Source organism: Micrococcus sp. 116 (assembly GCF_902506395.1).
Classification (GTDB): domain Bacteria; phylum Actinomycetota; class Actinomycetes; order Actinomycetales; family Micrococcaceae; genus Micrococcus; species Micrococcus luteus.
Genome location: NZ_LR732370.1, coordinates 865218 through 922888, shown reverse-complemented (window position 1 = coordinate 922888; position 57671 = coordinate 865218). Strand labels below are relative to the sequence as shown.

44 protein-coding genes, 1 tRNA gene and 2 pseudogenes (1 of these 47 only partly in view) are annotated in these 57671 nt (G+C 72.3%); 12 read left to right on the top strand and 35 right to left on the bottom strand.

Annotated features, from left to right (window positions below):
• The 9 genes from pgk to uvrA all read right to left on the bottom strand — a co-directional run.
• On the bottom strand, window positions 1-271 hold the beginning of the coding sequence (gene pgk, locus CITRIK5_RS04345; RefSeq protein WP_159833133.1) for a phosphoglycerate kinase. Its footprint begins 977 nt before the window's first position; 271 of the gene's 1248 nt are visible here — the first part of the coding sequence; it begins with the start codon at window positions 269-271; the stop codon falls past the left edge of the window.
• 107 nt (window positions 272-378) lie between these two features.
• Window positions 379-1389 (bottom strand): type I glyceraldehyde-3-phosphate dehydrogenase, encoded by a 1011-nt coding sequence (gene gap, locus CITRIK5_RS04340; RefSeq protein ID WP_044658949.1) that lies wholly within the window; start codon window positions 1387-1389, stop codon window positions 379-381.
• A 185-nt stretch (window positions 1390-1574) separates the two neighbouring features.
• Window positions 1575-2201 carry a superoxide dismutase gene (locus tag CITRIK5_RS04335; protein ID WP_036315296.1) on the bottom strand — a complete coding sequence of 209 codons (627 nt, stop codon included), beginning with the start codon at window positions 2199-2201 and terminating at the stop codon, window positions 1575-1577.
• A gap of 149 nt (window positions 2202-2350) precedes the next feature.
• Entirely contained in the window at window positions 2351-3316 is a 966-nt protein-coding gene (gene whiA, locus CITRIK5_RS04330; protein ID WP_123243856.1) for a DNA-binding protein WhiA, read from the bottom strand.
• Window positions 3317-3347: 31 nt separating this feature from the next.
• Window positions 3348-4394 carry a uridine diphosphate-N-acetylglucosamine-binding protein YvcK gene (gene yvcK, locus CITRIK5_RS04325; protein ID WP_123243857.1) on the bottom strand — a complete coding sequence of 349 codons (1047 nt, stop codon included), beginning with the start codon at window positions 4392-4394 and terminating at the stop codon, window positions 3348-3350.
• Window positions 4391-5287 carry an RNase adapter RapZ gene (gene rapZ / locus CITRIK5_RS04320; protein ID WP_070709578.1) on the bottom strand — a complete coding sequence of 299 codons (897 nt, stop codon included), beginning with the start codon at window positions 5285-5287 and terminating at the stop codon, window positions 4391-4393. The genes yvcK and rapZ overlap by 4 nt, the downstream gene beginning before the upstream one ends.
• Complete coding sequence (uvrC, locus tag CITRIK5_RS04315) at window positions 5284-7209, bottom strand: excinuclease ABC subunit UvrC (RefSeq protein ID WP_036315391.1); 1926 nt, start codon at window positions 7207-7209, stop codon at window positions 5284-5286. The genes rapZ and uvrC overlap by 4 nt, the downstream gene beginning before the upstream one ends.
• A complete protein-coding gene (locus CITRIK5_RS04310; RefSeq protein WP_036315306.1) occupies window positions 7202-7873 on the bottom strand; it encodes a 1-acyl-sn-glycerol-3-phosphate acyltransferase in 672 nt (223 codons plus the stop codon). The genes uvrC and CITRIK5_RS04310 overlap by 8 nt, the downstream gene beginning before the upstream one ends.
• A 40-nt stretch (window positions 7874-7913) precedes the next feature.
• Entirely contained in the window at window positions 7914-10898 is a 2985-nt protein-coding gene (uvrA, locus tag CITRIK5_RS04305) for an excinuclease ABC subunit UvrA (protein ID WP_159833131.1), read from the bottom strand.
• A gap of 114 nt (window positions 10899-11012) precedes the next feature.
• On the opposite strand from uvrA, the gene CITRIK5_RS04300 reads away from it, so the two are divergent.
• A complete protein-coding gene (locus tag CITRIK5_RS04300; RefSeq protein WP_036315309.1) occupies window positions 11013-11693 on the top strand; it encodes an MBL fold metallo-hydrolase in 681 nt (226 codons plus the stop codon).
• A gap of 30 nt (window positions 11694-11723) precedes the next feature.
• Here the strand turns inward: CITRIK5_RS04300 and CITRIK5_RS04295 are convergent, their stop codons facing one another.
• Window positions 11724-12647: a methyltransferase domain-containing protein gene (locus CITRIK5_RS04295; RefSeq protein WP_159833129.1), complete on the bottom strand. Its 924-nt coding sequence runs from the start codon at window positions 12645-12647 to the stop codon at window positions 11724-11726.
• Window positions 12648-12689: 42 nt separating this feature from the next.
• Here CITRIK5_RS04295 and CITRIK5_RS04290 point away from each other — a divergent pair, with 42 nt between their 5' ends.
• The gene (locus CITRIK5_RS04290; protein WP_123243858.1) at window positions 12690-15323 is read left to right on the top strand and encodes an RNA helicase; all 2634 of its coding nucleotides are present in this window, start codon (window positions 12690-12692) and stop codon (window positions 15321-15323) included.
• Between the two features lie 32 nt (window positions 15324-15355).
• Window positions 15356-16822 (top strand): alpha/beta fold hydrolase, encoded by a 1467-nt coding sequence (locus tag CITRIK5_RS04285; protein ID WP_036315316.1) that lies wholly within the window; start codon window positions 15356-15358, stop codon window positions 16820-16822.
• A 53-nt stretch (window positions 16823-16875) separates the two neighbouring features.
• Here the strand turns inward: CITRIK5_RS04285 and CITRIK5_RS04280 are convergent, their stop codons facing one another.
• From CITRIK5_RS04280 to coaE (CITRIK5_RS04250), 7 genes and pseudogenes are all read right to left on the bottom strand, one after another.
• On the bottom strand, window positions 16876-18135 hold the full coding sequence (locus CITRIK5_RS04280; RefSeq protein ID WP_036315319.1) for a TerC family protein: 1260 nt from the start codon (window positions 18133-18135) through the stop codon (window positions 16876-16878).
• Between the two features lie 16 nt (window positions 18136-18151).
• Window positions 18152-18991: pseudogene (locus CITRIK5_RS04275) on the bottom strand (TerC/Alx family metal homeostasis membrane protein); the annotation flags it as partial.
• 49 nt (window positions 18992-19040) lie between these two features.
• The gene (locus tag CITRIK5_RS04270) at window positions 19041-19805 is read right to left on the bottom strand and encodes a hypothetical protein (protein WP_036315322.1); all 765 of its coding nucleotides are present in this window, start codon (window positions 19803-19805) and stop codon (window positions 19041-19043) included.
• Window positions 19802-20440, bottom strand: a complete 639-nt coding sequence (locus CITRIK5_RS04265; RefSeq protein WP_036315325.1) for a SatD family protein — start codon at window positions 20438-20440, stop codon at window positions 19802-19804. Before CITRIK5_RS04265 ends, CITRIK5_RS04270 begins: the two co-directional genes overlap by 4 nt.
• Window positions 20441-20517: 77 nt before the next feature.
• The gene (gene uvrB, locus CITRIK5_RS04260) at window positions 20518-22647 is read right to left on the bottom strand and encodes an excinuclease ABC subunit UvrB (protein ID WP_036315328.1); all 2130 of its coding nucleotides are present in this window, start codon (window positions 22645-22647) and stop codon (window positions 20518-20520) included.
• 37 nt (window positions 22648-22684) lie between these two features.
• Complete coding sequence (coaE, locus tag CITRIK5_RS04255; protein WP_036315330.1) at window positions 22685-23332, bottom strand: dephospho-CoA kinase; 648 nt, start codon at window positions 23330-23332, stop codon at window positions 22685-22687.
• Window positions 23329-25698: a dephospho-CoA kinase gene (gene coaE / locus CITRIK5_RS04250; protein WP_159833127.1), complete on the bottom strand. Its 2370-nt coding sequence runs from the start codon at window positions 25696-25698 to the stop codon at window positions 23329-23331. The genes coaE (CITRIK5_RS04255) and coaE (CITRIK5_RS04250) overlap by 4 nt, the downstream gene beginning before the upstream one ends.
• 154 nt (window positions 25699-25852) lie before the next feature.
• Between coaE (CITRIK5_RS04250) and CITRIK5_RS04245 the strand changes: the two genes are divergently transcribed.
• Window positions 25853-26554, top strand: a complete 702-nt coding sequence (locus CITRIK5_RS04245; protein ID WP_036315334.1) for a YigZ family protein — start codon at window positions 25853-25855, stop codon at window positions 26552-26554.
• Window positions 26547-27764, top strand: coding sequence for a class I SAM-dependent methyltransferase (locus CITRIK5_RS04240; protein WP_233569897.1), 1218 nt, complete (start codon window positions 26547-26549; stop codon window positions 27762-27764). The genes CITRIK5_RS04245 and CITRIK5_RS04240 overlap by 8 nt, the downstream gene beginning before the upstream one ends.
• Window positions 27765-27899: 135 nt before the next feature.
• Here CITRIK5_RS04240 and rpsA read toward each other — a convergent pair whose 3' ends face one another.
• The 3 genes from rpsA to polA form a co-directional block, all read right to left on the bottom strand.
• On the bottom strand, window positions 27900-29357 hold the full coding sequence (rpsA, locus tag CITRIK5_RS04235; protein WP_036315338.1) for a 30S ribosomal protein S1: 1458 nt from the start codon (window positions 29355-29357) through the stop codon (window positions 27900-27902).
• 142 nt (window positions 29358-29499) lie between these two features.
• A complete protein-coding gene (locus CITRIK5_RS04230) occupies window positions 29500-30873 on the bottom strand; it encodes a GNAT family N-acetyltransferase (RefSeq protein WP_123243861.1) in 1374 nt (457 codons plus the stop codon).
• On the bottom strand, window positions 30857-33670 hold the full coding sequence (gene polA, locus CITRIK5_RS04225) for a DNA polymerase I (RefSeq protein WP_123243862.1): 2814 nt from the start codon (window positions 33668-33670) through the stop codon (window positions 30857-30859). The genes CITRIK5_RS04230 and polA overlap by 17 nt, the downstream gene beginning before the upstream one ends.
• A gap of 67 nt (window positions 33671-33737) precedes the next feature.
• Between polA and CITRIK5_RS04220 the strand changes: the two genes are divergently transcribed.
• A complete protein-coding gene (locus tag CITRIK5_RS04220; protein WP_036382804.1) occupies window positions 33738-34259 on the top strand; it encodes a PaaI family thioesterase in 522 nt (173 codons plus the stop codon).
• Window positions 34260-34319: 60 nt separating this feature from the next.
• On the opposite strand, the gene CITRIK5_RS04215 is transcribed toward CITRIK5_RS04220, so the two are convergent.
• The 7 genes from CITRIK5_RS04215 to CITRIK5_RS04185 form a co-directional block, all read right to left on the bottom strand.
• Window positions 34320-34697, bottom strand: coding sequence for a monovalent cation/H(+) antiporter subunit G (locus CITRIK5_RS04215; protein WP_123243863.1), 378 nt, complete (start codon window positions 34695-34697; stop codon window positions 34320-34322).
• Between the two features lie 13 nt (window positions 34698-34710).
• Window positions 34711-34995, bottom strand: coding sequence for a monovalent cation/H+ antiporter complex subunit F (locus CITRIK5_RS04210; RefSeq protein WP_010078747.1), 285 nt, complete (start codon window positions 34993-34995; stop codon window positions 34711-34713).
• Entirely contained in the window at window positions 34992-35426 is a 435-nt protein-coding gene (locus CITRIK5_RS04205) for a Na+/H+ antiporter subunit E (RefSeq protein ID WP_010078748.1), read from the bottom strand. Before CITRIK5_RS04205 ends, CITRIK5_RS04210 begins: the two co-directional genes overlap by 4 nt.
• A 38-nt stretch (window positions 35427-35464) precedes the next feature.
• A complete protein-coding gene (locus CITRIK5_RS04200) occupies window positions 35465-37135 on the bottom strand; it encodes a monovalent cation/H+ antiporter subunit D family protein (RefSeq protein ID WP_010078749.1) in 1671 nt (556 codons plus the stop codon).
• Entirely contained in the window at window positions 37132-37563 is a 432-nt protein-coding gene (locus CITRIK5_RS04195; RefSeq protein WP_010078750.1) for a cation:proton antiporter subunit C, read from the bottom strand. Before CITRIK5_RS04195 ends, CITRIK5_RS04200 begins: the two co-directional genes overlap by 4 nt.
• On the bottom strand, window positions 37560-40433 hold the full coding sequence (locus CITRIK5_RS04190; RefSeq protein ID WP_044658966.1) for a DUF4040 family protein: 2874 nt from the start codon (window positions 40431-40433) through the stop codon (window positions 37560-37562). The genes CITRIK5_RS04195 and CITRIK5_RS04190 overlap by 4 nt, the downstream gene beginning before the upstream one ends.
• Before the next feature lie 70 nt (window positions 40434-40503).
• A tRNA-Leu gene (locus CITRIK5_RS04185) sits at window positions 40504-40585 on the bottom strand.
• Window positions 40586-40761: 176 nt separating this feature from the next.
• Between CITRIK5_RS04185 and CITRIK5_RS04180 the strand changes: the two genes are divergently transcribed.
• Window positions 40762-41358 (top strand): ANTAR domain-containing response regulator, encoded by a 597-nt coding sequence (locus CITRIK5_RS04180; protein WP_010078752.1) that lies wholly within the window; start codon window positions 40762-40764, stop codon window positions 41356-41358.
• Between the two features lie 18 nt (window positions 41359-41376).
• On the opposite strand, the gene pyk is transcribed toward CITRIK5_RS04180, so the two are convergent.
• The 4 genes from pyk to lgt all read right to left on the bottom strand — a co-directional run bounded on the left by pyk (window position 41377) and on the right by lgt (window position 50287).
• A complete protein-coding gene (gene pyk / locus CITRIK5_RS04175; protein ID WP_036338629.1) occupies window positions 41377-42864 on the bottom strand; it encodes a pyruvate kinase in 1488 nt (495 codons plus the stop codon).
• Between the two features lie 76 nt (window positions 42865-42940).
• Complete coding sequence (locus CITRIK5_RS04170; protein WP_010078754.1) at window positions 42941-44401, bottom strand: glutamate synthase subunit beta; 1461 nt, start codon at window positions 44399-44401, stop codon at window positions 42941-42943.
• On the bottom strand, window positions 44394-49046 hold the full coding sequence (gene gltB / locus CITRIK5_RS04165) for a glutamate synthase large subunit (protein ID WP_049147614.1): 4653 nt from the start codon (window positions 49044-49046) through the stop codon (window positions 44394-44396). The genes CITRIK5_RS04170 and gltB overlap by 8 nt, the downstream gene beginning before the upstream one ends.
• Window positions 49047-49249: 203 nt before the next feature.
• Window positions 49250-50287, bottom strand: coding sequence for a prolipoprotein diacylglyceryl transferase (gene lgt, locus CITRIK5_RS04160; RefSeq protein ID WP_370462571.1), 1038 nt, complete (start codon window positions 50285-50287; stop codon window positions 49250-49252).
• Window positions 50288-50640: 353 nt separating this feature from the next.
• On the opposite strand from lgt, the gene CITRIK5_RS04155 reads away from it, so the two are divergent.
• Entirely contained in the window at window positions 50641-52062 is a 1422-nt protein-coding gene (locus CITRIK5_RS04155) for a hemolysin family protein (protein ID WP_036337238.1), read from the top strand.
• A complete protein-coding gene (locus tag CITRIK5_RS04150) occupies window positions 52062-53078 on the top strand; it encodes a CNNM domain-containing protein (protein WP_036337237.1) in 1017 nt (338 codons plus the stop codon). Before CITRIK5_RS04155 ends, CITRIK5_RS04150 begins: the two co-directional genes overlap by 1 nt.
• Before the next feature lie 452 nt (window positions 53079-53530).
• Here CITRIK5_RS04150 and CITRIK5_RS04145 read toward each other — a convergent pair whose 3' ends face one another.
• Window positions 53531-53920: a heavy metal-responsive transcriptional regulator gene (locus CITRIK5_RS04145; RefSeq protein WP_101966230.1), complete on the bottom strand. Its 390-nt coding sequence runs from the start codon at window positions 53918-53920 to the stop codon at window positions 53531-53533.
• A 71-nt stretch (window positions 53921-53991) separates the two neighbouring features.
• Between CITRIK5_RS04145 and merA the strand changes: the two genes are divergently transcribed.
• Window positions 53992-55440 (top strand): mercury(II) reductase, encoded by a 1449-nt coding sequence (gene merA, locus CITRIK5_RS04140; RefSeq protein ID WP_041103924.1) that lies wholly within the window; start codon window positions 53992-53994, stop codon window positions 55438-55440.
• 271 nt (window positions 55441-55711) lie between these two features.
• Here merA and CITRIK5_RS04135 read toward each other — a convergent pair whose 3' ends face one another.
• From CITRIK5_RS04135 to CITRIK5_RS04125, 3 genes are all read right to left on the bottom strand, one after another.
• Window positions 55712-55852, bottom strand: coding sequence for a hypothetical protein (locus CITRIK5_RS04135; protein WP_002854087.1), 141 nt, complete (start codon window positions 55850-55852; stop codon window positions 55712-55714).
• 64 nt (window positions 55853-55916) lie between these two features.
• Window positions 55917-56828, bottom strand: a complete 912-nt coding sequence (locus CITRIK5_RS04130; protein ID WP_159833123.1) for a cation diffusion facilitator family transporter — start codon at window positions 56826-56828, stop codon at window positions 55917-55919.
• Complete coding sequence (locus CITRIK5_RS04125) at window positions 56828-57202, bottom strand: helix-turn-helix transcriptional regulator (RefSeq protein WP_041103922.1); 375 nt, start codon at window positions 57200-57202, stop codon at window positions 56828-56830. Before CITRIK5_RS04125 ends, CITRIK5_RS04130 begins: the two co-directional genes overlap by 1 nt.
• A gap of 78 nt (window positions 57203-57280) precedes the next feature.
• Between CITRIK5_RS04125 and CITRIK5_RS04120 the strand changes: the two are divergent.
• Both CITRIK5_RS04120 and CITRIK5_RS04115 read left to right on the top strand, forming a co-directional pair.
• Window positions 57281-57415 (top strand): annotated as a pseudogene (locus tag CITRIK5_RS04120) (ArsR family transcriptional regulator); the annotation flags it as partial.
• A 44-nt stretch (window positions 57416-57459) separates the two neighbouring features.
• The coding region (locus CITRIK5_RS04115; RefSeq protein ID WP_159833709.1) for a transposase at window positions 57460-57671 on the top strand (212 nt) is incomplete at its 3' end.

The following is a 57671-nucleotide window of genomic DNA, read 5'->3' as shown; positions in this document are numbered from 1 at the left end:
CGTCGGCGCCCAGCAGCTCGGCCATGCGCGCGGCGACCGGACGGAGGGAGTACGCGGGGTCGGGCTCACCCTTGGGGCGGCCCAGATGGGCCATGACGATCACGCGGGCCCCGGCCTCCGCCAGGTCCCGGATCGCGGGCAGCGAGGCACGGATGCGGCCGTCGTCGGTGACGGTGTCCCCGTCCAGCGGGACGTTCAGGTCGGACCGGATGAGCACGGTGCGGCCGGCGACGCCGGCCTCGAGCAGATCGGTGAGGGTCGGTGCGGGCATGATGCCTCCTGGGGTGCCGGAGCGGGGTCGGTTCACGGTGCAGTCTAGGCGGACGGCCCGGGCCGACGGAGGAACCGTCGGCCCGGGCCGTCGGGCGCCGTGCGGGCTCAGAGCTTCGAGCCGATGAGGTCTGCGAAGTCCATGAGCTGGGAGGTGTAGCCGTACTCGTTGTCGTACCAGCCGATGATCTTCACGGTCTGGCCGATGGACTTGGTCAGCGGGGCGTCGAAGGTGCACGCCGCCGGGGAGGTGATGATGTCCGAGGACACGATCGGGTCCTCCGAGTAGACCAGGCGGCCCTGCAGCGGACCGGACTCCGCGGCCTTCTTGAACGCCGCGTTGATCTCCTCGACCTCCACGTGGCGCGTCAGCTCCACGGTCAGGTCGGTGGCCGAGCCGGTGATGGTGGGCACCCGCATGGCGAAGCCGTCGAGCTTGCCCTTCAGCTCCGGGATGACCTCGCCGATGGCCTTGGCCGCGCCCGTGGAGGTGGGCACCATGTTCTGGGCGGCGGCGCGCGCCCGACGGCGATCCTTCTTGTGCACGTTGTCGTGCAGGTTCTGGTCGCCGGTGTACGCGTGGATCGTGGTCATGATGCCGTCCACGATGCCGAACTCGTCGTTGAGGACCTTCGCCATCGGGGCCAGGCAGTTCGTGGTGCACGAGGCGTTCGAGACGATGTGCATCGACTCCGCGTCGTAGGTGTGCTCGTTCACACCCATCACGAAGGTGCCGTCGACCTCCTTGGCGGGAGCGGAGATGAGGACCTTCTTGGCCCCGGCGTCGAGGTGGGCCTGCGCCTTGGGGCCGGTCGTGAAGATGCCGGTGCACTCGATGACCAGGTCCACGCCGAGCTCACCCCACGGCAGCTTCGTCGGGTCGGCCTCCTGGAAGAACGCGACGTCGCGGCCGTCGATGCGGAACCCCTTCTCGGTCCGCTCCAGCTCGCCCGGGTAGCGGCCCAGGATGGTGTCGTACTTGGTGAGCCAGAACAGGTCCTCGGGGTCGGCGAGGTCGTTCACGGCGACCAGCTCGAGGCCCTCGTGGCCGCGGTCCCTGAGCACGCGCACGATGTTGCGTCCGATGCGGCCGTAGCCGTTGATGGCGATCTTGGTCATGGTGGTCTCTCTCGTTAGTTCGCGTTGCGTGGTCCCCGTGGCGGTGGGTCCGGGGCGGTACGGTCGAGCGGTCGCGCCCGGTCCGGGCGCGCGGTGGGGACAGGGCCGGAGCGCCGAGCCCCTCCCCGCATCGGGGCGCTGACGTCGTGGGGCCACGACATCAGCGCCCCGGTGCGCGGTGTGGATCAGGCCGGGAGGATCAGGCCGGAGGCGCCGGCGCGGGCGGCCTCGAAGCGGGCCTGCACGTCGGCCCAGTTCACGATGTTCCAGATCGCCTTGACGTAGTCCGCCTTGACGTTCTGGTAGTCGAGGTAGAAGGCGTGCTCCCACATGTCCAGCTGGAACAGCGGGATGGTGGCGACCGGCACGCCGTTCTGCTGGTCGTAGAACTGCTCGATCACCAGGTTGCCGCCGATGGGCTCGTAGGCCAGCACGGCCCAGCCGGAGCCCTGGATGCCGAGGGCGGCGGCGGTGAAGTGGGCCTGGAACTGGTCGAACGAGCCGAAGTACTCGTCGATGGCGGCGGCCAGCTCGCCGGTCGGCTTGTCGCCGCCCTCCGGCGAGAGGTTCTTCCAGAAGATCGAGTGGTTCGTGTGCCCGCCCAGGTTGAAGGCGAGGTCCTTCGACAGCTGGTTCACGGAGCCGAAGTCGCCGGCCTCACGCGCGGCGGCCAGCTTCTCCAGGGCGGTGTTCGCGCCCTTGACGTACGTGGCGTGGTGCTTGGAGTGGTGCAGCTCCATGATGCGGGCCGAGATGTGCGGCTCCAGCGCGGCGTAGTCGTAGTCCAGCTCCGGAAGGGTGTATTCGGTCATGCTTCCTCCTTGGTCAGGCGAGGCTGCGGGCAGGACGCCCTCGGCCTCCACCTCGGGCAACCTCGCGTCTCGGCGGCGTATTCCGTCCGTCTCCATTGTGATCGGGGGCGGAGCGCCGGGGCCAGATCCCGTCGACGGTGATCCCGCGCTCAGCCCTCGGAGGCCGCGTCCGTCCCGGGGATGCCCCGCTCGGCGGCCCGCTTGTCCGCCATGGCCAGCAGCCGGCGGATGCGCCCGGCGACGGCGTCCTTGGTCATCGGCGGGTCCGCGAGGCGGCCGAGCTCGTCGAGGGAGGCCTGCTTGTGCTCGAGGCGCAGCCGTCCCGCGTAGCGAAGGTGGTCGGGCACCTCGTCCCCGAGGATCTCGAGGGCCCGCTCCACCTTCGCCCCGGCCGTGACAGCGGCCTGGGCGGAACGGCGCAGGTTGGCGTCGTCGAAGTTCGCGAGGCGGTTGGCGGTGGCCCGGACCTCTTTGCGCTCGCGCCGCTCGCGCCAGAGGGTCGCGGTCTGCTCCGCGCCGACGGCGGCGAGCAGCGTGGCGATCGCCTCGCCGTCGCGGACCACGACGCGGTCCGACTGACGCACCTCGCGTGCCTTCGCCGCCACGCGGAGCCGACGCGCGGCCCCCACCAGCGCGAGCGCGGCCTCCGGGCCCGGCGTGGTCACCTCGAGGGCCGCCGAGCGGCCGGGCTCGGTGAGGGAGCCGTGGGCCAGCAGGGCCCCGCGCCACACGGCGGCGGTGGCCGCCGTCGTCCCGCTGACGAGGACCGGCGCGAGGCCACGCACGGGCCGTCCCCGCTGGTCGATGAGCCCGGTCTGCCGGGCGAGGTCCTCTCCCCCGCGCACGACCCGGAGCACGTACCGCTGACCACGGCGCAGGTTGCCGCCGGAGACCACCACGATCTCCGGGGCCAGGCCGTACAGGTCGGTGATGGCGGCGCGCAGGCGGCGCACGCTGGCGCCGTGGTCCAGCTCCGCCTCCACGACGACGCGGCCGGCCACGAGGTGCAACCCCCCGGCGAACCGCAGCATCGCCGCGGTCTCCGCCCGCCGCTCCGGGGTCGCGGCGACCGGCACACGGGCCAGCTCCTCCTTGAGGGTCATGGTCAGCGCCATGCTCGTGCTCCTTCTCGGCGAGGTGCGCGCGTCAGTGGGTCATCGCCTCGTCGATCGCGACGGCCAGGCGCAGCGGGTCGTGGACCTGGGGATCCTGGGCACTGCTCACTCTACTGAACGCCACGCGCGCGCCCATCCGGGCCGCCTCGGCCTCCACCGCCGCCCGGTCGGTGACCGCGTCCACGTCGGCGATCACCACGTCCAGCCGGAGGTCCGGCGCATAGGAGCGCAGCACCTTGAGGTGGTCGGCGTGGGTGAGGCCGGTGGTCTCCTGGTCTCCCGTGCGCAGGTTCAGCACCATGAGGCGCCGGGCGGCGGTGGCGGCGAGGGCCGCGCGCACGTCCGGCATCAGCAGGTGCGGCAGCACCGACGTGTACAGCGAGCCGGGTCCGAGCACCACCCAGTCGGCCAGCTCGATCGCCGAGAGCGCCTCCGGGGTGGCGGGGGCGTCGGACGGGCTCAGGCGGACGTCGGTGACGCGCCCCTCGAACGCGGCGACCGCGAGGGCCACCTGGCCCTCCACGCATCGGGTGCGCAGGCGGCCGTCCGGGCCGGCGCTGAGCACGTCCCCGCCGATGGTCAGCGGCACCCGCGAGACCGGCAGGACCTCGCCGTGCGCCCGCAGCAGGGCGCCGGCCCAGCGCAGCCCGTCCACCGGGTCGCCCAGCAGCTCCCAGAGGGCGACGATCAGGAGGTTCCCGAGCGCGTGGTTGTCCAGGGTGGCCTGGTCCGCGGGCACCTCGGTGGAGCGGAAGCGGTGCTGCATGACGTGGGCCCAGGTCCGACCCCAGTCGGTGTCGTCGCACAGGGCGGCCAGCGCCATGCGGAGGTCGCCGGGCGGCAGCACCGCCATCTCCCGGCGGATGGTGCCGGAGGAGCCGCCGTCGTCCGCCACCGTGACGACGGCCGTGAGGTGCCCGGCCACGTGCCGCAGGGCCGCGAGGGACGCGGAGAGGCCGTGGCCGCCGCCGAGGGCGGTGACCCGGGCCGTGGGGCGGGACATGCCGGCGCCCACCCCGCGCCCTTCCGAACCCATCCCGGGCGGCAGGGGCAGCTGGCCGGTGAGCGGGGACGTCATTCGCGCCCCATGTCCCGGTGCTGGACGTGCACCGTGACGTGGGGCACCTGGGCCAGGCGCCGGGCGAGCTCCTCGGCGACGGCCACGGAGCGGTGCTTGCCGCCCGTGCAGCCGATGGCGAGCGTGGCGTAGTGCTTGTTCTCCCGCCGGTAGCCCTCGAACACCGGCCCCAGCATGGCGACGTACGCGCGCAGGAAGTCCTCGACACCGGGGCGGGAGAGCACGTAGTCCGCGACCGCGGCCTCCGTGCCCGTGTGCGGACGCAGCGCCGGCACCCAGTGGGGGTTGGGGATGAAGCGCATGTCCGCCACGAAGTTCGCGTCCGCCGGGACGCCGTACTTGAACCCGAAGCTCATGATGGTCAGGCGCAGCGTGACGGGGCCGGACTCCGAGAACAGCTCGGTGATCTCCGTGGCCAGGCCGTGCACGTTCAGCTCGGTGGTGTCCACCACGACGTCGGCACGCGCCTTGAGAGGCTCGACGACGTCCCGCTCCGCGCGGATGCCGTCCAGCAGCCGGGCGTTGCCCTGCATCGGGTGGGGGCGGCGGCCGGCCTCGAAGCGTTGCAGGAGGACGTGGTCCTCCGCATCGAGGAACACGGTGCGATACTCCACTCCGCTGTTGGCCAGGTGCTGCAGGGCGGCGTACAGCTCCTCGAAGTAGGAGCGCGAGCGCACGTCCACCACGATCGCTAGGCGCGGGAACGCCTCCGGCGAGCGGGCGATGAGCTCGGCCAGCGTGCCGAACAGGGCCGGCGGCATGTTCTCCACCACGTCCCAGCCGTGGTCCTCGAGCGCGTGCGCGGCGGTGGTCCGTCCGGCGCCGGACATCCCGGCGATCACGAGCACCTCGGATGTCGGCGGCTTCTCCGGCTGGAGGGTCTCCTCGATCATGACTCCACTGTATCCGCGGGCGTGTCGGCCGTGAGCGCCGTGTGGACGGCCTCGGCCAGCCGCGGCCCGATGCCGGCGACCTCGGTCAGCCGGTCCACGCCGGCGGCCCGGATCTCGGCGACGGAGCCGAAGTGGTTCAGCAGCGCGGTGCGCTTGGCCGGGCCCAGGCCCGGGATCCCATCCAGGGCGGAGACGGTCATCGCCTTGGACCGCCGGCTGCGGTGGCCCGCGATCGCGAACCGGTGCGACTCGTCACGGATGCGCTGGAGCAGGTACAGGCCCTCCGAGGTGCGCGGCAGGACCACCGGGAACTCGTCGCCCGGCAGCCACACCTCCTCGAGCCGCTTGGCCAGCCCGACCACGGGCAGGTCGTCCAGGCCCAGCTCCTCGAGGACCGCCGCGGCCGCGGCCACCTGGGGCGGGCCGCCGTCGACCACCACGAGCGAGGGCGGGTACGCGAAGCGGCGCCCCGCCTCCTGATCGTCCCCCTCGACCTGGCCGGAGAGCGGGGCGCCCTCCGCGCGCTCCTTGGCCAGGCGGGCGAAACGACGCCGCAGGACGTCGCGCAGGGACGCCGTGTCGTCCCGGGCGGCCTCCCCCGTGACGTTGAAGCGGCGGTAGTCCTTCTTCTTCGGCAGCCCGTCCTCCATGACGACCATCGAGCCGACCACGTTGGTGCCCTGGGAGTGGGAGATGTCGTAGCACTCGATGCGCAGCAGGGGCTCGGTGATCTCCAGGGCCTCCTGCAGCTCCCGCAGGGCGGCGGAGCGGGTGGTGAGGTCCCCGGACCGCCGCGACTTGTGCAGCTTGAGGGCCATCTCCGCGTTCTCCCGGACGGTCTCCATGAGGTCCGCCTTCGAGCCCCGCCGGGGCACGCGCACGGCGACCCGGGACCCGCGCAGGCCCGAGAGCCACTCGGTGAGCTGTGCGGCGTCGTCGGGCTCGACCGGGACGAGGATCTCGTGCGGGATGCGCTCCGGCCCCTCGAGGTCGCCGTAGACCTGCTGGAGCAGGTGCGCGACCATCTCCGGCTCGGCGACGTCCTCCACGCGCTCCATGACCCAGCCGCGCTGGCCGCGGATGCGACCCTGCCGGACGTGGAACACCTGCACCGCGACCTCCAGCTCGTCCGCGTGCAGGGCGAAGATGTCCGCCTCCGTGTTCTCCGGCAGCACCACGGCGTTGCGCTCGAACACGCGGCGCAGCGCGGCGATGTCGTCCCGCAGCCGGGCCGCGTCCTCGTAGCGCAGCTCCTCGACGGCGCGGGCCATGGCCTTCTCCAGCTCGCGGATGAACCGGTTCGCATCCCCGGCCATGAAGTCGCAGAAGTCCTGGGCCAGCGCGCGATGGTCCGCCGGGCTGATCCGGCCCACGCAGGGCGCCGAGCACTTGCCGATGTAGCCGAGCAGGCACGGCCGGTCCTGGGCGCGGGCCCGCTTGAACACGCCGGCCGAGCACGTGCGGACCGGGAAGACGCGCAGCATCAGGTCCACGGTCTCCCGGATCGCCTTGGCCGGGTGGAACGGGCCGAAGTACTTCACGCCGGGCTTCCGGTCGCCGCGCATCACCTGGACGCGCGGGAACTGCTCGTTCATAGTCACGGCCAGGTAGGGGTACGACTTGTCGTCCCGGTACATGATGTTGAACCGGGGGCGATACTCCTTGATCCACGTGTACTCGAGCTGGAGCGCCTCCAGCTCGGAGCCGACGACGGTCCACTCGACCGCGGCCGCCGTGAACACCATGGTCCGGGTCTTGGTGGCCAGCCGAGCCGGGTCCTGGAAATAGGAGCTCAGGCGGGCGCGCAGGTTCTTCGCCTTGCCGACGTAGACGACGCGTCCGTCCGCGTCGCGGAAGCGGTAGACGCCGGGCGACGTGGAGATCTCGCCCGGAGCCGGGCGGTAGGAGGCCGGATCAGCCACGGGCGCCCGGGGCGGCGTTGTAGGCGTCCACGCGCTCCTGCCCCGAGAGCGCGCCGATGGCGTCCATGATCGCCGCCGTCGCGTCGCGGCGCTGCGGCAGGGTGTGTCGACGCCCGGGGTGGCCGAAGTCCAGGGGCGCGCCCACGCGCACGGAGAACCGGTGGGGACGGAAGCCGTTCGTGTCCGGCGGCTGGAGGTGCTGCGTGCCGACGAGGCCCACGGGCACCACGGGTGCGCCGGTGGCCAGGGCCAGCCAGGCCGCACCGGTGCGGCCGCGGTAGAGGCGGCCGTCGCGGCTGCGGGTGCCCTCCGGGTAGATGCCGACGCCCTGGCCGGACTCGAGCAGGCCCACGAGGGACTCGAGCGCGGCCACGGAGGCGGCCTGCTCGCCCCGGCGGACGGGGACGGAGCCCACGGACTCGAAGAACCGCCGCCGGACGCGGCCCCGCAGGCCCGTGCCCGTGAAGTACTCCTCCTTGGCGAAGAAGTGGACCGGGCGGGGGGCGAGGGCCTGGAGGATCACCGAGTCGACGAAGGACAGGTGGTTGGAGGCCATGACGAAGGGGCCCCGCGCAGGGACGTGCTCCATGCCGACGACCTCGGGGCGGCAGGTGAGCCGCAGGAGCGCGGCGGCGCTCCTGCGCACGGGCTCCGACGTCGCCATGGCTCTCCTTCGTCCGCGTCCTGCGTGGGCGGGGTCCATGCTACGCGAGCAGTTCCGCGAGGAACCGGCCCGTGTGGCTCTCCGCGACGTGTGCGACCTCCTCCGGCGTGCCCGCGGCCACGATCGTGCCGCCCCCGGAGCCGCCCTCGGGGCCGAGGTCGATCACGTGGTCGGCACTCTTGATCACGTCGAGGTTGTGCTCGATGGTGAGCACCGTGTTGCCCTTGTCCACGAGGGACTGGAGCACGTGCAGGAGCTTGCGGATGTCGTCGAAGTGCAGCCCCGTGGTCGGCTCGTCCAGCACGTAGATGGTGCGGCCGTTGGAGCGCTTCTGGAGCTCGGCCGCCAGCTTCACGCGCTGGGCCTCGCCGCCCGAGAGCGTGGTGGCGGGCTGGCCCAGGCGGACGTAGCCCAGACCGACGTCGACGAGCGTGTCCAGGTACCGCGAGATGCGGGTGTACGCGCTGAAGAAGTCCGCGGCCTCCTCGATCGGCATGTCGAGGACCTCGGCGATGTTCTTGCCCTTGTAGGTGACCTCGAGCGTCTCCCGGTTGTACCGGGCCCCGTGGCACACCTCGCACGGCACGTAGACGTCCGGCAGGAAGTTCATCTCGATCTTCAGCGTGCCGTCGCCCGCGCACGCCTCGCAGCGCCCGCCCTTGATGTTGAAGGAGAACCGGCCCTGCTGGTAGCCCCGGACCTTCGCCTCGGGGGTCTCCGCGAAGAGCTTGCGGATCGCGTCGAACACGCCCGTGTAGGTGGCGGGGTTGGAGCGCGGCGTGCGCCCGATGGGGCTCTGGTCCACGTGGACCACCTTGTCCAGGTGCTCGAGCCCCTCCACGGACCGGTGCCGGCCGGGCACGAGCTTGGCGCCGTTGAGCCGGTTGGCCAGGACCTTGTAGAGGATCTCGTTGATCAGCGTGGACTTGCCGGAGCCGGACACGCCCGTCACGGCGGTGAGGACCCCGAGCGGGACCTCCACCGAGACGTCCTTCAGGTTGTTCTCCTGGGCCCCGCGGACCGTCAGCATGCGCCCCTTCTCCGGGACGCGACGCCGCTCCGGCACCGCGATGGAGCGGCGGCCGGAGAGGTAGTCGCCGGTGACGGACCGCGTGTTCGCCTTGAGATCCGCCAGGGAGCCCGAGTGCACGACCTCGCCGCCGTGCTCGCCCGCGCGAGGACCGATGTCCACGATCCAGTCCGCCTCGGCGATCGTGTCCTCGTCGTGCTCGACGACGATGAGGGTGTTGCCGAGGTCCCGCAGGCGCAGGAGGGTCTCGATGAGGCGGCGGTTGTCCCGCTGGTGCAGGCCGATGGACGGCTCGTCGAGCACGTAGAGGACGCCGACCAGCCCGGAGCCGATCTGCGTGGCCAGGCGGATGCGCTGGGCCTCGCCTCCGGAGAGGGTGCCGGCCGGCCGCTCCAGGTTGAGGTACTCGAGGCCGACGTCCAGCAGGAACGCCAGCCGGGCCAGGATCTCCTTGAGCACCTGGTCCGCGATCTGCCGCTCGCGGTCCGTCAGTCGCAGCCCCGAGAAGAACTCCATGGCCTCCCGCATGGGCAGGCGGGTGGCGTCCGCGATGGACAGGCCGCCCACGAGCACGTTCAGGACCGTGGGGTTGAGGCGGGCCCCGTGGCACGCCGGGCACGGGATCTCCCGCATGAACGACTCGTAGCGCTCGCGGGCGCCGTCCGACTCGGTCTCCCCGTGCTTGCGCATCACGTAGGGGATGACGCCCTCGAAGCCCGTGGTGTAGCGGCGCTCGCGGCCGAACCGGTTGCGGAACGTCACCTCCACCTTGAAGTCCTTGCCGTGCAGGACGGCGTCGCGCTCCGCCTCCGTCAGGTCCTTCCACGGGGTGTCCAGGGAGAAGCCCATCTCCTTGCCCAGCCCGCCGAGCACGCGCAGCCAGTAGTCCGAGGTGGACTTGCCGAGCGACCACGGCACGACGGCGCCCTCGCGCAGGGACAGCTCGTCGTTGGCGACGACGAGGTCCGGGTCCACCTGCAGACGGGAGCCGATGCCGGTGCACTCGGGGCACGCGCCGAACGGGTTGTTGAAGGAGAACGAGCGCGGCTCGATCTCGTCCACGGTCTGCTCGTGCCCGTTGGGGCAGGAGAGCTTCTCGGAGAACGAGCGGTACCGGGGGTTGCCCTCGGCGTCCCGCCCGCCGAACTCCGCGGTGTTCTTCCTGCCCTTCTCGGCGACCGGCTCCACGTCCACGAACTCGGCCACGACGAGGCCGTCCGCCAGCTTCAGGGCGGTCTCCACCGAGTCGGTGAGGCGCTGGCGGATGCCCTCCTTCATGGCGAGGCGGTCCACGACGACGGCGATGGTGTGCTTGACCTGCTTCTTCAGCACGGGCGGGTCCGAGAGCTGGACGGTCTCCCCGTCCACGACGGCGCGGGCGAAGCCCTGCGTGGACAGGTCCTTGAACAGGTCCACGAACTCGCCCTTGCGGCCGCGGACCACGGGCGCGAGCACCTGGAAGCGGGTGCGCTCGGGCAGCTCCTCGAGCTGGTCCACGATCTGCTGCGGGGTCTGCCGGCTCACCGGCTCGCCGCACTGCGGGCAGTGCGGCACCCCGACACGCGCCCAGAGCAGGCGCATGTAGTCGTAGATCTCGGTGATGGTCCCCACCGTGGAGCGCGGGTTGCGGTTGGTCGACTTCTGGTCGATGGACACGGCCGGGGACAGGCCCTCGATGAAGTCCACGTCCGGCTTGTCCACCCGGCCCAGGAACATGCGGGCGTAGGAGGAGAGCGACTCGACGTAGCGTCGCTGGCCCTCGGCGAAGATCGTGTCGAAGGCCAGGGAGGACTTGCCCGAGCCGGACAGACCCGTGAACACGACCATGGCGTCCCGCGGGAAGCTGACGTCCACGTCCTTCAGGTTGTGCTCGCGGGCGCCCTGGACGACGATGCGGTCCCGCTCGCCCGAGCGCGCGCCGCCGGGGCCGGAGGCGAGGCCGCCGGGGTGGGCCTCGACGGCGGAGGAGACGGTGGTGGAGGAGTTCTTGGGCACGCGGCCAGCATAGGGGCGGGTACGGACACGACACCGGGGTCTCGCCTGTGGGCGAACCCACCGCGGGCCGGGCCCGCCCTGGCGCCTCACCGCCCCGTCCGTACACTGTTGCGCATGCCCGAGACCGCCCGGAACCGCCTCCTGCACGATCTGCCCGCCGTCACGGTGCGCACCTGCTCCGTGTCGGAGATGGACAACAACGTGTACCTGCTCACCTCCAAGACCACGGGGGCGCAGGTGCTGATCGACGCCGCCGCCGAGGCCGAGGCCATCCGCGACCTCATCGCCTCGGCCGCGGACGACACCCCGTGCGAGCCGCGCCTCGAGATGATCGTCACCACGCATCGACACTGGGACCACGTGCGCGCGTTGCCGGCGCTGGCCTCCCTGACCGGGGCCCGCACGGCGGCCGGCGAGGACGACGCCGACGCGATCGCCGAGGCCACGGGGGTCGCCCCCGACGTGCGCCTGCGCCACGGGGACACCGTGGGGGCGGACGGGCTCCGGCTCGAGGTGGTGGCCCTGCGCGGCCACACGCCCGGGTCCATCGCGCTGGTGTGCCGCCCCGAGGCGGACGAGCCGGCCGTGCTCTTCACCGGCGACTCCCTCTTCCCGGGCGGGGTGGGCAACACCGAGGGCGACGACGGCCGGTTCCGTCAGCTGTTCACGGACGTGAGCGATCGGATCTTCGACGCGTTCGACGACGACGTGGTGGTCCACCCCGGCCACGGCGCCTCCACGACCCTGGGCGCCGAGCGCCCCCACCTGCCGGAGTGGGCCGAGCGCGGCTGGTGACGGTGCGCCCGGGCGGTCCCGGGCCCAGCGTCAGGCCGGCTTCTGCCCCGCCATGAACAGGCGCCGGGCCGGGAAGATCGTGACCGGGCCGCCGTCGTCGGCCGTGACGCCGGGCACCGGCGGGTACGCCTCGCGCATGGCGGCGCGGTACCGGTCCACGAACGCCTCGAGCAGCCCGGCGCCCTCGGCGGCGCCCTCCTCGGCGTCCCAGCGGGCCAGAGCCTGCAGGCTCGGTCGCAGGGCCGCGCCGGAGGTCCATCGGAACACCGGGTCCTCGCCCGTCAGCACCTGCTGGTACTCCGTCTCCCAGACGACCGGGGACCACCCCGCCTCGAGGAACAGCCGCGTGTACTCCTCGGGCGGCGCCACGGTGCGGGTCGTCGCCACCCCGTGCAGCGGCTCGGAGAAGGCCGGGTCCTCCGCCAGCGCCACGATCGCCGCATGGGAGGGCTGCTCGTAGGGCCGCGGGATCTGCGCCGCGAACCACGCCCCCGGCGTGAGGTCCCCGAGCCAGCGCCGGATCAGGCGACGGTGCGTCGGGATCCACTGGAGCATCGCGTTGGACACCACGACGTCCGTCGCCCCCGACGGGCGCCACTGCGAGGCGTCGACCGCCTCGAAGCGCAGGTTGGCGGGGGCACCCGTGCGGGCCGCCTGCTCTCGGGCCCGCTCGAGCATCGCGGGCGAGTCGTCCAGACCGATCACCTCGGCGTCCGGCCAGCGCTCGGCCAGCGTCCGGGTCAGGGTCCCCGGGCCGCAGCCCAGGTCCACCACGACGCGCGGCGCCTCGGCGCGCACGCGCCCCACCAGGTCGTGGAAGGGGCGGGCGCGGTGCTCGGCGAAGCCCTCGTACTGCGCGGGATCCCAGGTGAACCCCCCGCCCTCTCGGCCGGTCACGTCCCCCACGACGGCGTCGGTGTCCGGGTGCGGGCTCTCGGGCGCGATCTGACTCATGGCGGCACCGTATCGCGCGGAGCGGCCGATACCCTGGGGGCGATGACTTCTGCCGCCACGAACCCGCCCTCGCTGACCGACCGCATCGACGCCCTCCCGCCGACCCCGGACGCCGACGACGTCTTCGGGGCCTTCGCGGCCTGGACCGAGGACCGCGGCATCGCGCTCTACCCCGCCCAGGAGGAGGCCGCCCTCGAGCTGGTCCAGGGCCGGCACGTGATCCTGGCGACGCCCACCGGCTCCGGCAAGTCCCTGGTGGCGCTGGCCGCGCACGCCGACGCGCTCGCCCACGACGCCGTCTCCTACTACACGGCGCCGATCAAGGCGCTCGTCTCGGAGAAGTTCTTCGCGCTGGTGGACGTGTTCGGCGCGGAGAACGTCGGCATGGTCACGGGTGACTCCACCGTCAACGGTGACGCCCCCATCATCTGCTGCACCGCCGAGATCCTCGCCAACCGCGCGCTGCGCGAGGGCTCGGGCATGGAGATCGGCACCGTGGTGATGGACGAGTTCCACTACTACGCGGACCCCTCCCGCGGCTGGGCCTGGCAGGTGCCCCTCCTCGAGCTGCCGCAGGCCCGGTTCCTGCTGATGTCGGCCACCCTCGGCGACACGACCCGCCTCGAGGCGGACCTGACCGAGCGCACCGGGCGCGAGGTCGCCGTCGTCGCCCACGCGGAGCGCCCCATCCCGCTGACGTTCGAGTGGTCCGAGGTGCCGCTGCAGGAGAAGGTCGAGGAGCTCGTGAGCACCCGCCAGGCACCGGTGTACATCGTGCACTTCTCGCAGCTGGACGCCGTGGAGACGGCCCAGGGGCTGTCCTCGATCTCGGTGACGTCCAGGGAGGAGAAGGAGGCGATCGCCGCGCGGATCGCCGGCTTCCGCTTCTCCGCGGGCTTCGGGCACACGCTCAACCGCCTCGTCCGGGCGGGCATCGGCGTGCACCACGCGGGCATGCTGCCCAAGTACCGCCGCCTCGTGGAGAAGCTGGCCCAGGACGGGCTGCTCAAGGTCATCTGCGGCACGGACACGCTCGGCGTCGGGATCAACGTGCCGATCCGCACCGTGCTGCTCACCGCGCTCTCCAAGTTCGACGGCGAGAAGACCCGCCTGCTCCAGGCCCGCGAGTTCCACCAGATCGCCGGCCGGGCGGGCCGGGCCGGCTTCGACACCTCCGGCACCGTGGTGGTCCAGGCCCCCGAGCACGTGATCGAGAACAAGGCGGCCGAGCGCAAGGCCGCGGCGAAGTTCGCGAACGTCAAGGACGAGGCCGAGCGGGCCAAGCGCATGAAGCAGTCCGTGAAGTCCGGCAAGCGCAAGACCCCGCCGGCCGGCTTCGTCTCGTGGGGGCCGGCGACGTTCGAGCGCCTCGTCTCCGCCGAGCCGGAGCCGCTGGTCTCCCGCATGCGGATCACGCACTCCATGCTGCTGAACATCCTCGACCGGCCCGGCGACCCGGTCATCGCGGTCCGGCGCCTGCTGCGCGGCACCCACGAGACCCCGGCCCGCCAGGCGGTGCTCATGCGCCGCGCGCTCGGGATCTTCCGGGAGCTGCTGGCCACGGGCGTCGTCGAGCGTCTGCCCGAGCCGGACGCCGAGGGCCGCACCGTGGACCTCACGGTGGACCTGCAGCCGGACTTCGCGCTCAACCAGCCGCTCTCCCCCTTCGCCCTCGCCGCGCTCGACCTGCTGGACCCGGCCGATCCCGACCACGCGCTCGACGTCGTCTCCGTGATCGAGGCGACCCTCGACCCGCCGCGCCAGGTGCTCTCCGCCCAGGTCAAGCACGCCAAGGGCGAGGCCGTGGCCGCCATGAAGGCCGAGGGCATGGACTACAACGACCGCATGCGGGCCCTCGACGAGATCACCCACCCGCGGCCGCTGGCCGAGCTCCTCGAGCAGCAGTTCGAGCTCTACCGGCAGGACGCCCCGTGGCTCGCGGAGTTCGAGCTGACCCCCAAGTCCGTGGTGCGCGACATGTTCGAGCGGGCCATGGGCTTCGGCGACTACGTGCGGTTCTACGGGATCGCCCGGTCCGAGGGCGTGCTGCTGCGCTACCTCACGGACGCGGTCAAGGCACTGCGCCACACCGTCCCCGAGGCGGCCCGCACCGAGGAGCTCCAGGTGCTGCTGGACTGGCTCGACGAGATGGTGAAGCAGACCGACTCGTCCCTCCTGGAGGAGTGGGAGGACCTGGTGGCCGGGGACATCGACGAGCTGCGCCGGGACATGGAGGCGCTCGAGCCGCCGGCCCCGCCTCGCCTGACGGACAACGAGCCCGTGTTCCGGGTGATGGTCCGCAACGCGATGTTCCAGCGGGTGCGCCTGTTCGGCGACGAGCGGGACGAGGCGCTCGCGCGCCTGTCCGGCGAGCTGTCCGCCGACGACTGGGCCGACGCCCTCGACGCCTACTTCGACGACCACGAGGACATCGACGACGGCCCCGCCGCGCGCGGCCCCGAGCTGTTCCGCGTGGCCGCGGCCCCCGACGTCGCCGCCCCGCTGGAGCTGGCCGGCCCGCGCTGGTGGGCGGTGCGGCAGGTCCTGAAGGACCCGGACGGGGACCTGGACCACGGGATCAACGCCGTGGTCGACCTGGACGCCTCCGACGAGGCGGGCCATCCCGTGATCCGGGTGGTCTCCGTGGGCGCGCCCGAGTCCGGGTGGGGCCTGTGAGCGCCGGGGACGCTCGGGCGGCAGGACGGCCCGTGGCGGGCGACCCGCGCGGCTTCGCTCCCCTCGAGCCGGCCCGCCACCGCGTGGGCGAGCGCACCGAGCTCTACGACGGCACCGTCACGGTGGACCACTGGTTCTCGGTGCCGATCGACCACGCGCTGGGCCTCGCCGAGGCCGAGGCGCAGGACGCGGCGGGCACCGGCGTCGGGCCGCACGGGCGCGGCACGCTGACCGTCTTCGCCCGCGAGATCCGGGCGAAGGACGACCCCGAGGGCGAGCGCCCCTGGGCCCTGTACCTCCAGGGTGGCCCCGGCAGTGCCGGGCCCCGCCCGGCGCGCCTGAGCGGCTGGCTCGGCGCGCTGGCCGAGAGCCACCGCGTGCTGCTGCTGGACCAGCGCGGCACGGGGCGTTCGACCCCGGCCACTGTGGCGACCCTGACCGCCCCGGGCGCCTTCGCCACGGACGAGGCGCGCGCCGAGCACCTGGTGCACCTGCGGGCGCCCTCGATCGTGCGGGACGCCGAGATGCTGCGCCTCGCCCTCGGCGCCGGGCCGTGGACCACACTGGGCCAGAGCTTCGGCGGGTTCTGCACGCTGAGCTATCTCTCCTTCCACCCGGAGGGCCTGCAGCGCAGCCTGGTGACCGGCGGCCTCGCCCCGCTCACCGGCCACGCCGACCGGGTCTACCGGGCCACCTACGCCCGGATGCGCGCCCGCACCGAGGAGTTCTTCGACCGGCACCCGGCCGACCGCGACGCGTGGTCGGAGGCCGTGGGGCTGATCCGCGCCGCCGAGGCCGCGGGCGCCCCGATCCCCCTGCCCGGCGGCGGGCCGCTCACCGTGGGACGGGCCCAGGGTCTGGGCATGCTGCTGGGCGGCAACACCCGCGTGGACCGCCTGCACTGGGTCCTCGCCGAGGCCGTGGACCGCACCGGACCCGCGCCGCGCCTGTCCGAGACGTTCCTGGCCGCCGTCGCCGACCAGGACGACCGCCTCGTCAACCCGCTCTACACCGTGCTGCACGAGGCGATCTACGCGCAGCCGGCGGACCTGGCCGGCGGCCGGGCGGACACCGGCTGGTCGGCGTCCCGGATGCTCGCCGAGCACCCGGACTTCGACCCGGAGGCGACCACGGTCCCGCTGCCCACGGGCGAACACGTCATGCCCTGGTCCGTCGAGGTCGACCCCCGGCTGCGGCCCCTGGCCGGCACGGCGCGGCTGCTCGCCGAGCGCACGCAGTGGGGCCCGCTCTACGACGTGGCTGCCCTGGCGCAGAACACCGTCCCCGTGGCCGCCGCGGTCTACGCCGACGACGTGTACGTGGACCGGGACCTCTCGCTCGAGACGGCGCGGCGCGTCCGCGGCCTGCAGGTGTGGGAGACCGACGCCTTCCACCACGACGGCATCGCCGACGACGGGCCGGCGATCCTCGACCGGCTCCTGGCGATGACCGCGGCGGACGGCGCCGGGACGACGACGGCCCCCGACCCGGTCGACTGACCGGCCCGGGGGCCCGGGCGCCGGCGGAGCACTCCCCCGGTGCCGTGATCGGCTCAGACGGTGGGCCCGTCCTGTCGCACGATCTGCTCGGAGACCCCGCGCGCGTCGTCGTCACGGGGATCGGCGAGCCGGGTCTCGTGGGCCGTGCGGATGATGGCCGACCACGCGTCCTTGTGCTCGAGCAGCTGGTCGCGCCAGCGCTGGTCCAGGGCCTCGGCCCGGGCCGTCCAGCGGTCCATCAGGGCGGCGGCGCGCTCGCGCTCGGCCGGGTCGGCGTCCTCGGCCAGCTTCGAGTACCGATACGAGTACTTCTCGGCGTTCTGCAGCGCCCGCAGGGCCTGGCCCTTCGGCGAGGCCAGGGAGATCGCCACGGTGATCGCCAGGATCACGACGACGACCACGAGGGACAGCGTCGTGGGGATCTCGACGACGGGCACGTTCTCGCCGCCGTTGATGAACGGCAGGTTGTTCTCGTGCAGGGCGTGCAGGATCAGCTTCACGCCGATGAACGCCAGCAGCGCGGAGAGCCCGTAGGCCAGGTAGACGAGGCGGTCGAGCAGGCCGTCGATCAGGAAGTACAGCTGGCGCAGGCCCATGAGCGAGAACGCCGTGGCGGTGAAGACGATGTACGCCTCCTGGGTCACGCCGAAGATCGCGGGGATGGAGTCGAAGGCGAAGAGGATGTCCGTGGCGCCGATCGCGATCATCACGAGGAGCATCGGCGTCATGAGGCGCTTGCCGTCCACCGTCGTGAAGAGGCGGTCGCCGTCGAACTGCTCGGAGGCGGGCAGGAACCGCTTGACGAGGCGGACCATCACGTTGTCCGCCTCGTCCTGGGCGCCCTCGGCGTCGCCGGACATCTCGCCCTTGAGCTGGCCGCCGGCGATGATCAGCAGGAACAGGCCGAAGAGGTAGAACACGTCCGACCACGCGGCGATGACGGCGGCGCCCAGCAGGATGAACAGGGTGCGCGAGATCAGCGCGAACGTGATGCCGAACAGCAGCACCTTCTGCTGGTACTCGCGCGGCACCCGAAAGCTGGCCATGATGACCAGGAAGACGAACAGGTTGTCGACGCTGAGCGCCTTCTCCAGCAGGTAGCCGGTGTAGTACTCGACCGCGTGCTGGGTGTCGCCGAAGGCGAAGAACACGAGGCCGAAGACGAGCGCGAGGCCGACGTAGACGCCGGACCAGATCGCGGCCTCCCGGATCGACGGCGTGTGCGCCTTGCGGACATGGGCGAAGTAGTCGAACGCGAGGAGCCCGACGATCAGCGCGATCGTCAGGCCCCAGGTCAGGCCGTTGATTTCCACGGGTCACCTCTCGGCGTCAGGGGTCAGGACGGTGCCGCAAGTCTCTCCGCCCGCCGCGGCCGCGGCCCGGGCCCCTGTGTCCGGCCGGCGGCGCGCTCTCGGCGGCCGCGGCGTGCTGACGTCCACAGTGTTCGGGATACTCCCCTACGTCGCCGGTCAGTCTACCCGGTCGCACGACGACGCCCCGACCCGCGGCGGGCGGAGCGGGGCGTCGTCGGGCCCGCTGGTGCGGGCCCATGAGGGCGAAGATATTGGCGGTCAGGACGATGAACCAGTTCTGGGTGAGGCCGAAGATCGCCGGGATGGAGTCCACCGCGAACATCACGTCCGTCAGGCCGATCGTGATGAACACGACCACCATGGGGGTGAACATGCGCCGGCCGTCCACGGTGGTGCGCAGTCGGTTGCCGTCGTAGTCCGGCGCCACGTTGAGGCGGCGGGTCAGGCGGGCCACGACGCCCGGCTCGGACTCCTCGTCCCCGCCGTCGTCCTTGAGCTGCTGCCAGGCGGTCCAGAGCAGGAAGGCGCCGAAGATGTAGAACTCCCACGTCAGGTGCTCGATGGCGACGGCGCCGACCGCGATGAACACCGCGCGGGCGATCAGCGCGATGATGATGCCCACCATCAGCACCTCCTGCTGGTAGCGGCGGGGCACCTGGAACTTGGCCATGATGATGAGGAACACGAACAGGTTGTCCACGCTGAGGCTGTACTCGGTGACCCAGCCGGCGAGGAACTCGGTGCCGTGCTGCGCATCGCCCAGGGCGAAGAGCAGCCCCGCGAAGACCAGCGCCAGCGCCACGTAGAACCCGATCCACAGGCCGGCCTCCTTCATGGAGGGCTCGTGGGGGCCGCGCCAGTCTAGACGGGTGCGGTCCCGCGCGCGGATGCGGGTGGGCCCGGTCTCAGGCTGCGCCGGGGGCGGTCAAGCCGAGGGCGAGCCAGACGACGACGGCGCCGGCGGCGGCCAGGCCCCAGCTGGCGAGGGAGCCGATGAGGAACTCCTCCGCGCGCGAGCCGGCTCCGCGGTCCGCCGAGATCTCCGGGAAGCGCACGATGCCCTTGGCCGCCATCAGGGCCGCGATCACCGGATAGGCCTGCGCGAGCCCCAGGACGACCATGAGCAGTCGCTCCATGGGCCCGATGTAGCGACCGCCGCGCAGGCCGTCGGCCGCGGGGTCCGTGGGCGCGGCGGACGGCACGGTCGTGGGCTCCGCCGCGGGGTCCTCCGCCTCCTCGTCGCCCCCGTCGGCGGACCGGCCCGCCAGGGCGAGGACCGCGCGGGTGACCCGGTTGCCGGTCTCGGTCAGCGCCACCGTCACCGCCAGCAGCGTGAGTGCCGGGGGCGCGGAGCGCAGACCCGCGGGCGCCAGGGTCGACTCGAGCACGGCCACCAGGCCGACCGCGGCCGCCACCGCGACCACCCCGAGCGGCCGGTCCGGGTGCAGCCACGTCCAGCCCATCAGCAGGCCGAGGGCCACCAGGCCGCCGCCCACCGCGACGGAGATGCCGGTCGGCGCCAGGACGGCCACCAGCACCGCGGCGAGGACGGCGGCCACCGCCGCGCCGGCCCGGGCCAGCCACCGCCGCCGGGGGGTGGGCCAGGCGCCGGGCAGGACGGCGTCGAGCAGGTCGTGCAGCCCCAGCGCGAGCAGGGCGAGGGCGGTCACGGCGCGACCTCCGTCGCCGCGGCGGCGAGCTCGGCGTCCAGCTCGAGCAGCCGGTCGATCCCGGACCGCGCGACGGCCTGTGACACCGCGGACTGCGTGATCCGCTCCGCCCGTGCCGCCTCCGCCTGGGTCGCCCCGCCCAGCAGGGCGGCGGCGATTCGGCGTTCGCGGGCCTTGAGTCGGCCGAGGACATGGTCGCGCAGCAGGACGAGCCCGTCCACGGCGGCGGTGAGGGACGGGTCCGCGGCGCGGAAGGCGGTCGCGGCTCCGACAGCCCGCTCATGCGCGCGCTCGACGGCCTCGCGGGCCCGATACCAGGCCGGTCCGTCCTCGATGCCGTCTCCGCCGGCGTCCAGGGCCCGCCGCTGCCCCAGGCCGATCCCGAAGCGCAGGTCCAGGCCCGGGGGCAGGGCGAGCGTGACGCGGACGGTCAGCCGGAGCGCGTCCGGCCAGGTGCGGTGCAGCGCCTGGAACTCGTCGCCGACGCTGGCCCAGGCGGGACGCAGCGGCGGGACGTCCTGTTCCGCGGCCGCGAAGGCGGCCAGGATCTGCTCCTGCGCGCGGTCCCGGTCCGGGAGGGCGCGGGAGCCGACGATGTCCGCGATCACGGCCGCGACCGGGGGTGCTGCGCTCATGGCGTCACACTATCACTGATATGAAGATATTCATCAGTGTTTTCATAACACCCCGGGGCGCGGAACGCGCCGGGCGGTCACTGCTCCCGCTTCATCTGCCGCAGCTCCTTCTTGAGCTCGCCGACCTCATCGCGCAGGCGGGCCGCGAGCTCGAACTGCAGGTCCGCCGCCGCCTGGTGCATCTGCTGCGACATCTGCTCGATCAGATCGGCCAGGTCCTTGGCGGGCAGCGACGCCGGGTCCACCGCCGGGGCCTCGGCACCCTCCCCCGTGGCCGGGGCCCGGTCCAGTGAGCTGAGGCCGCGGTGGCCCATGCCGAAGTCGAACCCGGACTTCACGCCCCCCATGCCCTTGAGGAAGTCGGCGGTGTCCGCGTCCTCCCGGGCCAGCTGGTCCGTGATGTCCGCGATGCGCTTGCGCAGCGGCTGGGGGTCGATCCCGTGCTCCTCGTTGTACGCGATCTGCACGGCCCGGCGCCGCTCGGTCTCGTCGATCGCCCGCCGCATGGAGTCCGTGACGTTGTCGGCGTACATGTGGACCTCGCCGGAGACGTTGCGGGCGGCGCGGCCGATGGTCTGGATGAGGGAGGTGGTGGAGCGCAGGAAGCCCTCCTTGTCCGCGTCCAGGATCGCCACGAGCGAGACCTCGGGCAGGTCCAGGCCCTCGCGCAGCAGGTTGATGCCCACCAGCACGTCGAAGGTGCCCTTGCGCAGCTCCCGCAGCAGCTCCACGCGGCGCAGCGTGTCCACATCCGAGTGGAGGTACTCGACCTTCACCCCCGCCTCGAGCAGGTAGTCCGTGAGGTCCTCGGCCATGCGCTTGGTCAGCGTGGTCACCAGGACGCGCTCGTCCTTGGCCGTGCGCACCCGGATCTGCTCGAGCAGGTCGTCGATCTGGCCCTCGGTCGGCTTGACCACCACCTGCGGGTCCACCAGCCCGGTGGGCCGGATGATCTGCTCGACGTAGCCGTCCGCCTGGCCGAGCTCGTAGGCGCCCGGCGTCGCGGAGAGGTACACGGTCTGCCCGATCCGTTCGAGGAACTCATCCCACTTCAGCGGGCGGTTGTCCATGGCCGAGGGCAGGCGGAAGCCGTGCTCCACGAGGGTGCGCTTGCGGGACATGTCCCCCTCGTACATCGCGCCGATCTGCGGGATGGTCACGTGGGACTCGTCCACCACGAGCAGGAAGTCGTCCGGGAAGTAGTCCAGCAGGCAGTGCGGGGCGGAGCCGGCGGGACGGCCGTCGATGTGGCGCGAGTAGTTCTCGATGCCGTTGCAGTAGCCCATCTGCTGCATCATCTCGAGGTCGTACGTGGTGCGCATGCGCAGCCGCTGCGCCTCGAGGAGCCTGTCCTGGGACTCCAGCTCCTGCAGCCGCTCCCGCAGCTCGTCCTCGATGGTGGTGATCGCCCGGCCCATGCGCTCGTCGCCGGCCACGTAGTGCGAGGCCGGGAAGATGTACATCTCCTCCTCCTCGCGCACCACCTGGCCGGTGAGCGGGTGCAGGGTCTGGATGGACTCGATCTCGTCCCCGAAGAACTCGATGCGCACCGCGAGCTCCTCGTACATGGGGATGATCTCCACGGTGTCCCCCCGCACCCGGAAGGTGCCGCGGTGGAAGTCGACGTCGTTGCGCACGTACTGCATCTGCACGAACCGCCGCAGGAGCACGTCCCGGTCCATCTCCGCACCGCGGCGCAGGGTGACCATCTGCTCGATGTACTCCTCGGGCGTGCCGAGGCCGTAGATGCAGGAGACGGTGGCCACCACGATCACGTCCCGCCGGGTCAGCAGCGCGTTCGTGGCCGAGTGGCGCAGCCGCTCGACCTCCTCGTTGATGGAGGAGTCCTTCTCGATGAAGGTGTCCGTCTGCGGGACGTACGCCTCGGGCTGGTAGTAGTCGTAGTAGGAGACGAAGTACTCGACCGCGTTGTTGGGCAGCAGCTCCCGGAACTCGTTGGCCAGCTGCGCCGCGAGCGTCTTGTTCTGCACCATCACCAGCGTGGGCCGCTGGAGGCGCTCGACGAGCCACGCCGTCGTCGCCGACTTGCCCGTGCCGGTGGCGCCCATCAGGACGACGTCCTTCTCCCCCGCCTCCACGCGCTCGGCGAGCTCGGCGATGGCCTTCGGCTGGTCACCGGAGGGCTGGTAGGGGGAGATGACCTCGAACGGGGCGACGACGCGGTTGATCTTCTGGGCCAGGCTCATGGCAGAACCCTACGTCGCGCCCCGGACACCCCGGCGGTCAGTCCGCCGAGGGCTCAGCCGCGCCGGGGGCGAGGAACCGGTCCCACACCTGGTTCGCCACGGACGCGAGCCGCTCGAGGTCGGCGTCGTTGACGATGACCACGTCCGCGACGGCGCGCCGCTGCTCGTCCGTGGCCTGGGCCGCGATCCGCGCCTCGGCGTCCGCGCGGCTCATGCCGCGGTCCTCCACCATCCGGCGCAGGCGCTCCTCGAGCGGGGCCTCCACCACGATCACGAGGTCGAACGCGTCCGCCTGCCCGGTCTCCACCAGCAGCGGCACGTCCTGGACCACGACGGCGTCCGGCCCGGCCTCGGCGACGATGCGCCGGGCCGCAGCCCGGATCCGGGGGTGCACGATGCGGTTCAGGCGCTGTCGGGCGCCCTCGTCCCCGAAGACGATGCGGGCCATCTCGACGCGGTCGAGCTCACCGTCCGCGGTGATGACGCGGTCCCCGAACTCGTCCTGGACGGCGGCCAGCCCGTCGGTGCCCTTCTCGAGGACCAGCCGGGCGAGGGCGTCCGAGTCCACCAGGAGCGCGCCACGCTCCTGCAGGACACGGGCCACCGCGGACTTGCCGGCGGCGATCCCGCCGGTCAGGCCCACATGGACGCGCGGCCGTTCGGCCACCGGGTCGGTCTCGGTCATACGCGCTCTCCTCGGGCGGCCTCGAGCTGAGGCTGGATCTTGGCCGCCCAGTATGCCCGGACGGCCTCCTGCAGGTCCTCGAGCGAGCCGTCGTTCTCGATCACGGTGTCCGCGATCTCGGCCCGCTCCTCGTCCGCCGCCTCCTCGTCGATGAAGGCCCAGGCCCGCTCGCGGGTCATGTCGTGGGACTCCATGAGCCGGGCGACGCGCACCTCGGCGGGAGCGGAGACGGCCAGCACCTGGTCGAAGTCCTGTCCGGAGCCGGTCTCGGCCAGCAGGGCCAGGTCGACCACCAGCACGGAGTCCTCGCCGATCTCGCGGGCCCGGCGGTTCGCCTCGTCGCGCACCGCCGGGGAGACGATCTCGTACATGCGCGTCCGGGCGGTCGAGCTCTCGGTGGTGAGCCGGTTGAGGGTGCGCGCGTCCAGGGTGCCGTCCGCGCGGACGATGTCCTCGCCGAAGACCGAGCGGAGCTCCTCGAGCACGGGGTTGCCGGGCACGAGGATCTCCCCCATCAGGTCGTCGAACTCCACGACGACGGCGCCCAGCCGCTCGAGCTCCGCGCCGACCTCGGTGCGGCCCGCGGCGATGCCGCCGGTCAGGCCGACGGTGACGAGGGCCTTGGCCGCGTCGATGCGCTGCTGGTGCCACGTCTTCGGGGTGTGCGTGTCGTTCTCCGGCTCGGTGCCGACCTCGAACTCGGGGCGGATCACGAAGTCCGAGACGTCCACGCCGTCCTCGGTGGCGCGGCGGCGGTACTCCTCGACCGGCAGCACCTGCTTCCACTGGCGGGTCCGCATGGGCCGCGCGGCACCCGCGTCCTCGCGCAGGGCCTGCAGCAGCAGTGCGGCCTGCGTGACGGTGATGAGCAGGATGGGCAGGCCGATCACGATGATGACCTCCTGCAGCGCCGCCAGGCCGTTCTCGCCCGCGGTGAGGATGATGGCCGCGCAGACCGCGCCGATGGACACGGCCCAGAACACGGACTGGCGGCGGGGCGCGGCATCCTCGTGGCCATTGGCCATCGCGTCCATCACGAGCGCGCCCGAGTCGATCGAGGTGATGAAGAACAGCGTGATGACCACGAGCGCCACGACCGCGGCCACCGTGTAGAGCGGCGTGCCCTGCAGGTGCTGGAACAGGGCGGCCTGGACGTTGCCGTCGGTGACGATCGTCTGCGTGAGGTCACCGCCCTGGCCCGGCGCCGGCGCGGTGGCGCGGTCCGACTGGAACGCGGAGTAGCCGTAGATGCCCATCCAGATGATGACGAACGCCGTGGGCAGGCCGAGGCCGGCCATGATGAAGGAGCGGATGGTGCGGCCGCGTGAGATGCGGGCGAAGAACATCCCCACGAAGGGCGCCCACGTCACGGTCCAGGCCCAGTAGAAAACGGTCCAGTCACCGGACCACTGGCCCGAGTTGTACGTGTCGTTGTAGGTGGAGAGCACGGGCAGCATGGAGGCGTACTCGCCGATCGCCTGCACGGTGCCGCGGATGACGTCCATGCTGGAGACGGCCCACATCAGGACGTACACGAGCAGGGCGATCGCCAGCAGGATGTTGGCGTAGGACAGCCGCTTGACGCCCTTGTCCATGCCGACCAGCACGGAGGCCGTGCCCACGGCGGTGACGACGGCCAGGATGAGCGCCTGGACCCAGCCGGCCACGGGGGTGCCCAGCACGTAGTTCATGCCCGCGTTGATCTGCAGGGCGCCCAGGCCCACGGACACGCCGAGGCCGAACACGGTGGAGACCACGGCGATGATGTCGATCGTCTTGCCGATGGGGCCGTGGATGCGATCGCCGAGGAGGGGCTGGAAGGCGGAGGACACGCGCGGGGGCAGCTTGCGCTTGTACGTGAAGTAGCCGAAGCACAGGCCCGGGACGAGCAGGATCGCCCACATGTGGATGCCGAAGTGGAAGTTCGCGATCGCCATGGCCTCCGAGGCCGCGCGGTCGGAGAACGGCTCCGTCCCCGCCATGGGCGGGTTGGCGTAGTGGTTCATCGGCTCCGCGATGCCCCAGAACATCAGCACCGCGCCGACGCCGGCGGCGAACATCATGCCGAACCAGGTCAGGCCGGAGTACTCCGGCACCGCGTCGTCGTCGCCGAGCTTGACCCGGCCGTACCGGGTCACGGCGAGGATGAACAGGAACGCCACCAGCAGGGTCAGGCTGAGGGTGTAGATCCAGCCGACGTCGTAGCGCAGCCAGCTCGAGACCACGCCGAAGGCCGCCTGGACCGGGCCAGGGAACAGGCCCATCGCGGCGGTGAAGAGCACGACCGCGGCGGCCGAGCCGAAGAAGATCGCCGGACTCGTGCGGAGCCCCAACGTGTCGTGCAGGCGAGTGAGCGGGGAAGTCATGAGTCTCCCGGGACAGGGTCATGGGAGGCCCGCGGCGGCACGCGTGCTCGCTCACCGGTGGGCCGGTGCCGGGTGGCACGGTCTTCCACTGTACCGAAGCTCACGTCGGGGCTCGACGGCGTGCCCGTCCTCGGCCAGCCCCTAGGGTGGGGTCATGCCCGATCCCGCCCCCGCCCCGACCGCGCGCTGCACGGTCCTGCCGGCGTCCGCCCGCGACCCCGACGGCTGGCTGGAACGGGAGGTGGAGATCCGCCGCAGCCGCTTCCTCACCTACCTCGGGCGCGTCGAGGACGAGGCGCAGGCGCGCGAGATGGTCGCCGTCCTGCGGCGCCGGCACCACGACGCGCGGCACGTGTGCAGCGCGTTCGTCCTCGGCCCCGCCCGGGACCGGATGCGCTCCAGCGACGACGGCGAGCCCGCCGGCACGGCCGGCGTCCCCATGCTCGAGGCCGTCCTCCAGCGCGAGACCGCGCCGGGCCGGACCGACCTGACGGACGTGTGCGCCGTCGTCGTGCGCTGGTTCGGGGGGATCAAGCTGGGCGCCGGGGGCCTGGTGCGCGCCTACTCGGACTCGGTGTCCGGGGCACTCGACGCCGCCCCGCTGCGCACCCGCTCCCGGCTGGCCCTGCTCGCGGTGGAGGCGCCCCACACCGACGCCGGCCGGTGGGAGAACGAGCTGCGCGCGGCGGGCGTGTCCGTGCTGGAGGCGAGCTACGGCGCCGCGGGGGTCCGCCTGACGGTCGGCGTGCCGGACACCGAGGAGGCCCGCGCGGCGTTCGCGGCGCGGCTCGCGGACGTCACGGCCGGCGCGGGGCATGCGGAGCGGATCGGAGAGGACTGGGTGGACCATGAGTGAGCCGTTGCCCCGGGGGGTCACCCCCGATGTCGCCCGTGGCGGGCTGCCGGACGACCTCACCGCGGGCGTGGACTTCGCGGCGCTGGATCGGTGGCCGCTGCCGACCGAGCCCGACCGCCAGGCCCACGACGCGGCGGACCTGCTCCTGCTCGACACCCTGGCCGGGTGGATCGCGAGCGGGCACGTCCCCGGCCCGGTGGCCGTCCTGGAGGACCGGCACGGCGCGCTGACCCTGCCCCTGCTCACGGCCGGCCACGACGTCCGGATCCACCAGGACGACGCCTCCGCCGAGCGCTCGCTGGACGCGAACCTCGCCGCGTGGCGCGCCGCCGGTCGCCTCGGCGGGGAGACGGGCGAGCTCGAGCGAACGGCCACGCCTGAGGAGGCGGCCCGGGGCGCCCGGACGGTCCTGCTGCCGCTGCCCCGCTCGCTCGACGAGCTCGACCGGCTGTCCCGGATCGTCGCAGCCGTGGCCGACCCCGGCGTGGTCCTGCTGGCCGGCGGCCGCGACAAGCACATGAGTCCGCGCATGAACGCGGTGCTCGGCGCGGCGTTCGAGGACGTCGTCGCCGGACGGGGACGCCGCAAGGCGCGCGTGCTCACGGCCCGGGGCCCACGTCCCGGCGTGACCCCCCGGCCGCCGGAGGAGGCCGACCGCGACGTCCCCGGCGTGGGGCGCCTGCACCTGGTGGCCCACGCCGGCACCTTCGGCGGAGCCGCCGCCGACCCGGGCACCCGTCTGCTGCTCACCTCGCTCGCCGACGACCCGCGCCCGCCGGGGCGCGCCGTGGACCTGGGGTGCGGCAACGGGCTGCTCTCGGTCGGGGCGGCGCGGCTGTGGCCGCACGTCACCGTGCTGGCCACCGACCAGTCCGCCGTGGCGGTCGCCTCGACGCTCGCCACGGCCCGCGCGAACCGCGTGGCGGACCGCGTCCGGGCCGTGCGCGACGACGCCCTGACCACGTGGCCGGACGGGACGGAGGAGTGCGTGCTCCTGAATCCCCCGTTCCACGACGGCAACGCCGTGGACCCCTCCGTGGCCCACCGGCTGGTGGCGGCCGCGGCGCGGGTGCTGGAGCCGGGCGGCCGGCTGTGGTGCGTCTGGAACTCGCACCTGCGGTACCGGCCGGTGCTGGAGGACCTCGTCGGGCCGACCCGGCAGACGGCGCGCGACCGCACGTTCACCGTGACGGTCTCCGAGCGCCGCTGAGCGCGGCCGTCGGGTCCCGTCCGCTCCCCCACGGCCAGCCCCCCGGGACGCGACGACGCCCCGCCCCTCCGGAGGGAGGGACGGGGCGTCGGGTGCTCGGCGCGGGCCGTCAGGGACGGTCACGCACCGCGGCGATCAGTTGCCGGTGAGCTTCTCGCGCAGGGCGGCGAGGGCCTCGTCGGAGGCCAGGGTGCCTCCGTCCGAGGACGGGGCCTCGGAGGAGTAGGACGAGCCGCCCAGGCCCGCACCGGCGTCGGCGCCGGCGGTGGCCTCCTCCTGGAGGGAGCGGCGCACCTGCTCCTTGTGGGCCTCCCAGCGGGCCTGAGCGTCGGCGTACTGCTGCTCCCAGGCGGCGCGCTCGGTCTCGAAGCCCTCCATCCACTCGTTGGTCTCGACGTCGAAGCCCTCGGGGTACTTGTAGTTGCCCTCCTCGTCGTACTCCGCGGCCATGCCGTAGAGCGCCGGGTCGAACTCGGTGCCCTCGGGGTCCACGCCCTCGTTGGCCTGCTTGAGGGACAGGGAGATGCGGCGACGCTCGAGGTCGATGTCGATGACCTTGACGAACAGCTCGTCGTTGACCGACACGACCTGCTCGGCGGTGTCGATGTGGCGCGAGGCCAGCTCCGAGATGTGCACGAGGCCCTCGATGCCGTCCTCCACGCGGACGAACGCACCGAACGGCACGAGCTTGGTGACCTTGCCCGGCACGACCTGGCCGAGGGCGTGGGTGCGGGCGAAGAGCTGCCACGGGTCCTCCTGGGTCGCCTTCAGCGACAGGGAGACACGCTCGCGGTCCATGTCCACCTCGAGGACCTCGACGGTGACCTCCTGGCCCACCTCGACGACCTCGGACGGGTGGTCGATGTGCTTCCAGGACAGCTCGGAGACGTGCACGAGGCCGTCCACGCCGCCCAGGTCCACGAAGGCGCCGAAGTTGACGATGGAGGACACGGTGCCGTTGCGGACCTGGCCCTTCTCCAGCTTGTGGAGGAAGTTGGAGCGGACCTCGGACTGGGTCTGCTCGAGCCAGGCGCGGCGGGACAGGACCACGTTGTTGCGGTTCTTGTCCAGCTCGATGATCTTCGCCTCGAGCTTCTGGCCGATGTAGGGGGCCAGGTCGCGCACGCGGCGCATCTCCACGAGGGAGGCCGGGAGGAAGCCGCGCAGGCCGATGTCGAGGATGAGGCCGCCCTTGACCACCTCGATGACGGTGCCCTCGACGACGCCGTCCTCCTCCTTGATCTTCTCGATGTCGCCCCAGGCGCGCTCGTACTGGGCGCGCTTCTTCGAGAGGATCAGGCGACCCTCCTTGTCCTCCTTGGTGAGGACCAGGGCCTCGACGGTGTCGCCCACGGCCACGACCTCGTCCGGGTCCACGTCGTGCTTGATGGACAGCTCGCGGGACGGGATGACGCCCTCGGTCTTGTAGCCGATGTCGAGCAGGACCTCGTCGCGGTCCACCTTGACGACGGTGCCCTCGACGAGGTCGCCATCGTTGAAGTACTTGATGGTCGCGTCGATGGCGGCGAGCAGGTCCTCGGCAGAGCCGATGTCGTTGATGGCGACCTGCGGGGCGTTGGAAGTGGTGGTCATGTAGGAGGGACTCCGTTGGGATCGGGGGTCACGTCGGGATCGATGCCGCCGGTGGGCGGCATCCGGGCACCAGAGGGGCCCCACCCGGCGTGGGTCGTGATGGACATGTATCAAACGCGCACGAATGTGCTCGTCCAGCGTATCAGAAGCCGACGAGGGTGTGCAGGGGTCGGCTGGGTCGCACAAGCCCGTCGAACGCCTCCGCCGCGCCGGCCCGCAGCTCCGCCACGACACCGGCCTCCGCCAGCACCGCGGCGCCGGCCCCGCGGGAGTGCCCGCCGAGCCAGAGCGCGGAGAACCGGGCCGCGTCGAGCCGGAGCCCCGCGCCCATGCGGACGGCGTCGGCCGCGGGGCCCAGCCGCTCGGCGGCGCCGCGCCCCTGGCGGACGGTGAGCCGCCACGTCCCGTCGATCGCGCCGAGCGCGTCCTCGACGGCGACGACGACCTCCCCGTCGCCCGCCCAGCCACGGGCCGCCATGGCGGCGGGCAGGTTCAGGACCCGCAGGTACAGGTCGTCGGAGCCGCGGTGCCGGCTCACCCGCCGCTCGTCGACGAAGAGCGCCTCGAGCCAACCGGGCTCGGGTGCGCGGCCCCACTCGATCCGCTCGACCAGGTCCAGCCGGGCCAGGTGGTGGACGAGCCCGCGCCGCGCGTCGGCGGTCGCCGCGAGGAACGCGGTGACGGTGATCGTGGGCGGCTCCTTCTCCCAGCCCTCGAACCGATACAGCGCGACGCCCTGGACCCGCCCGTCGTCGTCGCGGTGGACCGCCGCGTACAGCCCCGAGCCGCGCCCCTCGTTCCGACTCGCCTCGCGGTCCTCCCAGCGAGGCACGCTGAACGAGGTCCGCTGGACCGAGCCCGGGGTGGCCGGCAGCACCCGCCCGTACAGCTCGTCCACGAGGCCGGGGATCTCCCGCGGCTCCTCGACCGTGACCCGCCCGCCGGCCGGGGCGCCCGTGAACGCGGGGGCGCCCGAGACGTCGATCCGCACGGCGTGCCACCGGGTGGCGGCCCCGAAGCCGAAGCGGCCGTAGATGGCGGCCTCGGTCGCGGTCAGGGCGGCCGCGCACAGGCCGGCGTCGCGGGCGTCCGCGAGGGACCTGAGCATCATGGCCCGCAGCACGCCGCGCCGGCGGGCGTCCGGCGAGACGGTCACGTCGGTGATCAGCCAGGCGTCGACGGTGCGGCCGGGCGACGTGGTCAGCGGCTGCACGAAGTCCTCGAAGGTGGCGGCGGGGCGGCGGGCCGCCGGGTCGTCCCCCGGCGCGTAGACGCCGAGCCGGCGCCGTCCGTCGGCCGCGTGGGCCTCGAGCTGCTGGCGGAGCGCGGCGCCCGTGGGCACCGTCTCGTAGAAGCCCCGTTCGACCGCGGCCGCGAAGTGCGATGCGGCGGGGTCCTCGGGGCCGAGGACCCCGAGGTCACGCAGCGCGAGGCCGTGCTCGCCGAGCCGGTCCTCGGCGGCGTCGGCCAGCCGCCGCAGCGACGGACCCTCCGGCGCGTCAGTGTGCGGCGTCATGCCAGCTCCTTCCCTGGCCGACGTGCACGTCGAGCGGCACGGAGAGCTCGGCGGCCCGGCCCATCCGCTCCTTCAGGAGCGCCGTGGCCTTCTCGAGCTCGGCGGCCGGGACCTCGAGGATGAGCTCGTCGTGGACCTGCAGCAGCAGGCGCGAGGCCAGCCCGTGCTCCTCGAGGCCGGCCTGCACGTCGAGCATCGCGCGCTTGATGATGTCCGCGGCCGAGCCCTGGATGGGGGCGTTGAGCGCGGCGCGCTCGGCCATGTCCCGCAGCTGACGGTTGTCCGAGCTGAGGTCCGGGAGGTAGCGGCGGCGCCCCTCGATCGTCGAGGTGTACCCGTCCTGTCGGGCCTGCGCGACGACGTCGCGCAGGTAGTCGCGCACGCCGCCGAAGCGGTCGAAGTAGCCCTTCATGAGGCCGCGCGCCTCGTCCACCGAGATCTTCAGCTGCTTGGACAGCCCGAAGGAGGACAGCCCGTAGGCCAGGCCGTAGCTCATCGCCTTCACCTTGGCGCGCTGCTCGGCGGTGACGTCGTCCGGGTCCACGCCGAACACCTGCGAGCCGACGAACGAGTGCAGGTCCTCGCCCTCGCGGAAGGCCTGGATCAGCCCCTCGTCCTCGGACAGGTGCGCCATGATGCGCATCTCGATCTGGGAGTAGTCGGCCGAGAGCAGCACGGCCTGCTCGCCGGCCACCTCGTCCGCCACGAACACCTCACGGATGCGGCGGCCCGCCTCGGTGCGCACCGGGATGTTCTGGAGGTTCGGGTGCAGCGAAGACAGCCGGCCCGTGGCGGCGGCGGTCTGCGAGTAGGTGGTGTGGATGCGGCCGTCCGGGGCGACGGTCTCGAGCAGCCCCTCCACGGTCTGCCGGAGCTTCGTGGCGTCACGGTGGGCCATCAGGTTCTCGAGGAACGGGTGCCGGGTCTGCTCGAGCAGGTCCTGCAGCGAGTCCACGTCCGTGGAGTAGCCGGTCTTCGTCTTGCGCGTGCGCGGCATGTTGAGCCGCTCGAACAGCACCTCCTGCAGCTGCTTGGGCGAGCCGAGGTTGACCTGCATCCCGCCGGTCTCCTCCGCGACGGACGCCCACGCGGACTCCTTGGCGGCGTCGGCGGCGTCGGTGAAGTCCTCGCGCAGGCCGGTCAGGGCGTCGACGTCGACGGCGATGCCGGTCAGCTCCATCCGGGCGAGCAGCCGCGAGAGCGGGATCTCGAGCTCCTGCAGCAGCCGCTGGGCCCCGCGGTCGAGCACCTGGGGCGTGAACTGGGTCGAGAGACGGCGCACCACCCAGGCGGCCCGCACGGCGTCCGCGGCGCGGTCCGCCCGTTCGGCGGCGGCTTGACCTCCGTCGAGGTCGAACGACCCCTGCGCCCGCTGCTGAGCGGACTCGCGCGGGGCGGTGAGGGGGGTGTGCAGATGCGCCTCCGCCAGCGCCTCGAGCGAGGTGTCCCGCCGGTCCGGCTGGATCAGGTAGGCCGAGAGCAGCACGTCGTCCACCACGCCGTCCAGGGCCGCGTCCGGGCCGAGCCCGTCGCCCTCGGTGGGCGCGGCCAGCGCCTTGAGCGTGCGCTTGAGGTCGTGCACGGCCTTGGCCAGTCCGCCCTCGCCCAGGGCCTCGCGCACGGCGGCCACCAGCGCCGGGTCCGGGGCGTCGCCGTCGAGGGTGACGTGCAGGCCCGCGTGCTCGCCCACCAGCGCGACGCCGACGGGCGTGCCGAACGTGCCGGGCACGGGCACCTTGCGGCGGGGCAGCAGGGCCGGGCCCTCGACGTCCACGTGGACGCCGAGCAGGTTGCCGGCCTCGGCGGCGAGGAAGGATCGCACGTCCTCGGCCGTCGTCGCCTCGGTGAACTCCGGGGCGGCCTCGACCTCGGGGGGCGGCGCGTCCTCGCCCACCCGCTCGCCGAACACCTCGAACACGCGCTCCCGGATGCGGTTGAACTGCAGCGCGTCGAACAGCTCCTCCACGGGCTCGCGCTCGGGCATCTCGAGCCGCATTGCCTCGAGCCCGATCGGCAGGTCGAGGTCGCGCACGAGGGCGTTGAGGCGGCGGTTGCGGCGCACGTCCTCGAGATGCTCGCGCAGCGCCTCCCCCTTCTTGCCCGTGATCTCGTGCGCGTGTGCGAGCACGCCGTCGAGGTCCCCGTACTGCTTCAGCCATTTCGCGGCGAACCCGGGACCGACGCCGGGCACGCCGGGCAGGTTGTCCGCGGCCTCGCCGACGAGGGCCGCGAGCTCGGGGTACTGGGCGGGGGCGACCCCGTACTTGGCCATGACGGCGTCCGCATCCATCGGCGGGATGTCGGAGACGCCCTTCTTGGGGTAGAGCACGGTGGTGCGCTCGGAGATGAGCTGGAACGCGTCCCGGTCACCGGAGACGACGACGGCCTCCCACCCCGCCTCCTCGGCGCGCGCGGACAGAGTGGCCACGATGTCGTCGGCCTCGTAGCCCTCCAGCGTGAGCGTGGGGATGCCCAGGGCCTCCATGACCTTCACGGTCAGCTCGATCTGGCCCGCGAACTCCGCGGGCGTCTCGGAGCGGCCGGCCTTGTACTCACCGTACTCCTCGGAGCGGAACGTGGGCCCGGAGAGGTCGAACGCCACGGCCACGTGCGTGGGCCGCTGCTGCCGGATCATGGTCAGGAGCATGGCGGTGAAGCCGTACACGGCGTTCGTGTGCTGGCCCGTGTCCGTGGCGAAGTTCTCGGCGGGCAGCGCGTAGAACGCGCGGAACGCCATCGAGTGCCCGTCCAGGACCAGCAGCCGCTGCGGGGCCTCTGGGGTCGGATCTGCCGCCATGGGTGCTCACGTCTCCTCTCGGCGCGCGGCGCGGGGCGCGCCGGTCGCGTGTGCCAGCCTAGTGCTCATGAGTGAGCACACCGAGACCACCCCCGCCGCCTCCGAGCGCGTGTACCGCCCCGGCGTCACCCCCGAGCTGAGCCCCGCCGAGCTGGAGGCGGCCTGCGCCGAGGCCGGTCTGACGCCCGAGCTTGTCACCGCCCTCGGCGGCGCGGCGATCAGCCCCCTCGCCCAGAAGATGGGTCTGCGCTTCCTCGAGCTCACGGCCGAGCGAGCCGTCGCCACCCTGCCCGTGGCGGGCAACGAGCAGCCCGTCGGGCTGCTGCACGGCGGCGCCCACCTCGTGCTCGCCGAGTCCCTGGGCTCGATGGCCGCGAAGATCCACGCCGGGCCGGACCGCAACGTCGTCGGGGTCGAGATCAGCGCCACGCACCACCGGGCCGTCCGCTCGGGCCTCGTGACCGGCACCGCGACCGCCGTCCACCTGGGCGGCACCCTCGTCACCCATGAGGTGGTGATGACGGACGAGCAGGGCCGGCGGCTCTCGACCGCCCGCATCACCAACCTGGTCCTGGCGCCGCGCCCCTGAGGCGGCACGGCCCGCCCCGGGAGACGGGACGGGCCGGGCCGACGCCGCGTGCGGGCGGTCTCAGACCTCGTCCGGCGCGCGGGGAGCGGGCTCGCCGTGCTCGCGCCCCGGGGTGTCCTCGGCGAGCTCGTCGTAGTGCCCGGGGTTCATGGGCACCCCCGTGAGATAGGCCGAACGGGCCAGGGCCATCGTGGCCACCGAGGCCGAGCCCAGCTGCAGCACCACGATCAGGGCCACCTTCACGAACGCGGCCACCCCCGGGGCCAGTAGCAGGGCGCCCACCACGATCAGGATCATCCCGACGCCGCCGGCGGTGCCCACGGCGGAGACGCGGGTGTAGGGGTCGGGGAACCGGATCAGACCGAGTCCCGCGGTGACGAACGCAAGGGCTCCGATCACCACGAGCACGGAGCCGGCGGCGGTCAGGACGACGTCCACGGGTGCGACCTCCTCAACGCTTGCCGCGCGTGAGCGCGCGGGCCAGGGACATGCCGGACAGGAAGGCCACGACCGCGGCGATCAGGACCAAGTCGAACGTCCACGGGTTGTCCGCCCGGACGCCGAACAGCACGAGCATCCCGAGCACGCTGAACGTGAGCAGGTCGCCCGAGACCGCGCGGTCCGCGTCGAGCGGGCCCACCACGATCCGGTACGCGGACACGAGCGCCGACACGGTCAGCAGCGCGATGGCCAGGTCGATCCCCACCAGGGACCAGTCGTAGGCGAAGGGCATCATGCCACCCCCGTCTTCCGCATCGCGTGGAGCATGCGCGCCTCCATGTCGTGGATCTCCGCGCGCAGGGCGTCGGCGTCGTCAGCGTACAGGCCGTGCACGTAGAGCAGGCGCCGCGCGTCCGGGTCACCGTCCTCGTCACCGACGGCGCCGGCACGCCGGGTGCCCAGCGTCAACGTGCCGGGCGTCAGGGTGATCAGCGCCGAGAGCAGGGTGACCTCGGCGTCCGTGCGGCAGTTGCTGCGCACGCGGGCGATGCCCGAGCGCGCCTGGACGCCGGGGGTGACGAGGTCCTTGATGACCGCCTTCGAAGAGGTCACCAGGGCCCACGCGTACCAGCACCAGAACACGAGCCACCGCCAAGGCCAGGACACGGCGGAGGCCGTGCCGGGCGCCAGGTCGACGGTCCCGTCGGCGGGGGCGACGGTGTGCATGGGGGCGTCTCCTTCCGGAGGCTGCGGGAGTGCGGTGCTCATGGGTTGAGCACCGCCTCGATGTACCTGCTGGGGTCCATCAGGCCCTGAGCCGCGAGGTCGGTGACGGTCCACAGGGCCTGACCGCCGAGCCCGAGGGCGAGGGTGGCCATAGCTAGGACGACGGCGGGGGCGGCCAGCCGGCCTGGGATGCGGGAGCGCGTGACGTCCTCGTCCGGATCCACGGTCACCGGCAGCACGCCCGTGGGCGGATCGAGGGTTTCCTGCGAGGCCCACGACTCGGTGCGCTCGTGGTCGGTGCTCGAGCCGCGGCCGGAGGGCGACGGCACGGAGCCCGCCCGGCCCACGATGGGCATGGCCGCGGTGGCCAGGCGCTCGCGGTGCCCGTGTGGGGCCGTCGGAGCGCCCCAGAACCAGGCGTCCCACACCCGCAGCAGAGCCCACAGGCTCACCAGGGAGGCGCCCAGCACCAGCGCAGCGGTGACACCGCGGCCGGCGTCCAGGCCGGCGCTGACGAGCATGAGCTTGCCCACGAACCCGGAGAAGGGCGGGATGCCGACCAGGGAGAGCAGGCCCACGAAGAAGGCGACGGCGATCAGCGGCTCGCGCCGGGCCAGGCCCTGCAGGTCCGCGAGACGGCCGGTGCCGTAGCGCACCTCGATCGCGCCGGCCGCCATCAGGAGGCAGCCCATCGCCACCATGTGGTGCACGAGGTAGAACAGGCCCGCCGCGAGACCCAGGCGCGTGGAGAGCCCGAGTCCGACGAGGATGCCGCCGATGCCGCTCACCATCTGCCACGACAACACGGCGCGCACACCGTGCTCACCGACCGAGGCGAGCGCACCCACCACGAGGGTGGCGAGGGACAGGACCAGGATGAGCGGCAGCAGACGCGCATCGCCGTCGTACATGACGGAGTAGATCCGGTAGAGCCCGTACACGGCGACCTTGGTGTGCAGGGCGGCGAAGAGGGCCGTCACCGCCGGGGAGGTCGAGGAGTACGCCCAGGCCAGCCAGCCGTGCAGCGGGGCCACCGAGGCCTTGATGGACAGTGCGAACAGCACCATGCCCGCGGCGATCGCGATGCGTGGGTCCGCCGCGGCGGACCCGGCGAGCATCGCGAGGTTCACCGAGCCGGTCAGCCCGTAGACGAAGCCGACGCCGACCAGGAGGATCGTGGAGGTTAGCAGGTTGAGGGTGACGTACAGCCGCGCCCCGTCCACTCGGCGCAGGGGCTCACGGCGGTTGGCGGAGAGGACGTAGAGGCCGTAGCTGGGCACCAACATGACCTCGATGAACACGAACAGGTTGAACAGGTCCGCCGTCAGCAGGGCGCCGTTGACTCCGCCGATGAGGATCAGGAGCAGCGGGGCGAAGAACTGGGAGTTAGCGACGCGGGAGCCGTAGGCGAACGCCGCGCCCACGATCGTGAGGGCGCTCGTGAGCACGAGCATCAGGGCGGACAGCATGTCCGCTGCGAAGCCGATCCCGATGCCCCCGGGCCAGCCGCCCAGCGAGGTGGCGAGCACGGACCCGTCGAGGGCGTGGACGCCCAGGGCCAGCCCGCCGGTGGTGACGAGTCCGAGCACCGCGAACAGGACTGCCCGGTGGAGGCGGGGACGCTCCCCCGCCAGCACGAGCAGACCGGCGGACAGCAGCGGGACGGCGGCGAAGAGGGGCAGCAGCTGGCCCAGCGGGACGGCGCTCATCGACGCACCTCCGGGCCCTGGCCGGCGTAGTGCTGCGCGATCCGGCCGGCCGCGGCGTGCCGCTCCTCGCGCGGGAAGCGTGCGTCGGCGGCGGCCTGCTCCAGGGAGTCGCGGGTCTCCCCCGGCGAGGCCACCGCGTCGTCCGCGCGCCCGGTGACGGCCAGCGCGAGCAGCAGCACGGTGATCGCGAAGGCGATCACGATAGCGGTCAGGACGAAGGCCTGCGGCAGGGCATCGGCCTGCACCTCGACGTCTGAGGTCCCCGCGAAGGGCAGCCCGCGGCGGTCGGTGCCGCCCGCGGCGATGATGGCCAGGTTGGCGGCGTGGCCCAGCAGGACCATGCCGAGGATCACGCGCAGCAGCTCGCGCTTGGAGAACAGGTAGAACGCGCCGAAGGTCAGAAGTCCCACGGTAAGGGCGACGGTCATCGGGTGACCTCCTCTCGTGCAGTCGTGGTGGTCGGGGCCGAGGGATCGGAGGACGGGGCCGCCGGCGCGACGCCGGGGTCACGGCTCGAGGCGCGGAGCGGGTCCTCACCCGGCCGCTCGGGGCCGAGCAGGGAGAACGCGGCCACGATCAGGCCGATCACGGCCAGGTACACGCCCATGTCGAACGCGAGCGTGGTGGAGAGCCCGTAGTCCAGGACCTTCACTCCCGCGGCTCCGAGGAAGCCCTTGCCGGTGAGGTAACCGACGATCCCCGTCGCGGTGCCGACGGCGATGCCCGAGCCGATGAAGGCCAGGTACGGCCACCGCAACTCCGGGGCCGTGTCCGAGTCGGCGGCCAGGTAGAGCAGGGCGTAGCCGGCACCGGCGACCAGTGCGGCGATGAAGCCGCCGCCGGGCTCGTAGTGCCCGCGCAGCAGCAGGAACGCGGACAGCAGGATGATCAGCACGCCGAAGACACGGCCGAACACCCGGATGTGGACGAGGTTCTCGCGCACGTGGGCGAGTGGGGAGCGCATGTCCACGGCGGAGGGCTGTGGAGGCGTCGGCCGACGGTTGAGCAACAGGGCCGCGATGGTCAGCGCCGTCGCCCCGAGCACGGTCATCTCGCCCCACGTGTCCACGGCGCGGAAGTCCACGAGGATCACGTTCACCACGTTGGTCCCCCCAGCCTGGGCATAGCTCTGGGTCAGGTAGAAGTGGGCGATCTCCGACATGCTGGAGCGGCCGGTGAACGCGAGCACGCCCAGGGTCGCGGCGACGCCGGCGACGGAGGCGGCGAGGACCGCCTGCATCCTGCGCGGGGTCGGCTCGTCGCTGAAGCGGGCGGGCAGGCGGCGCAGCAGCAGCACCATGACGCACACCGTGAGCACCTCGACCATCAGCTGGGTCAGGGCCACGTCCACGGCGCCGAGGGTGAGGAACCACAGGGTCATGCCGAACCCTACGACGCCGACCACCACCATGGCGGCGATGCGCGTCTTGGCGCGGATGGTGGCGATCACGCCGGCACCCACCAAGACGACCAGCACCCAGTCGTGCCAGCGCGAGGGCTGGCCGACGACGGCGGGCAAATCCTCGATCGTGGCGACACCGGCCACGGCGAGGAGCCCCAGGACCAGGGCGGGGATGAGGAGGTGGGGGCGGGGAGCCAGGGTGCCGGAGGCGCGCGAGACGACCGCGCCGACGCCGATCAGCCGGTGCCGAACCTCGTCCACCGCATCCAGGGCGGAGAACGGCAGGGCGGCGTGGGAGGCCACGCGCTCCACCGGGCGGCGCAAGGCCACCAGCAGCAGACCGAGCACGATGATGGCGGCGGAGACGAGCAGGGCCGTGTTCACGCCGTGCCACAGCGCCAGGTGCGCGTGCACCTCCGCGCCGGAGGCGGCCTCGGCCGCGTAGGAGACGGGGGTGTCCAGCACACCGGGCAGCAGGCCCAGGGCCACGCCCGCGGCCGCGGCCAGCACGGGCACGCCCCAGAAGGTGGCAGGAGCCTCGTGGACCTCGTCCTCCCGGCCGGTCGGCCACGAATGGGCGGCCCCGTCCGGGCTTGGACCCCAGAGGCCCAGGGCGCCGAGCACGAGACGGCCGGAGTAGGCCACGGTGAACACGGAGGTCAGGGCGATGCCGGCGGTGACGAGGACGGGGAGCCATGCGGGACCGGGGGTCCCGAGAGCGGCCTCGACCAGGCCCTCCTTGGAGATGAAGCCGAACAGCGGCGGGATGCCCGCCATCGACAGGGCGGCGACGGCGATCGCCGTGCCGGTGACCGGCATGCGCACGTGGCGGGCCGCGAGCTCTCGCAGGTCGCGGGTGCCGGCCTCGTGGTCGACCACGCCGATCAGCATGAACAGCGCCGACTTGAACAGCGCGTGCGCCACGGTGTGCACGATCGCCGCGGTAAGCGCGACGGGGGTGCCGATGCCGATGGCGGTCACCAGCAGGCCCAACTGGCTCATCGTGGAGTAGGCCAGCAGACCCTTGAGGTCGTGGCGACGGATCGCGGAGACGGCGCCCAGCAGGGCCGTGATGAGGCCCGAGCCGATCAACAGCGCGGACCACACCGGGTTCCCGGCCAGGACCGGGCTGAACACCAGCAGCAGGAAGATGCCGGCCTTGACCATCGCCGCGGCGTGCAGGTAGGCGGAGACCGGGGAGATGGCCACCATGGAGTCCGGCAGCCACGCCTGGAACGGGAACTGGGCGGACTTGGTGAACGCGGCCACCGCCAGCAGGACGGCGACCGTGGTGGTGAAGCCCGCCTCGGACCACACGTCCGAGGCCAACACCCCGGACAGCGAGGCAGTGCCGGTCCGCACGGCCATGAGGGCGACGGCGGCCAGCAGCGCGAGGCCGCCGCCCACGGTCACGAGCAGGGTCCGGATCGCGGGGTCGCGGGCATGGTCCCCCGAGCGCCCGATGAGGAAGAAGGAGGTGAAGGAGGTGAACTCCCACGCGACGAAGAGGACCACGATGTTGTCGGCGAGCACCAGCAGCAGCATCGACGCCGCGAACGCGGTCATCAGCAGGTAGAAGGAGCCGGGTCGGCTCTCCGTGCGGTCCCGACTGAGGTACCGGCTGGAGTAGGCGAGGATCGCGGCGCCGATGACGAGGACGATCATGGCGAACACCAGGGCCAGGCCGTTCAGCCGGAGGTCGAGGTCCACCCCGACCGCGGGGATCCACGGATGGTGCTCCGTCCGGACGTCGCCCGTCCACGCCGCGATCAGCACGCCGGCCGCGGCCAGCAGGGGTGCGGCCAGGACCCAGCCCGCGTCCCTGCCCAGCGCCCGGGAGGCCGGGACGGCCGCCACCACCGAGAGGAGGGTCAGCAGGAGGCTGGTCAGGAGCACAGGACACCACTCATCTCGGGTCGATCGGTCACGGACACGGCGCCCACGGCGGGTGGCCGCGCGCCGACGGTGCCCGAAGTGGGACTCGAACCCACACGCCTCTCGGCACCGCATTTTGAGTGCGGCGTGTCTACCGATTCCACCATTCGGGCAGTGCCGCCCGGAGGCGGGACTCGATCACCCTATCAGCGCCCCGACCCGGCGTCCCCGGCCTTCCGGCGGGCGGTCCCCGCCGCCGCGCCCGCGCCGCGCCCATGGCGCACGGTAGCCTGGTGGACCACCAGCGGCGCCGCACCGACGCCGTCCCGGCCCGCACGAAGGAGCTGCCGTGTCCACGCTGACGCCTCCCGAGGAGACCGGCCTGCGGGCCGTCGTCGCCGAGGACGAGACCCTCATCCGCCTCGACCTGGTGGAGGTGCTCACCGGGGCGGGCTACCGGGTGGTCGCCGAGGCCGGCGACGGCCGCGCCGCCGTCGAGGCCGTGCGCGAGCACCGCCCGGACATCGTGGTGATGGACGTGAAGATGCCCGTGATGGACGGCATCGCGGCTGCGGGCGAGATCGCCGGGGAACGGCTCGCCCCCGTGGTCATGCTGACCGCCTTCAGCCAGCGCGAGCTGGTGGAGCGCGCCCGGACCGCCGGGGCCATGGCCTACGTGGTCAAGCCCTTCACCGAGGCCGACCTGGTCCCCGCCATCGAACTGGCCGTGGCCCGCTTCGACGAGCTGCGCAGCCTCGAGGCCGAGGTGCGGGACCTGGGCGACCGCCTGGAGACCCGCAAGATCGTGGACCGGGCCAAGGCGCTGCTCCAGGAGCGGATGCGCCTGACCGAGGCCGAGTCCTTCCGCTGGATCCAGAAGACCTCCATGGACCGGCGCCTGACCATGCGGGAGGTCGCGCAGGCCGTCATCGACCAGGTCGGCTGAGCGGCGCCCGCGCGCTCGTCAGAGCGGGGAGCGGGCCGGCCAGAAGCCGACCGGCTCGCGCGTCTGCGGCGAGGCGGCGGACGAGCCGCCCGCGGCGTCGTCGCCCACGCGGTGCACACGCAGCGTGTTCGTGGAGCCCACGGCCCCGGGAGGGGACCCGGCGGCGATCACCACGAGGTCGCCGTGCTCGGCGATGCCCTCCGACGTGAGCGACTGCTCGACCTGGAGGGTCATCTTGTCCGTGGAGTCCTGGAACGGGACCATCTTCGGGTAGACGCCCCACGTCAGGCACAGGATGTTGTGCGTGTGCTCGTGGTGGGTGAACGCGTAGATCGGCTGACGCGGCCGCAGGCGGCTGAGCCGACGGGCCGAGTCGCCGGACTCGGTGAACGTGGCGAGGAACGGGATCTCGAGCTGGTTCGCGACCTCGACGGCGGCCCGGGTGATCGCGCCGCCGCGCGTGCGGGGACGCGAGCCGAGCGGGTGGATGAGTTCGAGGCCGTGGGTCTCGGTGGACTCGATGATCCGGGCCATCGTCTGGACCGTCTCGACTGGATACGCGCCCACTGAGGTCTCGCCCGAGAGCATGACGGCGTCCGCGCCGTCGAGCACGGCGTTGGCGCAGTCCGAGGCCTCGGCGCGCGTCGGGCGCGGGCTGTCGATCATCGACTCGAGCACCTGGGTGGCCACGATGACCGGCTTCGCCCACCGGCGGGCGAGGTCCACCGCACGCTTCTGCACCACGGGCACGTCCTCGAGCGGCAGCTCCACACCGAGGTCGCCGCGGGCCACCATGATGGCGTCGAACGCGTCCACGATGGCCTCGAGGTTCTCCACCGCCTGGGGCTTCTCGATCTTGGCGATGACCGGGACCCGGCGCTCCTCCTCGTCCATGATCTCGTGCACCCGGTCCACGTCCGCGGCGTCCCGCACGAAGGACAGCGCCACCATGTCCACGCCGGTGCGCAGCGCCCAGCGCAGGTCCCGCTCGTCCTTCTCGGACAGGGCGGGCACGTTCACCGCCACGCCGGGCAGGTTGATCCCCTTGTTGTCCGAGACCATGCCCGGCACCTCGACCTCGGCCAGCACGTCCGTGTCCGTGACCTCGACGGCGCGCAGGCGCACCTTGCCGTCGTCCACCAGGAGCACGTCACCGGGGGCGACGTCCCCGGGCAGCCCCTTGTGGGTGGTGCCGACCAGCTCGCGGGTCCCGGGCACGTCCCGGGTGGTAATGGTGATCCGATCGCCCCTCTCGAGCAGATGCGGGCCGTCGGTGAAGCGGCCGAGGCGGATCTTGGGGCCCTGGAGGTCCGCGAAGATCGCGACCGGGCGCCGCTCCTCCACGCTGAGCCGGCGCACCCGCTCGAAGGAGGCCGCGTGCACCTCGTGGTCCCCGTGGCTCATGTTGAGGCGGACCACGTCCGCCCCCGCCCGGATGATCGAGCGGGTGGTCTCGTCGGAGTCGGTGGCGGGCCCGAAGGTGGCGATGATCTTGGCGTGTCGCATGCGACCCACGATAGGGGGCGGGCCCGCCCTCGGTGGAGGGCGGGCCCGCGTGGCGTCGGAAGATGAGACGGAGGACTCAGCCGAGGACGAGGCCGCGGTCGTCCGGGTCCACGGGGTGCGGCAGTCGGGACCAGCGCTCGAGCGACTCGTCGACCTCCTGCGCGCACGCACGCCCCTCGGCGATGGCCCAGACCACCAGGGAGGCGCCGCGCCCGGCGTCGCCGCACGCGAACACGCCCGGCTCGTCGGTCTCGTACCCGTCCTTCCGGGCCACGAGCCCGCGTGTCACGTGCACGCCGAGCTGCTGCGTGAGCAGCCCCTCCTCGATGCCGGTGAAGCCCAGCGCCAGCAGCACCAGGTCCGCCTGGACCTCGCGCTCGGTGCCCGCCTTGGGCCCGCGCGTGCCGTCCTCGCGGTACTCGGTCTCCGCCACGCGCAGGGCGCGCACGCGGCCGTGCTCGTCGCCGAGGAACTCGACCGTGGAGGCAAGGTGCGCGCGGGCGCCGCCCTCGGCGTCGGCCGTGGTCTGCTGGTGGACCTTGGGGATCGTGGGCCACGGCTGGTGGACGGGGCGCTCGACCGGCAGCTGCTGGCCGATCGCCAGCGTCGTCACGGACGCCGCCCCCTGGCGGTGCGCGGTGCCGATGCAGTCCGCGCCAGTGTCGCCGCCGCCGAGGATCACCACGTGGCGCCCCTCGGCGGAGATCTGGTCCGGGACCTCGTCGCCGGCGACCGCGCGGTTGGACTGCACGAGGTAGTCCATGGCGAGGTGGATCCCGTCGAGGCCGCGGCCGGGGACGGGCAGCTCGCGGGCCACGGGGGCGCCGGTCGCCACGATCACGGCGTCGAAGCGGGCCTTGAGCTGGTCCCAGGGCAGGTCGACGCCGATCTCCACGCCGGTGCGGAACCGGGTGCCCTCGGCCTCCATCTGCGCCAGGCGCCGGTCCAGGACGTCCTTCTCCAGCTTGAAGTCCGGGATGCCCAGCCGCAGCAGGCCGCCGAGGCGCTCGTCGCGCTCGTAGACCACCACGGTGAAGCCGGCGCGGGTGAGCTGCTGCGCCGCGGCCAGTCCCGCCGGGCCCGAGCCGACGACGGCCACGGTGTGGCCGTTCAGGCGGGCCGGCACGACCGGCTCGAGCCAGTCGTTGTCGAAGATCTGCTCCGCGATCGCCACCTCGGTCTGCTTGATGGTGACCGCGGGCTGGTTGATGCCCAGGGTGCAGGAGTCCTCGCACGGGGCGGGGCAGATCCGCCCGGTGACCTCGGGGAAGTTGTTGGTCGAGTGCAGTCGCGCGGCGGCCTCGTCCCAGCGTCCCCGCCGGACCAGGTCGTTCCACTCCGGGATGAGGTTGCCCAGCGGGCACCCGGAGTGGCAGAACGGGATGCCGCAGTCCATGCACCGGCCGGCCTGGGTGCGCACGATCGCCTCGTCCTGGCGGACGTACACGTCCTTGAAGTCCATGATGCGCACCGGCACCGGACGCGTGGGGCGCTCGACGCGCTCCCGGTTCTTCAGGAATCCGCGCGGATCAGCCACGGGTCACCTCCAGCAGTCGGTCCCAGACGGCCTCCCCGTCCGGGTCGAGTCCCTCGGCCGTCGCGGCCTGACGGGTGCGCAGCACGAGGTCGTACTGCCGGGGCAGGACGGTCGTGAAGCGGTCCCACGCGGCGTCGGCGGCGTCCCCGCCGGCCCGCAGGTCGGCGAGCAGCGCGGCGGCGACGGCGGAGCCCGTCTCCGCGCGGTGCAGCTCCAGCAGCTCGGCGATCCGCAGCCGGTCCTGCGCGGACGGCGCCTCGAGGATCAGGGCGTCCTCGCGGACGGCGAGTGGGTTCAGGTCCTCCCGGTCCAGGTCCAGCACCCAGGCCCGCCCGCCGGACATGCCGGCGGCGAGGTTGCGGCCGGTCTCGCCGAGGATCAGCGCCTCACCGCCGGTCATGTACTCCAGGCCGTGGTCGCCGATGCCCTCGGCCACCGCGGTGGCGCCGGAGTTGCGCACGAGGAACCGCTCCCCCACGCGGCCGCGCAGGAACAGCTGGCCCGAGGTGGCGCCGTAGCCGATCACGTTGCCGGCCACGGTGTTCTCCTCGGCCACGAACGGGGCCTCGGCGTCGGGGCGGACGATCACGCGTCCCCCCGACAGGCCCTTGCCGACGTAGTCGTTGGCGTCGCCCGAGAGCCGCAGGGTGACGCCGGCGGGCAGGAAGGCGCCGAGGGACTGGCCGGCCTCGCCCGTCAGGCGCACGGTGATCGTGTCGTCGTCCAGCTCGTCGGCGAGCCGCGTGCTCGTGACGTGGTAGCCCAGCAGCGTGCCCACGGACCGGTCCGTGTTCACGACGGCCTCGTCCATCACGACGGGCGTGCCCGTCGTGAGCGTGTCCCCCAGCCGGGCGATGAACCGGTGGTCGATGTGGGAGGCGAGGTCGTGGTCCTGCTCGGTGGTGCGGCGCATGGGCGCGTCCTCGTGGCCCGGACGCCGGCCGACGGAGGGGTCCGCGAGGATGCCCGAGAGGTCCAGGCCCTCGGACTTCCAGTGGTGCAGGGCCGCGTCCACGTCGAGCAGCTCGCGGTGGCCGATCGCCTCGTCGAGCGTGCGGAAGCCCAGCTGCGAGAGCAGCTCGCGGACCTCCTGCGCGATGAACTCGAAGAAGTTGACGACGAACTCGGGCTTGCCCGTGAAGCGCGCGCGCAGCTCGGGGTTCTGGGTGGCCACGCCCACGGGGCACGTGTCCAGGTGGCACACGCGCATCATGATGCAGCCGGAGACCACGAGCGGGGCGGTCGCGAAGCCGAACTCCTCGGCCCCGAGCAGTGCGGCGATCACGACGTCCCGGCCGGTCTTGAGCTGCCCGTCCACCTGGACGGTGACGCGCTCGCGCAGGCCGTTGAGCATGAGCGTCTGCTGCGCCTCGGCCAGGCCGATCTCCCACGGGGTGCCCGCGTGCTTGAGGGAGTTCAGCGGGGAGGCGCCCGTTCCGCCGTCGTGGCCGGAGATGAGCACGACGTCGGCGCGCGCCTTGGCGACGCCCGCGGCCACCGTGCCCACGCCGGACTCGGAGACGAGCTTGACGTGGACCCGCGCGGTCGGGTTGGCCCGCTTGAGGTCGTGGATCAGCTGCGCCAGGTCCTCGATCGAGTAGATGTCGTGGTGCGGCGGCGGCGACACCAGGGAGACGCCCGGGGTCGAGTGCCGCGTGCGGGCGACCCACGGGTACACCTTGGTCCCCATCAGCTGGCCGCCCTCGCCGGGTTTGGCGCCCTGGGCCATCTTGATCTGCAGGTCGGTCGCGGTGGCCAGGTACAGGCTGGTGACGCCGAACCGGCCCGAGGCGATCTGCTTGATCTTCGAGCGGCGCTCCGGGTCCAGCAGGCGCTCGGGGTCCTCGCCGCCCTCGCCCGAGTTCGAGCGGGCGCCGAGGCGGTTCATGGCGATCGCGAGGGTCTCGTGCGCCTCCTGCGAGATGGAGCCGTAGGACATCGCGCCGGTGGAGAAGCGGCGCACGATCGACTCGACGGGCTCCACCTCGGAGACGGGCACCGGCGGCCGCTCGCCCGTGCGCAGGCGCATGAGCCCGCGCAGGGTCATGAGCTCCTCCGCTTGGTCGTCCACGCGACGCGTGTAGTCCTTGAAGACGTCGTAGCGCCGCTCCCGCGTGGAGTGCTGGAGGCGGAACACGGTCTCGGGGTTGAACAGGTGCGGCGCGCCCTCGCGCCGCCACTGGTACTCGCCGCCCACCTCGAGCTCGCGGTACGGGTTGATGTCGTTGCCGTCCGGCGGATACGCGAACTCGTGGCGCGCCTGGATCTCGGCGGCGACGACGTCGATGCCCACGCCGTCGAGCGGGCTCGTGGTGCCCACGAAGTAGCGGTCCACGAAGCGCCGGGACAGGCCGAGCGCCTCGAACGTCTGGGCGCCGGTGTAGGAGGCGACCGTGGAGATGCCCATTTTGGACATGATCTTCTGGACGCCCTTGCCGAGCGCCTTGATCAGGTTCGCCACGGCCTGCTCGGCGGTGACGCCCGAGACCTCCCCCGTGCGCACGAGCTCCTCGGCGGACTCCATGGCCAGGTACGGGTTGACCGCGGAGGCCCCGTAGCCGAGCAGGACGGCCACATGGTGGACCTCGCGCACGTCGCCCGCCTCGACGATCAGCGAGCTCTTGGTGCGGTTGGCCGAGGCCAGCAGGTGGTGGTGCACGGCGGAGGTCAGCAGCAGGGACGGGATCGGCGCCCACTGGGCGGTGGCGCCGCGGTCGGACAGCACCACGTACTCCACGCCGCGGTTGACGGCGGCCGAGACCTGCTCGCAGATCGCCTTCAGCTGGGCGCGGAGCTCCTCGACGCCTCCGGCCACCCGGTACACGCCGTTCACCTTGAGGGTCAGGCGGGTGCCGTCGGCGTCGCGCAGGTGCTGGATGCGGGCCAGCTGGTCGTTGTCGATCACGGGGAACGGGACGTCGACCTGGCGGGTGCGCACCTGCTCGAGGGAGAGCACGTTGCCCTGCGGGCCGATCGCGGTGCGCATCGAGGTCACCTGCTCCTCGCGGATCGCGTCGAGCGGCGGGTTCGTCACCTGGGCGAAGGACTGCACGAAGTAGTCGAAGAGCAGCCGGGGCCGCTTGGCGAGGACGGCGATGGGCGTGTCCGTGCCCATCGCACCGAGCGGCTCGGCGCCCGTCTGGGCCATCGGCCCTACGAGGATGCGCAGCTCCTCCGAGGTGTACCCGAAGATGCGCTGACGCTGCAGGATCGACTCGGAGGTGTGGCGGACGTGCTCGCGCTCGGGGAGCGACTCCAGGTCCAGGAGGTTCTGGCGCACCCAGTCCTCCCACGGCTGGGCGGAGGCGACCTCGGCCTTGATCTCGTCGTCGCCGATGATCCGGCCCTGCTCGGTGTCCACGAGGAACATGCGCCCCGGGGCCACGCGCCCCTTGCGCACCACCGCCGAGGGCTCGATCGGCACGACGCCGACCTCGGAGGCCAGGACGACGAGGCCGTCGTCGGTGACCCACCAGCGGGCGGGGCGCAGGCCGTTGCGGTCCAGCACGGCGCCCACCTGGGTGCCGTCGGAGAAGGCGACGGCGGCCGGTCCGTCCCAGGGCTCCATGAGCATGGAGTGGTACTGGTAGAAGGCGCGGCGGGCCGGGTCCATGGTCGCGTGGTTCTCCCACGCCTCCGGGATCATCATCATGATCGCCTGGGTGAGCGGGCGCCCGGAGAGCATGAGCAGCTCCGCGACCTCGTCGAAGGAGGCCGAGTCCGAGCCGATGGGGCTGATCAGCGGGAACAGGTCCTCGGGGACCTCGCCGAGCATCGGGTGCTTGAGCTGGCCCTGACGGGCGCGCATCCAGTTGCGGTTGCCCTTGACCGTGTTGATCTCGCCGTTGTGCGCGATGGTGCGGAACGGCTGGGCCAGCGGCCACGAGGGGAAGGTGTTGGTGGAGAACCGCGAGTGGACCACGCCCAGCCGGGTGGTGAACCGCTCGTCGGAGAGGTCCGGGTAGAACGGCTCCAGCTGGGCCGTCGTCAGCATGCCCTTGTAGACGATCGTCTGGGACGAGAGCGAGGGGAAATAGACGCCGGCGCGGGACTGGGCGCGGCGGCGCACCCGCCACGCCCGCACGTCCAGCGACTGCCCCGGCTCGGTGCCGTCCTGACCGTCCGCCAGGGACAGGAACAGCTGCTCGAACGCGGGCATGGCCGCCCGGGAGCCGACGCCCAGGGCCGAGGGGTCGGTGGGCACCTCGCGCCACGCCAGGACCTGCAGCCCCTCCTCCTCGGCCAGCCGCTCGACGGCCTCCTTCGCCTCGGCGCGCTCGCCGTCGACGGGCGGCAGGAAGGCGGTGCCGGCGACGTACTCGCCCACGGGGGGCAGCTCGGCGTCGACGACGGCACGGAACAGCTCGTCGGGGATCTGGGTCAGCAGGCCGGCGCCGTCGCCGGTGCCCTCGTCGGCGCCCACCGCCCCGCGGTGCTCGAGCGCGCGCAGGGCGGTCAGCGCGTGCTGGACGATGTCGTGGCCCGGGGTGCCCCGCAGGGTGGCGATGACGGCGAGGCCGCAGTTCTCGGTCTCCCGGGACGGGTCGTAGAGGCCCTGGGCGGCGGGGACGTCCGCATAGCGGACGAAGGGATCCACCGGTCCCCCCGCGCGGGGGGCCGAGGCGGGCGAGGATGCCACGGGCATGGTGCCGTCCTTTCCGGAGAGCAGGGGCTCGGACGGGGACGGCGCTGGCCCCGACGCTCGGGGCCGACGGCCCCGAGGTGGAAGAGACGCTACCGGGCGCGACGTCCCACTGTGCGGAACCGGACGTTCTGTGACACGCCGAATGTCCACCATGTGGGACACCGGGGCCCCGGGCGCCCCTCGCGGGCGCGCCGGGGAGCGGGTCAGCGCCGGACGGCGTCGTCCTCCGCCGCGCCCACGGCGTGGGACCCGGAGCGGCCCGCGGCGACGGCGACGCCGTCGTCGCCCTCGGGGGCGTGCCCGGCGCGCCACACGCTCTGGTGGGCGTGGGGGCCGGCGGCCGCGCCGCGATGGCGCAGCAGGATCCCGACGATGAACGCGAGGGCGATGACGAACACCAGCAGGGACGTCCACACGTTGAGCCGCTGGGTGACGCCGAAGAGCGTGACCATCTCGGCGTCGTCGATGCGCAGCATCTCGATCCACGTGCGGCCCGCGGTGTACCAGGCGACGTAGGACCACAGCATGAGGCCGTGGCGCAGGTGCAGCGCGCGGTCCACGAGGAGCAGCAGCGCGACCCCGGCCAGGTTCCACAGGCACTCGTAGAGGAACGTGGGGTGGAACAGCGTGTCCGGGGCGTAGCCGGCCGGGAAGTTCGGGCTGGCCGGGTCGACCTCGAGCCCCCAGGGCAGGGTCGTCGGGCCGCCGAACAGCTCCTGGTTGAACCAGTTGCCCCAGCGGCCCACGGCCTGGGCCAGCAGGATGCCCGGGGCGACGACGTCGCCGAAGGCGCTCAGGCGCAGCCCGTACCGGCGGCACGCGATCCAGGCGCCCACGGCGCCCAGCGCGATGGCGCCCCAGATGCCCAGGCCGCCGTTCCACACGTACAGGATCTGGATCGGGTCGCCCGTGCCGTCGAAGCCGGGGCCGAAGTACCGGTCCGGCGAGGAGAACACGTGGTAGAGCCGCCCGCCGACGAAGCCGAACGGGATGGCCCACAGGGCCACGTCCAGGACGCGCCCCTCGGGGCCGCCCCGGGCCTTCCAGCGGCGCTCGGCCAGCCACAGCGCCAGGACGATGCCCAGGATGATGCTCAGCGCGTACGCGTGGATCTTCACCGGGCCGATCTCGAAGCCGTCCCAGGTGGGGGCGGGGAACGCGGCCAGGGGTGCGAGCGGCGCCTGGTACGCCACCCGCAAATCGAGGTAGCAACCTCCACGCGCGTCTGGGCGACCAGTCATGACGGCGTCAAGCGCCAGACAGCGACCACAAGATGCCGCCACACAAAGATCAACTCCACAGGACCGTTTCTGACGTGATGCTCTCGTGGGCGGACGGGGCGTGTAAAGGGGTATACCCGGCTGGACATCCTGGCGGGCAGATGCCCGATGTCGGCGGCGAGGCCACACCCCACCTTGCCCTGCGACCGGTTACCGGTGGTAATGTGCCGCCATTATTCATTCGACCCCTTATGGAGCCCCTGAATACATGAGCGACGGCCCAGCCGCCTGCCCTGGTGACAGTCCGAGCGTCACCCCCACCCCACCCCGCAGCTGGCGGGGTCGCCTGCACCTCGTGGGGAGGTGACTCAGGCATGGATCCAGTCCTGACACTGATCCTCGGATCCCTCATCATCCTGGCGATCATCGCCGCCAACGGCTTCTTCGTGGCCCAGGAATTCGCGTACATGTCTGTAGACCGCGTCCGCCTGCAGACCGCCGCCAAGGCCGGCGACCGCGCCGCCGCCCGCGCACTGCAGGTCACTCGCCGCACCTCCTTCATGCTCTCCGGCGCGCAGCTGGGGATCACGGTCACAGGCCTCATGGTGGGCTACGTGGCAGAGCCGATGGTGGGTGCGGCCCTGACCGAGTTGCTCGGCGGCACCGCACTGCCTTCTGAAGTGGTCATCGCCATCTCCACGCTGGGCGTACTGGTGGTGGCCACCCTGGTGCAGATGATCATCGGCGAGCTGTACCCCAAGAATTTGGCCATCGCCAACCCCGAGCCCCTGGCCCGCGCTCTGGCCCGGCCCACACAGATCTACCTCGGCCTGTTCGGCTGGCTCATCTGGGTCTTCGACAAGGCGGCCGAGGTGCTGCTCAAGCTCCTGCGCATCGAGCCAGTGCACGACGTCGACAGCACCGCCTCCGCCGAGGACCTGGACCGCATTGCCCTGGACTCCAGAGCTTCCGGATCCTTGCCCGCGGAGGTCTCCGTCCTGATCGACCGGGTGCTGGACTTCCCAGACCAGGACGTGCAGCACGCGATGGTGCCCCGCTCGCGTGTGGACGAGGTTCAGCCCCAGACCTCCCTGGCTCAGGTGCGCGACCTGATGGCCACCGGCCACACCCGCTACCCGGTGATCTCGAACGAACACGAACCGCTCGGGGTAGTCCACCTCACCGACCTGCTCGGTGAGACCCGGATGGCCCCGGACACCCCCGTGTCCGCCCTGATGCGCCCTGCACTGGTGCTGCCCACGATGATGTCCCTGCCCGACGCAGCCCGGGAGCTCGACGGCTCAGGGCAGCAGATGGCGTGCATCGTGGACGAGTTCGGCGGCTTCGTCGGCGTGCTCACAGTGGAAGACCTCGCGGAGGAGCTCGTGGGCGAGCTCACGGACGAGCACGACCTGCACCCCCAGGAGGAGATCACCGCCACAGGCCTGCACTCCTGGGTCCTGAGCGCAGAGGCCCACCTGGACGAGCTCGAGCGCCTCGTCGGGCACCCCCTGCCCGTGACCGAGGCCGAGTCCGCCGCCGGTCTGACCATCGACGCTCTGGGCCGTCTGCCCCGGGAAGGCGAGGTCATCACGATCGACCTGCCCGAGGACCCACGAGACTTCGGGGCTGAGGAGGTCTACGACCGCCACCTGCAGGTCGAGGTCCTCTCCATCCAACGCAGGGTCCCGGCTCGACTGCGGATCCACCTCATCGAGGTGCCCCGCTCTGACACCGCCGGCAGCCATGCCGCCCACGAGGCCCAGCCCGACGCCACCACGGACGAGGAGCGATGATGCACGGTCCACTGATCGTCATGCTCGTGACCACAGCGCTGATCGTGCTCAGCGCGATCTTCGTCATCATGGAGTTCTCCCTGCTGGGCGCCCGCCGGCACCGGCTAGAGGCCGAGGCAGGACGCAGCCGCGCCGCGCGGGCCGCTCTCAAGGGAGTCGACGAGCTGACCCTCATGCTCGCCGCAGCCCAGTTGGGCATCACCTTGTGCACCTTCGCCCTGGGGGCGATCACCAAGCCGGCCGTCGACGCATGGCTCGGCCCCGTCCTGGAGGACTGGGGCATCCCCGCAGCGGCAGCCGGAACCGCCTCCTTCGTCCTGTCCTTGCTGGCCGTGACCTTCCTTCACCTGGTCATCGGGGAGATGGCCCCCAAGTCCTGGGCCATTGCCCACCCCGAGACCGCAGCCAAAGCCGTGGCCGTGCCCGCACGCGCCTTCGTCTGGACCGTTCGCCCCCTGCTGCTGCTGGCCAACCGGCTGGCCAACCGCCTGGTGACCCTCAGCGGCGTCACCCCCGTGGACCAAGCCGCCGTGGGCGGCTACGACGCAGCGGCCATTCGTCAGCTGGTTGAGCACTCCGCCGCCGCCGGCACCCTGGACCGGCAGAACCATGAAGCCTTGGCCGGTGCCCTGGACCTTCAGACCCTCACTCTCGGGGACCTCCTCCCCCAGGGTCAGCACCCGGTCAAGGTCGCCCCCGACGCCGACGTCGAGGCGGTCCAGAATGCCGCTGCGTGCTCAGGGCACTTGCGTATCCTGGTCCAGCCGGACCATACCCCTGAGAGCGTTCCGGGCGTCGTCCACGTGCGGGACACCCTCACGATGGAGCCTTCTGCGCCAATCCAGCCGCTTATCCAGCAGGCTCTGACGCTGCCCTCCACCACACCGTTGCACGAAGCACTTGCCTCCATGCGCCGCAACAGCCGCCAGCTGGCCGCAGTGACCCAGGACAACCGGTTCACTGGGGTCGTCACCCTCACCGACGTCTTGCGCGGAGTGTTGCCCCGCGCGGCTTGAGTCCACACCTCGGCAACACCACCGCGGGGGCCGCTGAAACGGCCCCCGCGGTGGTGTGGACAAAGAATCAGAATCGGCACAGTGGCCTCGCCCCCCATTCCGGCCTCAATGGGCTCAGTCATGCTCCGACTCACGGGCGTGTAACGGCTAAATCGGTCGTTTGTGGCGGCTGCTCGGTGTGCCGCCCGGTGTCATGTGTGGCTTGCGCCGCTATATGGCGGGGTTCTGTCGGAGCTCAGTGGCGGCCTCCAAGCACGCGGGCAAGAGGGCGCTGCGAGTGAGGCTCACGTTCCGCAAGCCGATCCTTCACCGGGACAGCGGCCGACGGCAGGCCGGAGGAATAGGCGTCGCGATAGGGTGCACCCCGCGCAACAGAACCGTTGCGAAAGGTCTAACACCCCAACGCAACAGAGTGGGCCGCCATGCGCTGCCACGGGCCCGTGACTTCGGTGTCACAGGTAGCGGCAGACATCCTCGGGGGAGCACATGGCCGGGTCGCCGGCGGCGGCGTCCTCGCGCAGGTCGGCGATCGTGGTGCGTAGCTGCGCGAGCTCGGCGAGTTGCCGGTCGATCACATCAAGGCGGGTGTCGAGCAGGTCGGTGACGTGCCGGCAGGGGGCCTGCCCCCGGTCGCGGATGTCCAGCACCTGACCGATCTGGGCCAGGGTCAGCCCGGCCGCTTGCCCCCGGCGGATGAAGTCCAGCCGGTCGAGCACCTCGGCGCCGTAGTCCCGGTAGCCCGCCGGGGTGCGGTCCGCGGCGGGTAGCAGCCCGACCTCCTCGTAGTACCGCAGGGTCTTGCTCGTCGTGCCCGACGCCCGAGCCACCTCACCGATCCGCATGCCACTCATTCTCCCCCTTGACCTTCCAGTGCACTGGAAGGTCGATCCTGAGGGCGATGAAGGAGGAGTTCATGACGGCAACGGCTAACAGCAGGTCGTATGACCTGGCAATGATCGGGTCCGGTGGGGCGGCGTTCGCGGCCGCGATCCGCGCCACCAACCTCGGCAGACGGGTGGTGATGATCGAGCGTGGCACCGTCGGCGGTACCTGCGTGAACACCGGGTGCGTGCCCTCCAAGGCCTTGCTCGCGACCGCCGAGGCCCGCCACGTCACACTCGACGCCTCCCGGTTCCCCGGCCTGCCGCTCCCCGAAGTCCGGCCGGTCGACATGCCCGCCTTGATCGCCGGCAAGGATCGGCTCGTCGGGTCACTGCGTGGCGAGAAGTACCTGGACCTGGCCACCGAGTACGGATGGGATCTCCACCCCGGGGACGCCACGTTCGTCGGCACACCCAGCGAGCCGGCACTGCGCGTCACCGGCCCTGACGGCACGGTGGAGACGGTCCGGGCCGCGCACTACCTCATCGCCACCGGCTCCAGGCCCTGGGCGCCGCCGGTCCCCGGCCTGCAGGAGGCCGGTTACCTGACCTCGACCACCGCGATGGAACTGGACCACGTCCCGGAGTCGCTGCTGGTCATCGGCGGCGGCTACGTCGCGATGGAGCAGGCCCAGCTCTTCGCTCGGCTCGGCGTCCGGGTCACCATGCTGGTCCGCTCACGGCTGGCGTCCCAGGAAGAACCCGAGGCGTCCACCGCCCTGGATGAGATCTTCACGGACGAAGGCATCCAGATCATCCGCGGCGCGGTGCCCAGCGCGGTCCGCCGCGACCCGGCCACCGGCGAGGTCACGGTCACTGCCACCACCACTGACGGCTCACAGGAACTCCGGGCGGCCGAGGTACTCGTCGCCACCGGGCGCCGCCCGGTCACCGCCACGCTCGGTCTCGACACCGTCGACGTGCGCACCGGCGACCACGGCGAGGTGGTTGTCGACAGCCATCTGCGCAGCACCAACCCGCGCGTCTGGGCTGCCGGTGACGTCACCGCCCACCGTCAGTTCGTGTACGTCGCCGCGGCCCACGGCGCCCTCGTCGCCGACAACGCCCTCACCGGCGCCGGCCTCGAGGTCGACTACCGCCACCTGCCCCGGGTCGTGTTCACCAGCCCCGCCCTGGCCGCCGTCGGGATGACCGAACGGCAGGCCTCCGCTGCCGGGATCCGCTACGACAGCCGTGTCCTGTCACTCGCGCACGTCCCACGCGCGATCGTCAACCGCGACACCCGCGGGTTCATCAAGATGGTCACCGACGCCGACACCGGCCGCATCATCGGCATTACCGCCCTGGCCCAGGACGCCGGCGACCTCGCCGCCGCCGGGGTCTACATGCTCGAGGCCGGCATGACCACCAGCCAGGTCGCCAACCTCTGGAGCCCCTACCTGACCATGGCCGAAGGCCTCAAGCTCACCGCGCAGGCCTTCACCACCGACATCGCCAAGCTCTCCTGCTGCGCGGCGTGAACCTGCCCCGCACACAGGGACACCGATAGGGGACCGCCTCGCCCCGGGGCGCGAGACAAGAAAATGGGCGCCGATCAGCCCTACTTACTGGCACCCCTGCGTATCGGACCTGCAACCACCGGGGAGTTCAGTCGATGCAAGAACTCCCGTCCCAGGCCTATATCTGGACGTCTTCACGACCTCTACGTGCTCGACCCGACGAGGACAGCACTGGACGACGCGATGACCGCCTTGCGGCGCCGCCATGAGGCCGCGGTCCGTTTGGGCCGCGTCACCGCACCACCATGACCACGATCGTCACCACGTAAGCCGCGGCGACCAGACCGATCCCCAGCAGGGTGAGCACCACCCCGCGCCGGGCCGGCCGCTGGCCCTCGTCCGGCCCGGGGCCCTTGCCGTGCTTCGCGGTCATCGCGCGCTCCTAAGACGTTGCTCAAGCATGTGCGGCTCTCGCGAGCGGGCTTCCGTGCCGAGTGCTACCAGCTCAGGTCGTGACAGCCGTCGCTGCCGGCGCCCTCCACCTGCAAGGTGGCATGGGCGATACCGTAACGGTCGCGCAGCACCCGGCGCGCGCCGGCAAGCACGGCGCCGTGGTCCGCGCCCTGGTCAGCGACCAGGTGGGCCGTGGCCACGTTCATCCCCGACGTCAGGGTCCACAGGTGCAGGTCGTGGACCTCCTCCACCCCCTCGACCGCGTCCAGGTCACCGGCGACGTCCTCCGGGTCCACCCCTTCCGGGGCGTGCTGGCCCAGCACCGCGATCACCTGCCTGCCCAGAACCACCGCCCGGATGATGACGAAGACCGCGATGAGCGCCGCGACCACGACGTCCCAGATCGGCTGGCCGGTGAGAATGATCAGCACGCCGGCGACCATGACACCCACCGACCCGGCGGCGTCGGCGATCACCTCGTAGTAGGCGCCCTTGACGTTCAGGCTGTCCTTGGCCCCGCTGCGCAGCAGCAGCATGGAGATGATGTTGATCACCAGGCCGGCGAAGCCGACCGCGAGCATGGCGCCGGAGGCCACCTCCGGCGCGTCGCCCAGCCGGCTGATGGCCTCGACCACCACGTACACCCCGACCGCGAGCATCGCCAGCACCGCCAACGCCGAGGCGAACACCTCGGCCCGGTAGGAGCCATAGGTGCGTCGCCCCGTGGAGTCCGGCCGGCTCGCGATGCGCGTCGCCAGCAGCGCCGCACCCAGCACCACCACATCGGCAGCCATGTGCCCGGCATCCGACAGCAGCGCCAACGACCCCGACACCAGCCCCGCGACCAGCTCGATCAGGAAGAAGCCCGCCGTCAGGGCGAACGCCCCCGCCAGCCGCCGACGGTAGCGGCCACCGGCCTGCCCGGTCGCCGGGGCATGGCTGTGTCCCGCCCCCATCAGCCCTGCCCCTCGTGGCGGGCGTGCTCACGGGAGACGTCCAGCAGCATCCGCACATGCCCGTCAGCGAGGCGGTAGTACACCATCCGCCCCTCCCGGCGGTTCTCGACCACCCCAGCGGAACGCAGCACCCGCAGCACCTGGGACACCGACGCCTCCGCGACATCGACCGACGCCGCCAGGTCACACACGCACAGCTCGCCGGCCTCCAGCAACGCATACAGCACCCGGGCACGGCGCGGGTCCCCCAGGAGCTTGAACAGCCCGGCCAACCTGCCGGCCTCGCGCTCGTCGGGGATCCTCTCCCGGGTCAGCGCCACCTTCTCCGGATGGACGGCGGTGACCTGACACGAATCCAACGGCGTCACACTCATGCCACGACCATACACCTATGCAGATATCAGCAGCGGGAGCCACACACGAGAGGTCAGCAGGTTCTGTATGGTCAGCGCATGCTGACTATTGCTTCGCGGCTGGACGTGATGAACCGGCTGGGCCGGGCGATGGCCGACCCGACCCGCTCCCGCATCCTCATGACACTCCTCGAGGGCCCGAGCTACCCGGCGGTACTCGCCCGCGACCTAGGGCGTGTCTGAGAATAGATGCACGAGTCAGCTGAGACCCTGGGGACATGTCCCGGTTCCAGATGCTCTCTGACACCCAATGGGAGTTGATCGCCCCGATGCTCCCGACCCGGACCGGCCGCGCCGGCAGGCCGTTCGCCGACGCCCGCGCCATGGTGGAGGCGATCATCTACCGGTACCGGTGCGGAATCGCTTGGAGGGATCTGCCCGAGGTCTACGGGCCCTGGCAGACCGTGTGGACCTGGCATCGGCGCTTGGC

What these genes read in the sequence shown, in the direction of transcription:
- gap (WP_044658949.1), bottom strand. Translation starts at nt 1,389, where the DNA reads ATGACCAAGATCGCCATCAACGGCTACGGCCGCATCGGACGCAACATC.
- CITRIK5_RS04335 (WP_036315296.1), bottom strand. Translation starts at nt 2,201, where the DNA reads ATGACCGAATACACCCTTCCGGAGCTGGACTACGACTACGCCGCGCTG.
- whiA (WP_123243856.1), bottom strand. Translation starts at nt 3,316, where the DNA reads ATGGCGCTGACCATGACCCTCAAGGAGGAGCTGGCCCGTGTGCCGGTC.
- yvcK (WP_123243857.1), bottom strand. Translation starts at nt 4,394, where the DNA reads ATGACGTCCCCGCTCACCGGCCAGCTGCCCCTGCCGCCCGGGATGGGT.
- rapZ (WP_070709578.1), bottom strand. Translation starts at nt 5,287, where the DNA reads ATGATCGAGGAGACCCTCCAGCCGGAGAAGCCGCCGACATCCGAGGTG.
- CITRIK5_RS04310 (WP_036315306.1), bottom strand. Translation starts at nt 7,873, where the DNA reads ATGGCGACGTCGGAGCCCGTGCGCAGGAGCGCCGCCGCGCTCCTGCGG.
- CITRIK5_RS04300 (WP_036315309.1), top strand. Translation starts at nt 11,013, where the DNA reads ATGCCCGAGACCGCCCGGAACCGCCTCCTGCACGATCTGCCCGCCGTC.
- CITRIK5_RS04295 (WP_159833129.1), bottom strand. Translation starts at nt 12,647, where the DNA reads ATGAGTCAGATCGCGCCCGAGAGCCCGCACCCGGACACCGACGCCGTC.
- CITRIK5_RS04290 (WP_123243858.1), top strand. Translation starts at nt 12,690, where the DNA reads ATGACTTCTGCCGCCACGAACCCGCCCTCGCTGACCGACCGCATCGAC.
- CITRIK5_RS04265 (WP_036315325.1), bottom strand. Translation starts at nt 20,440, where the DNA reads ATGAGCGCAGCACCCCCGGTCGCGGCCGTGATCGCGGACATCGTCGGC.
- uvrB (WP_036315328.1), bottom strand. Translation starts at nt 22,647, where the DNA reads ATGAGCCTGGCCCAGAAGATCAACCGCGTCGTCGCCCCGTTCGAGGTC.
- coaE (WP_036315330.1), bottom strand. Translation starts at nt 23,332, where the DNA reads ATGACCGAGACCGACCCGGTGGCCGAACGGCCGCGCGTCCATGTGGGC.
- coaE (WP_159833127.1), bottom strand. Translation starts at nt 25,698, where the DNA reads ATGACTTCCCCGCTCACTCGCCTGCACGACACGTTGGGGCTCCGCACG.
- CITRIK5_RS04245 (WP_036315334.1), top strand. Translation starts at nt 25,853, where the DNA reads ATGCCCGATCCCGCCCCCGCCCCGACCGCGCGCTGCACGGTCCTGCCG.
- CITRIK5_RS04240 (WP_233569897.1), top strand. Translation starts at nt 26,547, where the DNA reads ATGAGTGAGCCGTTGCCCCGGGGGGTCACCCCCGATGTCGCCCGTGGC.
- rpsA (WP_036315338.1), bottom strand. Translation starts at nt 29,357, where the DNA reads ATGACCACCACTTCCAACGCCCCGCAGGTCGCCATCAACGACATCGGC.
- CITRIK5_RS04230 (WP_123243861.1), bottom strand. Translation starts at nt 30,873, where the DNA reads ATGACGCCGCACACTGACGCGCCGGAGGGTCCGTCGCTGCGGCGGCTG.
- polA (WP_123243862.1), bottom strand. Translation starts at nt 33,670, where the DNA reads ATGGCGGCAGATCCGACCCCAGAGGCCCCGCAGCGGCTGCTGGTCCTG.
- CITRIK5_RS04220 (WP_036382804.1), top strand. Translation starts at nt 33,738, where the DNA reads ATGAGTGAGCACACCGAGACCACCCCCGCCGCCTCCGAGCGCGTGTAC.
- CITRIK5_RS04210 (WP_010078747.1), bottom strand. Translation starts at nt 34,995, where the DNA reads ATGATGCCCTTCGCCTACGACTGGTCCCTGGTGGGGATCGACCTGGCC.
- CITRIK5_RS04205 (WP_010078748.1), bottom strand. Translation starts at nt 35,426, where the DNA reads ATGCACACCGTCGCCCCCGCCGACGGGACCGTCGACCTGGCGCCCGGC.
- CITRIK5_RS04200 (WP_010078749.1), bottom strand. Translation starts at nt 37,135, where the DNA reads ATGAGCGCCGTCCCGCTGGGCCAGCTGCTGCCCCTCTTCGCCGCCGTC.
- CITRIK5_RS04195 (WP_010078750.1), bottom strand. Translation starts at nt 37,563, where the DNA reads ATGACCGTCGCCCTTACCGTGGGACTTCTGACCTTCGGCGCGTTCTAC.
- pyk (WP_036338629.1), bottom strand. Translation starts at nt 42,864, where the DNA reads ATGCGACACGCCAAGATCATCGCCACCTTCGGGCCCGCCACCGACTCC.
- gltB (WP_049147614.1), bottom strand. Translation starts at nt 49,046, where the DNA reads ATGCCCGTGGCATCCTCGCCCGCCTCGGCCCCCCGCGCGGGGGGACCG.
- lgt (WP_370462571.1), bottom strand. Translation starts at nt 50,287, where the DNA reads ATGACTGGTCGCCCAGACGCGCGTGGAGGTTGCTACCTCGATTTGCGG.
- CITRIK5_RS04155 (WP_036337238.1), top strand. Translation starts at nt 50,641, where the DNA reads ATGGATCCAGTCCTGACACTGATCCTCGGATCCCTCATCATCCTGGCG.
- CITRIK5_RS04150 (WP_036337237.1), top strand. Translation starts at nt 52,062, where the DNA reads ATGCACGGTCCACTGATCGTCATGCTCGTGACCACAGCGCTGATCGTG.
- CITRIK5_RS04145 (WP_101966230.1), bottom strand. Translation starts at nt 53,920, where the DNA reads ATGCGGATCGGTGAGGTGGCTCGGGCGTCGGGCACGACGAGCAAGACC.
- merA (WP_041103924.1), top strand. Translation starts at nt 53,992, where the DNA reads ATGACGGCAACGGCTAACAGCAGGTCGTATGACCTGGCAATGATCGGG.
- CITRIK5_RS04135 (WP_002854087.1), bottom strand. Translation starts at nt 55,852, where the DNA reads ATGACCGCGAAGCACGGCAAGGGCCCCGGGCCGGACGAGGGCCAGCGG.
- CITRIK5_RS04130 (WP_159833123.1), bottom strand. Translation starts at nt 56,828, where the DNA reads ATGGGGGCGGGACACAGCCATGCCCCGGCGACCGGGCAGGCCGGTGGC.
- CITRIK5_RS04125 (WP_041103922.1), bottom strand. Translation starts at nt 57,202, where the DNA reads ATGAGTGTGACGCCGTTGGATTCGTGTCAGGTCACCGCCGTCCATCCG.